We start from the raw sequence: 57494 nt of genomic DNA on the forward strand, positions 1-57494 counted from the left end.
CAAAACGCTCCGTTCGAGCCGATCTATATCAGGGCTACGGTAGATATCAGCGAATTGGATGAGGACGAGGATGTCTGAGGCGGAACGTCAAAATCTGGCTGAAATTGATAGCGATGATTATCTGATGGAGGAGGAAGCTTCCGTCTCGACGCAGGGGCTCGCTGAGCTCGCACGTATTGTGGAAGCCATTGTTTTCGCATCTTCCGAACCTGTATCCGAGCGCGCATTGGCGGAACGCCTGCCTGCCAATGTGGAGGTTGCGCCTGTTTTGAAGCATTTGCAGAAAATATACGAAACGCGTGGCGTGCACCTTGTTCAGGTCGGCAATGCATGGGCGTTTCGCACTGCGCCCGATCTCGCCTTTCTCATGAGTCGCGAAGCTGTCCAGCAGCGCAAACTGTCTCGCGCTGCGATGGAAGTGCTGGCCGTCATCGCCTATCACCAGCCGGTAACGCGCGCCGAGCTGGAAGATATTCGCGGTGTCGAAACTTCAAAGGGCACACTTGACGTCCTTATGGAGACCGGCTGGATTAAGCTGCGCGGTCGCCGGCGTACTCCCGGTCGTCCGGTCACCTATGGGACGACGGAGTCGTTTCTTGACCATTTCGGCCTTCCCGAAATCCGGGATTTGCCCGGACTGGAGGAGTTGCGCGGGGCAGGGCTTCTATCCGCACGCATGCCATCGAGTTTTGCAGTTCCGGTGCCGAATTTAGACCCGGATGAACTGACGGAAGACGAAGAGCCGCTCGAAGATATCGATCTGGAAAGCCTTGGCCTGCTCGCCCCACGTGGTGAATAGTCTCACCCCGGTCTTTGGAGCCAATTTTATTTGTCGCAAAGCCGTTCACCGTCATACTTCTGTTTGAAAGATTTGTTGAAAGCGCTTAAATCGTAATTGGCATTGCAGGAACATGCCGCGCATTCGCGGCAATGAGAGGAATGAAATGGGTAGCTTTTCCATCTGGCACTGGCTGATCGTTCTGGCGGTTGTCCTTCTTTTGTTTGGCCGCGGCAAGATTCCCGAGCTGATGGGTGATGTTGCCAAGGGCATCAAGAACTTCAAGCAGGGCATGACCGACGAAGACGCTAAGGATGAAGCCAGGGATTCGGGTCGTACGATCGACGCCAAGGCTGACGAAACCGTCAACGACGTCAAGAAAACCACCAAGTCCTGATCTAACGGATAAAGCATGCTGCGTGCGCGGAAACGCGCGCAGCATATTTTGTCATTTACAAGTGCGGTTTTCCGCCGAAAGACGGGACGCGCGCGCGAATTGCGCGGGGTATCAAGAATATGTTCGACATCGGTTGGTCTGAACTTCTGATTATTGCGATCGTGATGGTCGTGGTGGTCGGTCCCAAGGATTTGCCGAAAATGCTGAGGGCATTCGGCAAGGCAACCGCGCGCATGCGCGCTACCGCCAACGAGTTCAAGCAGCAGTTCGATGAGGCCTTGAAAGAGGCAGAGCTTGAGGACGTCAAGAACATCATTGATGAAACCCGCAAGCTCGACCCGCGTTCAAAGATCACGCAGGTATTCGATCCGATTCGAAGCGCAGGCGAGGATTTGCGTTCTGGCCTTCAGTCCACGTCTTCCATGTCTCCGGCGAAACCTGACAAAACCGCTGAAGTGACGACACCCGTCGATGCTGGTGGCACACTGGTGCCGCCTGCCGTGGAGCCGCTGGCGGAAAAAGCCCAAGCTCCCCAGAAGGCGGCGCGCAAGACGGCACCCAAGGCACAGAGTAAGGCGACCGAAGCCACAGCAGCTAAAACGAAAGCCGCATCAAAGGCAGCTTCTGTCGCAAAGCCTGCTCTCAAGAAGCCCGTTGCAGCGAAATCGGAAACGGCAAAGGCCGAAACGGTCGGGACCGCTGCCGCACCTGCCAAAAAGACCACGAAAAAGACAGGAACCAAAGCGTGACACGCGACGAGGACGAAATCGAACAGAGCGCAGCGCCTCTGCTTGAGCACCTGATCGAACTGCGCAGACGCCTGATCTGGGCAATTCTGGCATTTTTCGTGGCATTTGTATTCTGTTTCGCTTTCGCCAAACAGCTCTTCAATCTGCTTGTCGTGCCTTACCAATGGGCGCTCGACTGGGCGGGCATGGATCGCTCGAAAGCAGAACTGATTTATACGGCGCCGCAGGAATTCTTCTTCACACAGGTGAAGGTTGCAATGTTCGGCGGTATCGTGCTGGCATTTCCGATTATTGCCGCGCAGATCTACAAGTTTGTGGCACCCGGCCTTTACAAGCACGAACGCATGGCCTTCCTGCCGTTCCTGATCGCATCGCCGATCCTGTTTTTGACCGGGGGCGCACTCGTCTATTTCTTCTTCACGCCGATGGTGATGTGGTTCTTCCTCGCAATGCAGCAATCTGGCGGCGGCGGCGAAGTGCAGATATCGCTTCTGCCGAAGGTGTCGGAATATCTGAGCCTCATCATGACGCTCATCTTTGCTTTCGGTCTGGTCTTCCAGCTGCCGGTGGTCACGAGCCTCATGGCCCGCGTTGGTCTGGTGACTTCGGCTGGCTTGAAGGACAAGCGCAAATACGCAATCGTCATTGCTTTCATTGTTGCGGCTGTGCTGACACCGCCTGATCCGGCGAGCCAGATCGGTCTTGCCTTGCCGACGATCCTTCTCTACGAGATTTCAATCATCGTGGCTCGCATGATCGAGAAGAAACGGGATGAGGCGCAGGAAACCGCCGACGCTGAGAACGACGCTTCATCGTCCTGATTTGTCACTTTGATTCTATGAGGTCGCAACCTGTGCGGCCTCGCTTCTGTTCAATTTCAAGAAACGGCTTTTCCCATGCTCGACATCAAATGGATTCGCGAAAACCCTGGAACCCTCGACAAAGCGCTCGCCAAGCGCGGGGCTCAGTCGCTGTCGTCCGAATTGATGGCGCTGGATGAAAAACGCCGCGAATATGTCGGCAAGGTTCAGGCCGCCCAGGAGCGCCGCAACGCCGCTTCGAAGGAAATCGGCAAAGCCATGGCTGCAAAGGACGCAGCGACGGCTGACAAGCTGAAGGCTGAAGTTGCCGAGTTGAAGGATTTTCTTGCACAGGCTGAGGACGAAGAACGTCGCCTGACCAAGGAACTGAACGACGCGCTGTCGACCATCCCCAATATTCCACTGGAAGACGTGCCGCTCGGCAAGGATGAAAGCGACAATGTCGAAGTTCGTCGCATCGGCAACCAACGCAACTTTTCCTTCCAGCCGAAAGAACATTTCGAGCTGGGCGAAGCGCTCGGCTATATGGATTTCGAGCGCGCCGCCAAGCTCGCGGGTTCGCGCTTTACAGTTCTGAAGGGACCGCTTGCACGTCTCGAACGAGCGCTTGGCCAGTTCATGCTCGACCTCCACACCATGGAACACGGCTTTACCGAAACGATGCCCCCGCTGATGGTGCGCGACGAAGCTGTCTATGGAACGGGTCAGCTACCGAAATTCTCCGACGATCTTTTCCGCACGACGGATGGCCGCTGGCTCATCCCGACCGCCGAAGTTCCGCTGACCAATCTGGTTGCCGACGAGATCGTCGATACCAAATCGCTTCCACAGCGCTATACAGCGCTGACCCCGTGCTTCCGTTCGGAAGCGGGTTCTGCCGGTCGTGATACGCGCGGGATGCTGCGCCAGCACCAGTTCCTGAAAGTGGAAATGGTGTCGATCACGGATTCCGACAGCTCGATCGAAGAGCATGAGCGTATGACTGCCTGTGCCGAAGAGGTTCTGAAGCGCCTTGGTCTGCCGTTCCGTACCGTCGTGCTCTGCACCGGCGACATGGGTTTCGGCGCACAGAAGACTTACGATATCGAGGTGTGGCTGCCCGGCCAGAACACCTATCGCGAAATTTCCAGCTGCTCTGTCTGCGGTGATTTCCAGGGCCGCCGCATGAATGCCCGCTATCGTCCGGAAGGCGAGAAATCGACCCGTTTCGTGCATACGCTGAACGGTTCGGGCGTCGCCGTCGGTCGTGCCCTGATCGCGGTCATGGAAAATTATCAGGAAGAAGATGGCAGCATTCATATTCCTGAAGCATTGCAGCCATACATGGGCGGCCTCACGCGGATAGAGAAAGCTGCGTGAACCGAAATTGTTGATAGCCATAATGAAGGAGTGACGACGTGCGAATTCTGCTGACGAACGATGATGGTATCCATGCTGAAGGCCTCGCAGTTCTGGAGCGGATCGCACGCAAGCTTTCCGACGATGTCTGGGTCGTTGCTCCTGAAACCGATCAGAGCGGCCTCGCGCATTCGCTGACGCTGTCGGAACCGCTCCGTCTTCGCCAGATAGATGATCGCCATTTCGCATTGCGCGGTACGCCGACCGATTGCGTCATCATGGGCGTTCGCCACGTTTTGCCGGGCGCGCCTGATCTTATTCTGTCCGGCGTAAACTCCGGCGCGAATATTGCCGATGACGTCACCTATTCGGGAACGGTTGCGGGCGCCATGGAAGGCACACTGCTCGGTGTGCGATCCATCGCATTGTCGCAGGAATATGAATATGAAGGCGACCGCCGCATCGTGCCGTGGGAAACAGCGGAAACGCATGCACCTGACCTTATCCGCAAGCTGATGGAAGCAGGATGGCCGGAAGGCGTTCTCCTGAACCTCAATTTCCCGAATTGCGGCGCAGATGAAGTCAAGGGAACACGGATTACCGCTCAGGGTAAACTCAGCCATGACGCCCGCCTCGACGAGCGTCGCGACGGACGCGGATTCCCGTATTTCTGGCTGCATTTCGGACGTGGCAAGGCTCCGGTGGCGGACGACAGCGATATCGCAGCCATTCGTTCCGATTGCATTTCAGTGACCCCATTGCACCTCGATCTGACCGCGCATAAGGTTCGGGCAGAACTGGGTGCAGCACTTGGGGTTGAAGCATGAGGCAGGCAACGTCTGAGCGCCCACGGCTTTCGGACAGAGAAGGATTTGCATCCTTCGTTATGCGGATGCGCGGATACGGGATCGACGATCCGCGTCTTTTTGCAGCCGTTGAAGCGACGCCACGCCAGAGCTTCCTCGCATCGTCATGGTCGCATCTTGCCTATAGTCCGCGTACTGCGCCGCTTGACTGCGGCGAGTATATGGAAGGTATCGACGACCAGATTCGGACCATCGCCGCACTCAAGCTGGAGCCCGGTCATCGTGTGCTCGAGATTGGAACCGGCTCCGGATTTACAGCAGCGGTAATGTCTTCGCTCGTCGGACGTGTCACGACCGTCGAGCGCTATCGCAAGCTTTGCGATCACGCGCTGCAGCAATTCGTTTCACTGAAGCGCGAAAACATCATGGTCAAGCATGCTGATGGTCGCCATGGAATGCCTGGCGGCCCCTTCGACCGCATCCTGATCTGGCTCGCATTCGAGGAAGTGCCACGGCATTTCGTTGATCTTCTGGCGACGCATGGTGTGCTGATTGCGCCGATCGGTCCGGGAGATGGTCCGCAGGTGATGACCCGCATAGCCAAGGTCGGCAGCCGATTCGAGCAGGAAGACCTGATGTCGGTCCGCTATCAGCCATTCATCGAAGGTGTCTCGTCCGTTCTGTGACCGACATGCGTATCGATTCGTCAAAATGATGCTTATCGGGCTCGCTCCGGCATCGTCGGAGGGGCGGACTGGCCGCTTTGTGCACTTATGGTATTTAATTGGTGAATCTTTTTTCGAAGATTTGCCGTTCTTAACCAGAGAGTAACATTAACGCGTTTTAATCACCTTACTGAGTTTCGAGTATGGGCGAGTTGAACATGCGTTTACAAATTTTGCAGCACACGTCTGAACGTCTCCTGCGGAATGTCGCGATCGTTCTGATTGCCGGTTTTGGTGCCGGGTGCAGTGCCGATACGATGCGCTTCACTGATGGTATCAGTACGGGGTCGACGTCCAGTCAGCGTGTCGCACAGCAGCCGACTGGCGATCTTTATGCATCCGCGGCTCCCGTAGCCCCCGCTTCGAGCGGTTCCGTTCAGCGCAATTCATTGCCGCCGGTGTCTTCGGCGCCGATGGCAGCGCCGGTGGCAGCAGCACGACAGTCGGTACAGGCTCCGGTCGCAGCGGCATCCAACAACATTCAGAATCAGGTCGGACAGGCACAGGACATGGCAACAAACCGTGTGAACAACACGGTCAATGCAGCAGAAACCAAAGTCGCCAGTGCGGCAACGTCTACGCGTAACACCGTGAACGGTGCGCAGGAAAAGGTTCTCGGGCAGCTACCGGCGAACCCAACCATGCCGCGACCAACGGACAACAATATAGCAGTCGTACCGCAGGCACCTGCCGTCAACGGCAAGAAGCCTTCGGCAAACGATATGGCTTCGGCGGGCGCAAACGCAACGACGCCGCCAGCGCCGAACGGTACATACACGGTGAAGAGCGGCGATTCGCTGTTCTCCATCGCGCAGAAGCACAACGTTCCTGTCGAGCAATTGAAGAAGGCAAACGGACTGTCGAATGGCGCTATCCGCGTCGGACAGGCGCTCGTCATTCCTTCTGCTGCTGCGGGTAATGCAACGCAGGTCGCCGCAGTTTCGCAGCCACCGGAAAATCCGGCCAAGGCAGCGGCTGCACCGACCGCCAATGCCGATGTGAAGCCTTATACGCCGCCGCAAGCGAGCAACAAGGTGATCGAAGATGCCGAAAAGGATCAGGCGGCAGCACCTTCTTCAACCGGCATTTCGCAGATGCGTTGGCCGGTGCGTGGCCGTATTCTCGCAAGCTTCGGCCAGCGTGAAGGTACATCGGTGAGTGACGGTATCGACATTATGGTTCCGGAAGGAACGTCGGTTAAGGCTGCAGAAAACGGCGTCGTCATCTATGCCGGCGACGGTCTGAAGGAATTCGGCCAGACGGTTTTGATCCGCCACGACAATGGCCTCGTCACCGTTTACGGCCATAATAGCCAGATATTGGTTCAGCGTGGCCAGAAGGTTCGTCGCGGCGAAGACGTTGCAAAATCGGGCATGAGCGGCAACGCGAAATCTCCGAAGTTGCATTTCGAAGTGCGCAAGAATTCGTCGCCGGTCAATCCTTCCAAGTATCTGGAATCCTGATTGAAAACGATTCGAAATAAAAAGAAGGCGGGCTAAAAGCCCGCCTTCTTTTTTATGCATCATTCGTCTTTTTACATTGCAATGCCGAGGCGACCTGCGAGATCCTGGATATATTGCCATGCAACGCGCCCTGAACGGTTTCCGCGTGTTGTGGACCACTCCAATGCTTCTGCATGCATCTTGGCTGGATCGTAAGTCAGCTTAAAATGAGCCGCATAGCCGTCAACCATGGCGATATAGTCGTCCTGGCTGCACTTGTGGAAGCCCAGCCAGAGGCCGAAGCGGTCCGAAAGCGATACCTTTTCCTCAATGGCTTCGGAAGGGTTGATCGCGGTCGAGCGTTCGTTGTCGATCATGTCGCGCGGCATCAGATGACGGCGGTTCGAGGTCGCGTAGAAGATCACATTGCCCGGTCGGCCTTCAACGCCGCCTTCAAGTGCGGCTTTGAGCGATTTATAGGACGTATCGTCATGATCGAAGGAAAGATCGTCGCAGAACAGGATGAAGCGATAGTCTGTGCTCTTGATGAGGTTCATCAATGTCGGAAGGCTATCAATATCCTCGCGATGAATTTCGATCAGCTTGAGCGGATTGCGATCCGGCATTTCTGCGTTCACGCTTGCCTGTGCAGCCTTGACGAGCGAGGATTTTCCCATGCCCCGCGCTCCCCAGAGCAGCACATTGTTCGCCGGAAATCCGTTTGCGAAACGCCGGGTATTGTCCACGAGCTGGTCACGTACCAAATCTACGCCACGGATCAGTGCGATATCCACGCGGTTCACATGGCTGACCGGATCTAGAGTCAAGCGTTCGGGAGCCCAGACAAAGCAGTCTGCGGCGTCAAGATCGGGTGTTTTAGCTTCCGGCGGCGCGATGCGTTCCAGAGCGGCGATCAAGCGGTCCAGTTTCTGGCTGAGTATGTCTTCGGTCGTCATTTCATGCCCCTGATGATAGGGGTAACGGCTTAACATGTCACAGCGGAGGCGAAAAGTGTGCGACCTTGGCGCAGGCGGGATCATCGCCGGTTGCATTTGGCGCGCTAACCATTGTAATGCCGTTAATAATCTGTCTTCGAGACTTCAGAGGAGTTCCTAATGTTCGTAACACCGGCTTTCGCTCAAGCACCTGGCGGCGGCGCTTTTGGCCCAGACATGCTGATGAGCATTCTGCCGTTCATCCTGATTTTCGTGATCATGTACTTCCTTATCATCCGCCCGCAGCGGACCCAGATGAAGAAGCGTCAGGAAATGCTGACCCAGGTTCGTCGCGGGGACACCGTCGTCACGGGCGGCGGCATTGTTGGCAAGGTTCAGAAGGTTGTTGATGACAACGAACTTGAAGTCGAAATCGCTGAAGGCGTTCGCATCCGTGTTATGCGCAGCACGCTGATGGATGTTCGCGTCAAGGGCGAGCCAGTCGCCGACAACAAGAACAAATAATTCTTTTCACGACACTTCAGGCCCCGGTAAGATTTCAATAACCGGGGCCTGCGCATTATTCGGTAAGCGCTAACATAAGTTGTGCGTGCCACGACGCCGGAGAGCGGTTCGCAACAAGTGAACTCCGGCATGCTCTATCCAAGCTGATACGGAATTGCTGCTCTATGCTCTATTTTTCACGCTGGAAATCTGCCCTGATCTGGCTCGCGGTTCTCGTGAGTTTCGTCATCGCATCCCCTAACTTTTTCTCGCGTGAAACGCTGGCAAAACTGCCAAATTTCCTGCCGAAGCAGCAGATCGCCCTTGGGCTTGATCTCTCCGGCGGCTCGCGACTGGTCCTGCAAGTGCAGAATGCCGGACGCGGGGACCTCGAACGCACTGCCAATATTATGCGGCAGCGTCTGGAAGAGCTTGGCTATGGCAAGCCTGTTGTGGAAGAAGAGAACCGCAATCAGATTCGGGTCGAAGTTCCCGGTGTTTATGACGCGCAGCTTCTGAAAGACATTCTGAGCGTCCGCGGCGATTTCTCATTCCGGGCTGTCGATAGCACCATGTCGCCGGATGATGCCATTCGTGGCACGCCACCGGCAGACAGTGAAATCATCTACTCCTATGACGATCCGCCCGTCGGCTATCTCGTCAAAAAGCAGCCGATCCTGACGGGCGCCAATGTGACGGATGCCAAGGCGACACTTGCCGACGATGATACCGAGCCTGTCATTACGCTGACTTTGGACGATGCAGGTCGCAGGAACCTTGCCGAGGCAACATCCCATCTGGTCGGTGGAAGCTTTGCTATCGTCGTCGATAACCAGATCGTTTCTGCACCCGCCGTCGAAGAGAAGCTCGATACGAACGAGTTGCAGATTTCAGGCGCCTTCGATCTTCAGGCAGCCAATAACATGGCGGTTGTGCTGCGTTCAGGCGCGCTGCCGCAGAATGTTTCGGTCCTGGAAGAACGCACGATCGCATCTGCATTGGGCGAAGACTACGCCAGTGCCGCTGCATTGGCAGCCTTGCTTGCTGCACTGCTCGTCGGCCTGTTCATGGTCCTGTCCTACGGCATCCTTGGCGTGATCGCCATGGTCGCACTGGCCGTCAACATCATCATCCTGACAGCGATACTCTCGCTGATCGGTGCTTCGATCAGTCTCGCCAGCATTGCCGGTCTGGTGCTGACCATCGGTCTGGCGGTTGACGCTCACATCCTTATTTACGAACGTGTGCGGGAAGATCGTCGCAAAGGCTATTCCGTGGTTCAGGCTATGGAATCCGGTTTCTATCGCGCCCTCTCGACCATTATCGACGCGAACCTCACCACACTTATTGCGGCACTCGTGCTGTTCCTGCTTGGCTCGGGAACGGTTCACGGCTTCGCATTGACGGTGGCGGTGGGTATCGGCACGACGCTCTTCACCACGCTCACCTTCACCCGCCTGCTGATCGCGCAATGGGTGCGCACAGCCAAGCCGAAGGAAGTGCCGAAGCGCCGTTTGAAGCTGGTCCCGACTGTGACCCACATCCCGTTCATGCGTCTGCAGTTCGTGACGCTTGGCATATCGATAATGGCCTGCGCCATTGTAGTCGCTCTGTTCGTCAATATAGGATTCAATTACGGCATTGATTTCCGCGGCGGCTCGATGGTCGAATTGCAGGCCCGCAGTGGCGACGCCAATCTTGAAGACATCACCGAGCGGCTTACCGAACTTAATATCGATAGCGCCCGTGTTCTGCCGGCAAAGTCACCACGCTCCGCACTTGTCATTATCGGCAGTCAGGAAGTCGGCGACGATGCCGAACAAACCGTCGCCGTGAAGCTGCGCGGGGAATTCGAACAGGATTATTCATTCCAGCGGGTAGAGGTCGTCGGGCCGACGGTTTCCGAACAGCTTTCGCGCGCTGGCGTTCTGGCGGTCATTCTGTCGCTGATCGGTATCTTCATCTACGTATGGGTCCGGTTCCGCTGGCAGCTCGCGCTTGGCGCGGTGCTGTCGACATTGCACGACGTCATCATCCTGGCGGGTATGTTCATCGTGTTCCGCATGGAATTCAATCTGTGGAGCGTTGCGGCGATCCTGACGATCATCGGCTATTCGCTGAACGATACGGTGGTGATCTACGACCGTGTTCGTGAAAATCTGCGAGTCTACAAGAGCGCACCACTACCTGCCATCATCGATGCGTCTATTAACCAGACACTGTCGCGTACCTTGCTGACGTCCTTTGTGACCTTTCTCGCGCATATCCCGCTTTATGCTTTCGGGGGCGCAGATATCCGCAGTTTCGCGCTGGCGCTGAGCGTCGGTATTATCGTTGCGAGTTATTCGTCGATCTTCATCGCCGCTCCATTGCTGGTTCAGTTCGGGCTCAAGCCGCGCGGATCAGATCAGGCAGGCGATTCCATGGATGATGAACTGGCGCAATCGCTGAATTTGGAAAGCTGAGAATGGCTAAGGGGATAGAGATACGCGAAGCCCATTTTCCGGGCCGTGCTCCTATCGATGCCTATGGCGATGGAGGCTTCCGCTTTGCCGAGATGTCGCATCGCGGGTCCATACTTTGCCTGCCTTCGGGAATTCACGGCTGGAAACCCGCAACACCGCCGGTACTGGCCAAAGCTGATCTGGAAATGATCCTGGAGCAAGCATCCGATATTGAGATTCTGCTGGTGGGGACAGGCATGGATTTGCGCCGTATCCCAGAAGATGTGCGCGCCATCCTGCGCGAACACCGCATTTCTTCCGATCCTATGAGCACAGGTGCAGCCGTCCGCACCTACAATGTGCTGCTGGCGGAAGATCGCGCGGTCGCGGCGGCGCTGATTGCTGTAGACTAATGCTATGAACGAGAATGAGGCACATTGCCTGGCATTGCTTCGCGAAGCTGACCGAGATCGCTATCTTTCAGTGCTTTATGCACCGGAAGACCGTCGCGGCGGTCTGGCTGCATTATACGCATTCAATGCAGAGATTGCGCGTATCCGTGATTTGGTTCACGAACCGCTGCCTGGAGAAGTCCGGCTGCAATGGTGGCGCGATCTCATCAACGGTGAGGCGAGGGGCATTGCGGAAGGGCACCCTGTAGCTGCCGCATTGATCAGCACAATTGAAAAATATGAGCTGCCACGAGCCGCCTTCGATAATTACTGCGAAGCGCGCATTTTCGATCTCTATGACGATCCTATGCCCAGCCGCAACGATCTGGAGGGTTATTGCGGTGAAACCGCATCGGCAATCATCCAGCTAGCCGGTTTTATACTCGATAGAGATGCCGCTCAGACACAGACAGAAATCACCGGTCATGCCGGTGTGGCGCAGGCGGTGACCGGCTTGCTTCGCCTTATGCCTATTCATCTGCGGCGCGGGCAACTCTATGTTCCAGCCGATATGTTGCAGGCTGTCGGTGTAACCCGCGAGACCTTGATTGCTGGCGAAGACAAGGCGGCTGTCGAGCGCGTCGTCAGCATTATGCTGGCTTTTGCACGAGAACATCTGGCGATTTTCGAGAGGAACAAGTCGCAGTTGCCGAAGAGCCTTGCTCCGGCGTTTCTGCCATTGGCGCTTGTCCCAGCCTATCTGCGAGCAATTGAGCGCCTGGGTGCGCGGGCTGCCGAAAAGGTGGCGGATATTTCGGCTATCCGAAAGCAATGGCTTCTGCTCAGAGCGAACTTCTGAGCAAGTGGAATCGATAGGCTTCGGTCCATCTCGACCGAAGCCTATCGCAATCTTATTCAGCCAGTCCTAGCCATTGACGGCAATCAGCCAGTGCGCGCGCGGAGAGTGCGTGTTTCTTGGCAATAGTCTTTTCCTTGCCGCGCAGACGCTTGCCTTCCGGCTTTGGAACATCGATGGGCGGAAACAGGCCGAAATTCACATTCATAGGCTGGAACGAGCGCTTGCCCGGTTCGTCGTCGGCAACGATATGCCCGCCGGTAATATGACCGAGCAGGGCACCGAATGCGGTCGTCCCCGGAGGTGAGGCCAGCGTCTGCCCAAGTTTTTCTGCAGCCGTGAAACGACCCGCCAGCAATCCGATGGCGGACGATTCGACATAACCTTCACAGCCCGTCACCTGGCCGGCAAAACGCAATGTCTCGCGTGATTTCAGGCGAAGCGTACCATCGAGCAGCACTGGCGAATTCAGATAGGTGTTGCGGTGAAGGCCGCCGAGACGGGCGAACTCCGCATTTTCCAGACCCGGTATCATCTTGAAGATGCCGGTTTGAGAACCGTATTTCAGTTTCGTCTGGAAGCCGACCATATTGTAGAGCGTGCCAAGCGCATTATCCTGGCGAAGCTGCACGACGGCATAAGCCTTCACAGTCGGATTGTGGGCATTGGTGAGCCCCATCGGCTTCATCGGGCCATGACGCAAGGTTTCCGGTCCGCGTTCGGCCATGACCTCGATCGGCAGGCAGCCATCGAAATAGGGCGTGCCTTCCCATTCCTTGAAGTCGGTCTTGTCACCTTCGACCAATGCGGCCACAAAGGCTTCATACTGCTCCTTGTCCATAGGGCAGTTGATATAGTCTTTTCCAGTGCCGCCCGGACCAACCTTGTCATAGCGCGACTGGAACCAGCATACGTCCATATTGATCGAATCAAAATGAATGATCGGTGCGATGGCATCGAAGAAGGCCAAAGCATCCGCGCCGGTTTGTGCCTGAATAGCCTCGGCGAGCGAGGGCGCTGTCAGGGGGCCGGTGGCAACGATGCTCGTTCCCCACTCCTCTGGCGGCAAGCCGGTGACTTCTTCCCGAACGATGGTAATCAGCGGATGAGCTTCGAGCTTTGCAGTAACAGCCTGGGAAAAGCCTTCGCGATCAACTGCCAAAGCGCCGCCAGCGGGGACCTGATGTGCGTCGGCACAAGCCATGATGAGTGAACCGGCGAGGCGCATCTCGGCATGGAGAACGCCAACAGCATTTGTCTCGGCGTCGTCCGAGCGGAAAGAGTTGGAGCAGACAAGCTCGGCCAGCTGTTCGGTCTTATGGGCATCGGTGCCGCGTACAGGGCGCATTTCGTGCAATATGACGGGCACGCCCGCCTGCGCGAGCTGCCACGCAGCTTCAGAACCGGCAAGGCCACCGCCGACGACATGAACGGGTGAAAGATCGGGTGTGTTTGACATGGCGTTTTCCTTATCGCCTTTGCGGAATGCCTTCAATGGAGAAGGCTAGCCAGGGGGAAATAGAGCCAAAAAAAATGGCATCCGTCGCGGGAGGAGGAGCGACGGATGCCATTATGGTAAGACCGGCATTGGGAGGAGGAGACCGGTCTTGTTATCGCAAAACCTGGGAGGAGGATGGTTCTGCGATGAACCAAGTCTGGTGGGAGGAGGATCCAGACTTGGAGAAACCCGTATCGGGAGAAACTATGAGGCTCGTTAAATTAGCGAGCCTTGGTCTGGCGAGCCACGAACGGAATGTCCGCGCGGGAAATGCCAAGATCGTTCAGCTCACGAGTGGAGAGCTGGCTGAGTTCATTGACGGTGTCGCGATAACGGCGCCAGTTGTTGTAAGAGCGGAGGATGTTCATCGTGCTATTCCTTCATCGTTGAGGAACTGGAGTTCTGTTCAATTCATCTCGTTTGTTGCCCATCATATAAGCTATTGTTTTCGCAGGTTGCAGACCCGAGTTTGCATAGCTGCTTTGCGGGTTCTGCAAGTCACGCTAAATCGATTAGACTGGTAGGGCACAAAATTGCCGCAAAGCGATTTGATCTCGCTCTTTGCCGACAGCGGAGTTTCCTATATGTTCTCAAACGCTTACCGTTGCGTCGGCAACAACTGACAGAATGACCAGGAGCTAATTTGTCATTTTCCATTTCTGTTGAACGCCTGATCGAGAGATGGCAGCGAGACGGTCTGATCAATGCGGAAACAGCATCGAAACTGAAGGCCGACCTTGAAAAGCGTGCTTCGGTCTTCAGCCTCGGTTCCGTTCTGGCCACCCTTGGCGGGCTGCTTCTCGGCGCAGCCGTTATCATGCTGGTTGCTGCGAACTGGCAGGAGATGCCGCGCCTGATGCGTATCGGCCTCATCTTTGTTCTTATATGGGGTAGCTATCTTGGCGGTGCCTGGCGGCAATCTCGCGGTGACAAGCTGTTCCCGGCCACACTCTATATTGTGGGGGCTGCATCATTCGGGGCAGGGCTGGCGCTCATGGGGCAAATGTATCATTTGTCCGGCGATATCCATTCCGCCGCAATCTACTGGTCTGTCGGCGTCCTGATTTCAGCCTTTCTTCTGCGATCGCCGGTATTGGCGGCTTTCGGTGCCGGGGTCGCCTGTTTCTATCTTTCGACCTACGTATTCGAGGGCTCGTCCTACGATGATATGACCTATCGCTGGGTCGGTCCGCTACTTCTGCTCTTTGGCGCTGGGGCAGCCCTTTTCACGCGCTCGCGGCATGCGGCGCATCTATGGTCCATGTTCTCCATAGGTTGGGCTTTGCTCGTTTACGCCGAGCACGAGAGCAATACGGTGCTGGTGCTCATGCTGATCATGGGAATCGGCCTGATACTGGCTGACGGTTTTGCCCATGCGACGCTGCAAAGACTGACGCGCTTTGCGCATCCGCTCGCAGCATACGGCCTGCTTCTGGCGCTGTTGTCGCTCGTCACACTTCAACTCAACCAGATGTTCTCCTATTCCGGCGTTACCGCAAGTCTGGATCGGGACATAATATATAGCATCTTCATATTGGCGCTTTCGATCGCAGCCATTGCAATTGGTGGCCGGAACAACGGCGGCTTGCGTTCGATAGCCTATGCCGCTTTCTCGATCGAAGTCCTTTATCTGGCCTTTCAGACGGTCGGTACGATGATCGGAACATCAGGCTTCTTCCTGACAGCGGGCATTCTCGTGCTGCTGCTGGCTGCATTTGTGCGACGTATGGAGAACCGTTTCGGAAGGAAAAGCAGTGCGGAGGCTCGCCCATGACCATTCGGTTTAAATGGCTCTATGTCGGGGCAACCATCACCGCATTGCTACAAACAGGCATTCTTTATGCAGGTATCGAAAAACGTGCTTCTGTCTTGCGTTCAGGCGCGGAAGTGACACTTCAGACGGAACCGTTCGATCCGCGCGACCTGATGCGCGGCGACTATGTTGTTCTGGGTTACGAGATTTCCAGCCTGTCGCGAAAGGACATTCTGGGCGAACGTCCGGCTGGCTCGCGTACTGTCTATGTGGCGGTGAAACCTGATGCGAACGGAATAGCACGCTTCTCGCGCGCCTCATTCCATCCGTTTTCAGAGCTTGCGTCGGATGAGGTGCAGATTCGCGGCGAAGCCGTCTATTCCATCTCGGATGATCCGCAATCGAATATCCGTCTCAACTTCGGTATTGAACGATATTATGTGCCCGAGGGGCAAGGACGTGCAATAGAAGACAGTCAGCGGGAGCGGCGGATCACCGCTGTGGTCGCTGTTGATCCGAAGGGAGCGCCCGTCATTAAAGCGCTGCAGGAAGACGGGCTACAGCTCTATCAGGAGCCGCTTTATTGATCCTGCAATCACTCCCTGTTTCAAAGGGGTTGGCTGATGCGGCAGGATCGCTATATAGAGACGGGAAGGGTAGTCTGATCGAGCGTGGTAATTCTCTGCTGGGAAGGCGGCTTTTTTCCTTTGAACCGGGAAAATTGGATGATATAGAGACGCGCGCTTTCGAGGGCAGTTCAAGATCTGAGACGAATTTGGTGCGTTCTAAAGAATGCGCTTCGGTTCAGAAGCGGATATGGCGAAATTGGTAGACGCACCAGATTTAGGTTCTGGCGGGAGACCGTGGGGGTTCGAGTCCCTCTATCCGCACCAACTGCCTTAAGGCAAAAGAATTTCTCTCCCGCGACGAGGCATAAGCGCCGGTAACGGCGGGACAATGACAAGAAGTGAAGGTTTGAACATGCAGGTTACCGAAACGCTCAATGAAGGGCTGAAGCGCGAGATTAAAGTCGTGGTTCCGGCCGGAGATCTCGAAGCCAAGCTCGCTGAGCGGCTCGATACCGCGCGCGGCCGCGCCAAGATCAACGGCTTCCGTCCAGGCAAAGTGCCAGCAGCACATCTGCGCAAGACCTACGGCAAGTCCTTCATGGCTGAGATCGTGAACGAAATCCTGAGCGATTCGTCGCGCTCGATTCTCGCTGAGCGCAACGAAAAGTCTGCTACGCAGCCTGAAGTCATCTTGTCGGAAGACGAAAAAGAGGCCGAACTGGTTCTCGACGGCAAGGCCGATTTCGTTTTCTCGCTGAACTACGAAGTTCTGCCGGCAATTGAAGTCAAGGATTTCTCCAAGATCGCGGTGACCCGTGAAGTCGTTGATATTTCCGATGAGGAAGTTGACGATCAGGTCAAGCGTATCGCTTCGTCGACCCGCGCCTTCGAAACCAAGAAGGGCAAGGCCGAAAACGAAGATCGCGTCACGATCGACTATCTCGGCAAGCTCGACGGCGAGCCTTTCGAAGGCGGTGCGGACAATGACGCACAGCTCGTTCTCGGTTCGGGTCAGTTCATTCCGGGCTTCGAAGAGCAGCTCGTTGGCGTCAAGGCCGGCGACGAGAAGGTTATCAACGTAACTTTCCCTGCTGAATACGGTGCAGCTCATCTGGCCGGCAAGGAAGCTACCTTCGACATCAAGGTCAAGGAAGTTGCCAAGCCGAACGAACTCGTTCTCGACGACGAAACTGCAAAGAAGCTCGGTATCGAATCGCTTGAGCGTCTGCGTCAGGTTGTTCGTGAACAGATCGAAGGCCAGTACGGTCAGATCACCCGTCAGAAGGTAAAGCGTCAGATTCTTGACGCTCTGGACGGCGATTATCAGTTCGACACGCCGCAGAAGCTGGTTGACGCCGAGTTCAACAACATCTGGCAGCAGATCAACTTCGACCTCCAGCAGGCTGGCCGCACGTTCGAAGACGAAGAAACCACCGAAGAAGCTGCTCGTGAAGAATATCGCAAGCTTGCTGAGCGTCGCGTGCGTCTCGGTCTGGTTCTCTCCGAAATCGGTGAAAAGGCTGGCGTTGAAGTTTCTGAAGAAGAGCTGCAGCGCGCTGTTTACGACCAGGTTCGCCGTTATCCGGGCCAGGAAAAGGAAATCTACGACTTCCTGCGTAAGACGCCGGATGCCGTTGCCAACCTTCGCGCCCCGATCTTTGAAGAAAAGGTCGTTGATCATCTGCTCGCCAACATCAACGTGACCGACAAGAAGGTCTCGAAGGAAGAGCTGACGGCTGAAGACGAAGATGCTGCTTCGGAAGCAAAGCCTGCCAAGAAGGCTGCTGCGAAGAAGAAGGCCGCTCCTAAGAAGAAGGCCGACGAAGACAAGTCCGAAGAGGCTTAATCTTCTCCGTCTGACGAATTTGGAACTGGCCGCGCATTGCGCGGCCTTTTCCGTTTCAACCCACGGATAAACGGCTGAAAAGCTTGCATCCGGTGGGGCTTTGCTCTAGCCAGTAAGCAATCAGTTTCAGCCCAATCACAGTATTGTCGAGCCAGTAATGTCACTTATCGATACGCGCACGCCTGAACCGAAACGCTTTATCTCCGGCGCCACCGGCGACTGGGAAGTCGTCATCGGCATGGAAGTCCATGCGCAGGTCACGTCAGAATCGAAGCTGTTTTCCGGTGCCTCCACTTCGTTCGGCGCGGAGCCTAATTCCAATGTCTCTCTGGTAGATGCGGCGATGCCGGGTATGCTGCCGGTGATCAATCTGGAATGCGTCAAACAGGCGGTTCGCACGGGCATCGGACTCAATGCTCAGGTCAATCTGAAATCGGTTTTCGACCGCAAGAACTATTTCTATCCCGATCTGCCGCAGGGCTATCAGATTTCGCAGTTCAAGCAGCCGATTGTTGGCGAAGGCAAGATCATGATTTCGGTCGGCCCGGACAATAAGGGCCAGTTCGAAGACGTGGAGATCGGCATCGAGCGCCTGCATCTGGAACAGGACGCAGGCAAGTCTCTGCACGACCAGCATCCGACCATGTCCTATGTCGATCTGAACCGTTCTGGCGTGGCGTTGATGGAAATCGTTTCCAAGCCAGACCTGCGTTCGTCGGATGAAGCCCGCGCTTATCTGACGAAGCTGCGTACGATTGTTCGTTATCTGGGCACTTGCGACGGCAATATGGACGAAGGCTCCATGCGCGCCGACGTGAACGTCTCCGTGCGCCGTCCGGGCGGCGAGTTCGGCACGCGTTGCGAAATCAAGAACGTCAACTCGATCCGCTTTGTCGGTCAGGCGATTGAATATGAAGCCCGTCGCCAGATTGCCATTCTTGAGGACGGTGGTTCCATCGATCAGGAAACGCGTCTGTTCGATCCGGTAAAGGGTGAAACCCGGTCCATGCGCTCCAAGGAAGAAGCGCATGATTATCGTTATTTCCCGGATCCAGACCTTCTGCCGCTCGAATTCGACCAGGCATTCGTGGATGCATTGGCAGCAGAGCTGCCGGAACTACCGGACGTCAAGAAGCAGCGCCTCGTCGAGAAGCAGGGCATCTCGATTTATGATGCATCGATCCTCGTGACCGAGAAGGCGATTGCCGATTACTACGAAACCGTTGCTGCCGGTCGTGACGGAAAGGCCGCTGCGAACTGGGTCATCAACGATCTTCTTGGTGCTCTGAACAAGGCAGGCAAGGACATCGAGGAATCACCTGTCAGCCCGGAACAGCTCGGTGCGGTTATCGATCTGATCAAGGACGGCACGATTTCCGGCAAGATCGCCAAGGACCTCTTCGAAATCGTCTGGAACGAAGGCGGTGACCCGAAGAAGCTCGTTGAAGAACGTGGCATGAAGCAGGTCACGGATACCGGCGCCATCGAAAAGGCTGTCGATGACATCATCGCTGCCAACCCGGAAAAGGTCGAGCAGGCAAAGGCCAAGCCGACGCTGGCTGGCTGGTTCGTCGGTCAGGTCATGAAGGCAACTGGCGGCAAGGCCAACCCGCAATCTGTCAATGACCTGGTCAAGGCCAAGCTCGGGATCGAAGAGTAATGTGGGTAAGAAGCGCGACAGAGGCTGATCTCAAGGCAGTGCACGAACTGCTTGTATCGACTTGGCACGCGACCTTCGATGACATTCTCGGGCGGGAAATGGTCAATGCCATTACCGCCCAATGGCACAGCATTGCTGTGCTGAAGACCAATCTGAAAAAGCCTTACTCGGAGTTCATCGTCGCCGACAATGGCGAAGGCGGCATCGACGGAATGGCGTTTGCCAGCCAGGCCGAAGAAGGTAAGGCTTCGCTGCATCAGCTTTATGTTCGTCCTGATACGCAGGTTCAGGGTATAGGGACGATGCTTCTCGCAGAAATCGAGATGGCTTTTCCTGATGTTCGAACCATGAAGCTTGAAGTGATCGAGAAAAACGCCAAAGCGGTGAATTTCTACGAACGCAAAGGCTATACCAAAGTGGGTCGTAACGAAGATTGGGGTGATCCCAATTGCAAGGAACCTGTGCTGGTAATGGAAAAGTCGCTCGAAAGCTGGAATATGTAATGCATGTCTCCCAAAGCGGGGATCGGCTTGAGACCAAGACATGCGAGAGTATAAAAGCCTGAAACGCGCAGCGCTTTAGCCTCTTCATACTCTTGTGACAGCGGCAACTTGACCCTTGCCATGGCCGAGCGATAGGGCCATAAGCAAGAAAACCCGGTGGTTTCGATCACCTGTGGCAATGATGGATCTGGAATAGGTCATGAAGAAATTTATTACGCAAGTTTTCACCTGGTGGAACGGCCAGACGCTCGGCACACGGTTTCATACGTGGCGCAAGGGCGAGCGCGTCGGTGAGGACGAGTTCGGCAATATCTATTATCAGGGCGGCAAAGACTCCGAAGGTCGGACGCGTCGCTGGGTAGTCTTCAATGGCTATGCGGAAGCAAGCGCTATTCCTCCCGGCTGGCATGGCTGGATGCACCATCGTGTCGATACGCCGCCTACCAAGGAAGATTACAAGCCGCGCGACTGGCAGAAGCCGCATTTGCAAAACCTGACTGGTTCTCCGCTGGCTTATCGCCCGAAGGGCGCTATCGCCCGTCCGGGCACGGAACCTGCGGAACGCCCGCGCGTGACCGGCGAGTACGATGCCTGGACGCCGGGCAACTGACAATCGGTTATTCTTTTTATCCGGCGCGTTTATTCGCGCCGGATTTCTTATATGCCCACCTTTGTTACGCAATAGCGGAAAAGGTTTGAGGATAGACGGCTCACTTCGCAACAACGACTGCATTGCGGCTTGCGACAGGGCAACGAATCGTCACATTTCATGCTTAGGAATTGTTCCGGCTTAATTTAAACCCTTTGGATGCGGATCTCCGTTTTGACGAAGCAATCTCACGGCGCGGCTGGCAACGGAAAAAACTCGATCAAAAGAGCAGTTCAAATTGCCCTGATTTCGTTCATGGCGACCACCAGCACCTTTCAGGCAGCCATGGCCGAACGCATCACCAATCCGGTTGCTGAGTTCTCAGGTCTCGATAAAATCACCGGACGCATCACGACATTCGACGTCTATATCAATGAGACGGTCCAGTTTGGCGCCCTTCAGGTAACGCCGAAAGTTTGCTACTCGCGCACCGAGAACGAAGCGCCACGCACGGATGGTTTTGTGGAAGTCGATGAAATCACGCTGGATCGCAAGATACGCCGTATTTTCACCGGCTGGATGTTTGCCGATAGTCCCGGACTCAATGCTGTCGAACACCCAATCTATGACGTTTGGCTGAAGGACTGCAAACAGAAGTCGGAAGTGCCACCGCCAGATCAGCGCAACTGACCGAAAATCAATTGGAGCGCGTTTCGATCTGATTGAATTAAGCCGACGCTCTAAGTATTTGTTCTCACGCGCATCATTTCCGAAAACCGGTTCCCGTTTTCGGGAGACATGCTCTAGAAACGTGCGATCCCGTCGAGCGCGTTTTCCAGCAGTTTCTCGTATTTCTTTCGTGGAACTTCCACTGCGCCAAATCTTATAAGATGTGGCGTGGTAAACTGCGTGTCGAGAAGCACGAAGCCTTGCCTGATCAGATGCTGGACCAGATAAGCAAGGCACACCTTTGATGCATCGCGCTTACGCGTGAACATGCTCTCGCCGAAAAATGCGCGTCCCAGTGTGACACCGTAAAGCCCGCCGACAAGCTGACCGCCATGCCACGCTTCGACCGTGTGGCAATGCCCAATCTCAAATAATTTCTTATAGGCTTCGCGGATCGGCCCATTGATCCATGTACGCGCGCGTTCGCCGATTCCGCTGGCGCAACCTTCGATCACGCCGTCAAAATCGCTATCGAGCCTTATGTCAAAAACACCCTGGCGGATGATCTTCTGAAGACTTTTCGGCAGGTGGAAGCCATCAAGCGGGATAACGCCACGCTTCTCAGGACGAACCCAGAAGACCTCGGGGTCATCGGCTTCTTCGGCCATGGGAAATATTCCCGTGGCATAGGCCCGCAGGAGCAGCTCCGGTTCGATTGAATAGTCGTCCGGGGAAACTCCTGCGGTCACTTTTGTCAGGCGCTTTCGCTCTTGGTTTTCTTGGCCAGATATTTTTCCAGCCAATGAATGTCATATTCGCCGTTCGCAATGTCCTGATTGGCGATCAGGTCCTGGAAAAGCGGCAAGGTGGTTTTCACACCATCGACCACGAACTCGTCCAGCGCACGGCGCAGGCGCATCATGCATTCCACGCGATTGCGACCGTGTACGATAAGCTTACCGATAAGGCTGTCGTAGTAAGGCGGAATGCGATAGCCGGAATAGACGCCCGAATCCACGCGGATACCAAGGCCACCCGGCGTATGATAATGCGTAATCAGGCCTGGCGAAGGCGCAAATGTCAGCGGATCTTCGGCGTTGATACGGCATTCGATGGCATGGCCGGAGAACCGGATGTCCTTCTGCTTTACCGACAGGCCAAGGCCAGCCGCAACGCGAATCTGTTCGTGAACAAGATCGATGCCCGTGATGGCTTCCGTGATCGGATGTTCCACCTGAAGACGTGTGTTCATTTCGATGAAATAGAATTCGCCGTCCTCATAAAGGAACTCGATCGTTCCCGCACCGCGATAGCCCAGTTCCGCACAGGCATTGGCGCAGACCATGCCGATCTTCTCGCGTGCCTCAGCATTGAGCGCCGGTGAGTTGGCTTCTTCCCATACTTTCTGGTGACGGCGCTGCAAAGAGCAGTCGCGTTCACCCAGATGAATGGCATTGCCAGCACCGTCGCCCATGACCTGAACTTCGATATGGCGCGGCTTTTCGAGATATTTCTCGATATAGACTGCGTCATCACCGAACGCTGCTGCTGCTTCGGACCGAGCCGTTGCAAGAGCGATGGAGAGATCTTCCTCGCTGCGGGCGACCTTCATACCGCGTCCGCCACCGCCGGACGAAGCCTTGATGATGACCGGGTAGCCGATTTCCTTTGCGATGCGAGCCGCTTCCACGTCATCCGTCACGCCGCCATCAGAACCAGGGACGACCGGAATGCCAAGGCGCTTTGCAGTGCGCTTGGCTTCGATCTTGTCGCCCATGATGCGGATATGCGAAGCGGTGGGGCCGATGAAGGTGATGCCGTGCGCTTCAAGAATTTCCGCGAACTTGGCATTCTCCGACAGGAAGCCGTAACCCGGATGGATTGCATCGGCACCGGTGATCTCGCAAGCCGCGACGATCTGATGAATATTCAGATAGCTGTCGCGCGATGGCGGTGGGCCGATGCAGACGCTTTCGTCTGCCAGCCGCACATGCATCGCGTCGGCGTCTGCCGTGGAGTGAACGGCGACGGTCTTGATGCCCAGTTCCTTGCAAGCCCTGAGCACGCGAAGAGCGATTTCGCCACGATTGGCTATGAGTATCTTTTGAAACATTGCGCTTTGCTGCCCGTTCATTGAATAAGCCGTAATCTTCTGTCTTATTCGATTATGACGAGCGGCTCACCGAATTCAACCGGCTGAGCGTCTTCGATGAGAATGGCCTTGACCGTACCGGCGCGTGGAGCCGGGATCTGGTTCATGGTCTTCATGGCTTCAATGATAAGAAGGGTCTGACCTTCCTTCACCTGTGCGCCGACCTCGATGAAGTTGCGAGCACCCGGAGCCGGGGCAAGATAGGCGGTGCCAACCATCGGTGACGGAACGGCGTTCTTGGACAGCTCGGCCTTTGTCGGCTCAGCGGCAGCAACAGGTGCGGCGGCTGCAGCAACGAGGGCTGGAGCCGGCATAACGGTCGCTGCGGCCTGAACCGTAACCTTGCGCGAAACGCGAATACGCAGATCGCCATGTTCGACTTCGATGTCGGTGAGGTCGGTTTCATTGAGAATGTCCGCCAGGTCGCGGATCGTTTCCTTGTCGATGACGGAATTTTTGCTGGACATATCAGGCCCCTTTTACGCTTTGCCCGTTGTTTTCTTCTTCTTTGGCAATTGCCGCAAGCGCGCGCAGACCGAGCAGATATCCTTCCGCGCCAAAGCCGCAAATAACGCCTTTGGCGACTGCGGATACATAGGAGTGATGCCGGAAAGCCTCACGCGCATGAATGTTCGAAAGATGCACTTCCACGACCGTTACCTTGGCCGAGCGGATCGCATCGTGAATAGCAACCGAAGTGTGGCTGTAGGCGGCAGGATTGATGAGGACATAGGCGTTTTTGTCGCCAGCCTCCTGAATCCAGGTTACCAGATCGCCTTCGTGGTTGGATTGACGGAAATCGACATCAAGCCCGAGTTGTTCAGCCTCACGCTTGCAGTCCGCCTCGATATTCTCGAGCGTTGCAACACCGTATATCCCCGGTTCTCGTTTGCCGAGAAGGTTGAGATTGGGGCCGTTCAAAACAAATATCGTTTTTGCCATATCCGTCCGCGACTGATAACGCGTTTACCACGAAATTTCGGTACACTTCGCATTTCATATAGAGGGCTTGGACGCAAGTCGAAACCCTCTAAATCATTGCAGATGTTTTGCCGAACCGGTTTTTCCCGCTATTCTTTGCAAAATAGGCAGACAATACGGCAATTTCTCTTCTTGCAACGCAAACATTGGATGCCACGGCTTAAACTGTTTCACAAAAGCGATCAGTCAAGCCATGGCGGGACAGCTTATTTTTTTGCTGCAGCGCGTGCAGCCGCGATTCTCTCGATCAACCCGTCAGCACCGATCGCTCCTGGCACCAGTTCATCACCGATGATGTAGGATGGCGTGCCGGTAATGTTGAGCTGCTGCGCCAGCTGATAGGTCTGCTGGAATGCGCCCGTAATTGCCGGGTCCTTCATCTTTTCACGTAGCTGCGCTTCATCGGCGCCCAGTTTTACGGCATCGGCGATGGCGGATTCTTCCGTTGCACGTTCCTGCGCACCCAGCAGCACTTCATGGAATTCAGCATATTTTTCTGGCATCAGCGCTTTGAAAGCCTGCGCCACAATATGCGCCTTGGCTGAATCCGGTCCGAGAATCGGAAATTCCTTCAAGACAAACCGCACGTTCTTGTCGGTTTTCAGGATCGCTTCCATGTCGGGCAGGGCACGCTTGCAATAGCCGCAATTGTAATCGAAGAACTCGTAGACGGTCACGTCGCCGTCGGGATTGCCAAAGACGGCATCATGCTTGGGATCGTAAAGGGTGCTGCTATTGGCAGCCAATACCTGCTTGGTCTGTTCCTGCGCCGCATGCGCCTGCTTGGTCTCCAGCGCGCTTTGTACCTCCAGCATCAATTCCGGATTCTGGATGAGGTAGTTGCGAACGACATTTTCAATAGCTTGCTGGTTCATTGCTGCGGGAGCAGCGGGGCTTTCTACAGCAGTCGAAACCTGCCGGGCGGTACCTGCATAGTAACCCACTGCAAGTGCAGCGATGCCCACGATGCCGCTGGCAACCGTTATGGAAACTATGTTCTTCATTCCAAAATTCCTATCTGTCTTGAATGCCGGTCTCAGGTGCGAATAGCTGTCTTATTTGCTTTTCTTGGCATTGATTATGTCTTGCGCACGAAGCCATTCAGGTGAACGGGGTTTCATCTGCTTTTGTGCACGGATGGCGAAGATCTGGGCTTGCTGAAGCTTGCCCGAATAATAGTTCATATCGGCAGTGGCGAGGTCTGCGAGGGCCATGTCGCCTTGTTGTCCATAAGCCTGCGCCAGATAGCCGTAGCCTCCTGGAAACTCCGGATCGGAGGCAATGCCTGCCTTGATTTCCTTGATTGCGGTGGGCATGTTTGCCTTGGCACCGGTGAGCATAAGGGCGCGCCCGTAGCTCATACGCAGCAATGGCGACTTGCGCGGATCGAGTGAAACGGCCTTCTGGAAGGCTTTTGCCGCCCCTGCCGCATCGTTGGCTTTCAGCAGGACTTCCCCGCGCATTTCCTGAAAATACGGGTTCTTCGGCTGTTCCTTGATCAATGCATCGAACTTCGGCAATGCAGCGCGGGCCGAGCCGTTCAGATAGGTCGTAATGGCATTGCCATAGCGCGCAGGGAGGCCACCGGGATTGCTGCGGAACATACGCTGCAACGCACCCATATTGCCGGAATAGGCCGCAATCTTCGCTCGAGCCATGTCGTGGCGCTGTTGCAGGGCTGGAGAATCGGTCTTGTTGAAATAAGGGCTCTTTCGCGCGAGCTCCTCAAGGTTCGAAATCCGTTCCCGCGGGAGTGGGTGGCTGATGCGATATTGGTCGATCTGCGTGCCGGTAAGCGACAGAGCTGATGCGAAGCGCTCGAAAGTATCGAGCATGCCCTTGGTCGATTGTCCTGTGGCATTAAGATAGTTCACGGCAAGGCGATCGGCGGTCATTTCTTCGGTGCGCTGATAATTGAGTACGCTGCGCATGGCTATTTCGCTTGAGCCCATGGCAATGCCCGCTCCGGCGCCAGCTGCATTGCCGCTGCCGCTTGCAGCCCCTGCAACGCCAGCTCCAACACCAAGCAGCATGCCGATGATCGCCATATTGCGGGCACGGCTCAATTGTTGACGCAAGCGCTCCTGATGCCCGCCAGCAAGATGCCCCGATTCGTGCGCAATCACGCCAATGATTTCATTGGGCGTCTCTGCCTGCATGATTGCGCCTGTATTGATAAAAATACGGCGTCCATCGACGAAGGCATTGAAGCTTTGTGAATTGACCAGAATGACCCGAACGCCACGGCCGCCCAGACCGGCTGCCTTGAGGATCGGCGCAGCATAATCGGCAACAAGTGCCTCAATCTCCGCGTCCCGAACGATCGGCACGCCACCGCCGCGCGATTGAGCGAATGCGGGCAGGGCACTGGTAACAGCTATAGACAGTGCGGCCACCGTAGCGACCGAGCGGCGAACAAAACTTTGGAAAGAAAATCTTCTGGCTGGGAAAGGTGTAGTCATCGTCCCCATCGTGCTGTTCTTCCTTCTTGAAACCGGCGCGAATCTTATAACCTTTGCATTCAATCACCGATAGGCGGAGCGTTGGGATAATCTCCAACCCGGGATTTGGTCGTATTTTCTTAAAAGGTGCTGTTGCTTTAGCAATCCGGCGATTATACGGCGGGTGTAGAAAGCGACACTCGCAATTTTCTGGAGGTAAAGTTGGTCACTCTTTCCAGCCGCAGCGCGGTCGAGCCCTTCCATGCCATGGACGTTCTGGCGGAAGCTAACCGTCGTCGCGCCGCCGGGCATCCGATCATTTCCATGGCGGTAGGGCAGCCTGCCGACCCGGCGCCCGAGATCGTTCGACAAGCCGCAGAGCGCGCGTTGAAAGACGGTCGCATCGGCTACACAGACGCTCTGGGACTGATTGAGCTGAGAGAGGCGATTGCTTCCCATTATGCCGACCACTACGGTGTTTCGGTCTCGCCGGAGCGAATTGCTGTTACCACTGGTTCATCCGCTGCCTTCAATCTGGCCTTCCTGGTCTATTTCGATCCGGGCGACAGGGTTGCTATTACACGTCCAGGCTACCCTGCCTATCGCAATATATTGACCGCGCTTGGCCTTGAGGTCGTGGAAATACCGACCGGCAATGGAACATCGGCATCGCTGACTGCTGACGCGCTTGCGGCGGCACATGCTGAAAAGCCTTTGAAGGGCGTATTGTTTGCAAGTCCCGCGAATCCGACTGGCGCGGTCATCGACAAGCCGGAACTGAAAGCGATTATCGAAACGGCCCGCGGTCTGGGCATCCGGGTTATTTCGGACGAAATCTATCACAGGCTTTCCTATGAAACGGATGATGTCACGGCATTGGAGATTTCCAACGATGTGACGGTCATCAACTCATTCTCCAAATATTACTGCATGACTGGCTGGCGTATCGGCTGGATGGTTCTGCCCGAGAGCGATATTCGCGCTATCGAGCGACTGAGCCAAAGCCTCTACATTTCCGCGCCGGAGCTTTCACAGCGTGCTGCCATCGAAGCTTTTCATGCAACATCGGAACTGGAGCAGGTAAAGGATCGCTATCGCCAGAACCGGCTTATCCTGCTTGATCACCTTCCGCGTGTAGGTCTCAGCCTGGCCGCACCGATGGACGGTGCATTCTATGCCTATTGTGACGTCTCGCGTTTCACCAATGACAGCATGGAATTTGCTCGTCGAATGATTGCTGAAATCAACATAGCAGCCACACCTGGGCGCGATTTCGACCCGCTTGATGGACACCGCACAATGCGCTTCTCCTATGCTGGCAAGATCGAGGAAATGGAAGAGGCTGTCCGCAGGCTTGAAAACTGGCTGCCACAACAGAAGGCATGAATCTGTTCGGCTTCTGAAAGCATCAACCTCCGTTAAAAGCTAAAAAAAACCGGCGTTTCCGCCGGTTTTTTCATTTCAAGCATGATGCGGTGCTTAGAAGAAGCCCTTCTTCTGCCACCAGCCTGCGCGCTTGGGCTTTTGCTCTTCGCCCTCGCTCGAGGTTACAACAGGCTCAGCGCTTTTCTGCGGTTCGGCAATTGTTGCCACCTCTGCTTCGGCCACCACTGCTTCTTCGACTTCGACAATCGGTTTGGCGGCAGCTCGGCGGGTACGCCGCTTCGGCTTCTCGGCTTCTGCTTCCGGCTCATCAGCGACCGCTACTGGCTCGACGGGAGCTTCTTCAGCCGCCTTCTTGCGAGTACGAGTCTTGCGGGCTGGCTTGGCAGGCTGTTCCTCTACCTCGACGGCAACCACTTCCTCAGCCACTTCTTCAGTCTTTGCAGACTTGCGAGCACGAGGCTTGCGAGCGGGCTTGGCGGGCTTTTCCTCAACTGCCGTTTCGGCAACGGGAACAGCCGCTTCTGTGGCCTCGGCCGCAACTTCTTCAGCAACCGCTTCTTCGACCTTTACCGGCAGAACCGGCGTATAGCCGACGAACTCAGGATCAGGAACCTTGCGCGCACGGGGTTCGTCGTCGCGACGATTCTTTCTCCCGCCACGGCGACCACGGCGACGCTTCTTGCGGCGATCTTCTTCGCTCAATGAAGCATTCGAAGATGTTTCCTGGGATTCATCGGCGTCATCGTCTTCGTCAGAAGCTTCGTCCGAACCGGAATCGGCTGTTGCAGGCTGTTCCTGGTTCTCGCGATCACGTCCACCGCGACGACGACGGCGGCGGCGACGCTTGCGGTCAGCTTCATCACCACGATCTTCACGAACCTGAACGTCAGCCGTCGTTTCTTCTTCGGCTTCGTCCTCATCAACCGGGACTTCCGGATCTTCAATGTCGTCCTCGATATAGGCCATCGGTTGCACCGGAGGCTGGGTTATCGGCCGTGTTGACGGCGCACCCTTGTCGATGACGAAATGCTGGTGGCCGACACTTTCATCGGCGTCAATGCTGATCGCGGCACCGAAGCGTCCTTCCAGATCGGCAAGGAGCTGGCGCTTGTGATTGAGAACATAAAGCGCCGATGCAGCCGGTGTGCGGACGTGAATGTCGAAACCGGAATGACGCAGCAGATAATCCTCAATGCCGCGAATAATATGCAGCGCCATGGAGGAATCCGAGCGGATATGGCCAGTGCCACCGCAATGCTGGCAAACCTGCATCGTGCTTTCAAGCACGGATGCACGGATACGCTGGCGCGACATTTCCAGGAGGCCGAAATGCGAGATGCGGCCCACCTGAATGCGAGCACGGTCATCTTTCAGGCAGTCCTTCATCTTCTTTTCGACAGCGCGATTGTTGCGCTTTTCTTCCATGTCGATGAAGTCGACGACGATCAGGCCGGCAAGGTCGCGCAGGCGTAGCTGGCGTGCAACTTCTTCGGCAGCTTCCAGGTTGGTCTGGAGTGCTGTGTCCTCAATCGAATGTTCGCGCGTCGAACGCCCCGAGTTGACGTCGATGGCAACGAGCGCTTCGGTCTGGTTGATGATCAGATAACCGCCCGATTTGAGCGTCACCTGCGGCAGCAGCATGCGGTCGAGCTGTGCTTCAACCCCGTTGCGCGTGAAAATAGGAACCTGTTCGCGGTACGGCTGAACAACCTTTGCATGGCTCGGCATGAGCATGCGCATGAAGTCTTTGGCCTCGCGGTAGCCGTTCTCGCCGGAAACGAGGATTTCCGCGATGTCCTTGTTATAGAGGTCACGGATCGAGCGCTTGATCAGGCTGCCTTCCTCGTAGACGAGGGCAGGTGCTGTCGATTGCAGCGTCAGTGTGCGCACATTTTCCCAAAGGCGCATCAGGTATTCGTAGTCGCGCTTGACTTCGGCCTTGGTGCGGTTCGCACCGGCCGTGCGCAGGATCACACCCATGCCCTGCGGCACTTCGAGTTCCTTGACAATTTCCTTGAGGCGCTTGCGATCCTGCGGATTGGTGATCTTGCGCGAAATGCCGCCGCCGCGTGCGGTGTTTGGCATCAACACCGAATAGCGTCCGGCAAGCGAGAGGTAGGTCGTGAGAGCTGCGCCCTTGTTGCCGCGCTCTTCCTTGACCACCTGCACCAGAATAATCTGGCGACGCTTGATAACCTCCTGAATGTTGTACTGACGACGATTGGTGCGGGTATGCGTCGGAAGCTCTTCAAGAGCATCTTCCGAGCCGACCGACTCAACCATATCCTCTTCATTTTCGACGTCGTCTTCGTCACCGTTTTCGACAGCCTCGGAGATCACGTCGCCTTTCTGGGAAAGGGCAATGGCCGGAGTGCCCGGTACGTAATTTTCAAAGTCCGGACCAACAGGTTCAGCCGCTGGCAATTCCTTGTCGGAAGCATTGGCTTGCGCGTCACCAGCCTGACCATCACGACGACCGCGACGACGGTTGCGACGCGAACGGTCGTTTCGTTCGGTACGCTCGCTCTTGGCGCGAGGTTCGTCTTCATCGTCTTCGGCACGCGCGGCCTTTGCTTCTGCTTCAAGCAAAGCGAGACGATCTGCTACCGGGATTTGGTAGTAGTCAGGATGGATTTCCGAGAATGCGAGGAAGCCATGGCGATTGCCGCCATATTCCACGAACGCAGCCTGAAGCGATGGTTCGACGCGGGTGACGCGTGCGAGGTAGATATTGCCTTTTAGCTGCTTCTTGTGTTCCGACTCAAAGTCGAATTCTTCAATCTTGTTGCCCCGAGTAACGATAACCCGGGTCTCCTCCGGGTGGGAGGCATCTATGAGCATTTTGTTGGACATTATTGTCTTTCCTGCCGGCGCCAAGACGCAAAACGCGTGCGCCGGACGAAACCCTGAAGGCTGCCGTGTTCACTGCGTTGCATCTGCCGGATGATTCTGGGTTCGTCGGAATAAAAGCTGCTGCCTCCGCGCGCGACGGCCTCGTGGCGATCACGGTCTTCAGGCTCGCACTGGTCAGTCTTGCTTGACCCATAGCTGTTCCGAACGAAACGACCTCATATATGACCCGGAAAAGCCGGGCCGACCTATTTGCTCTTTTCGAGCGTTGGCGACAGCGCGTAAAGGTACGCAGTCGGCCGATAGAAACGGAGGGCGGGGGAGCCACATCTCCGCTGAATTCTGTGCTGGTTATCGGCGGCGGCGAATGAATATGCCGCTGTTTTCGCTATCATTCCTTGCGGTTCGTTTTGAGAACCGGCAAACGATTCTGATAGTTCACCCAAAACCTTCCATAGCTTTTATGGCGTCGTTTGAACGATGACAAGTACGAATATCATTTGACATTCGCATCGCAATTTCGCCGAAAGCTGAGTATAGGACCTATTCAAGGTCGAAATACGGCTGGAAATCCTTCATTAACTGTAGTTCTGTACGAGTGTTTTAATGGGTATTCGGGCGAGATGGTGCAGGGGCAAGCGTGCCGGTATCGCGATTATTGATACCAGTCATTCAATGATGTTGTTCTTGATTGTGGCGGCTGATGCATTTTCGAAGCGCTGAAAACGCTGTGACACGATTGCCGAGTGCAGGATGCCTCCTGGCATTGGTAGCTCTTCTGTCGGCTTTCCTGTTCCAGGCCGCATCTGCCTTCGCTGCCGATCGCGTCACTTCTCCGATATCTGCGCTGACTTTCCGTATGGCCGGGGACGATCTGCGAACGCGCATCGTCGTCATGTTCGATCGGGAACCAAAGCTCTCGACCTTGCTTCTCAATAATCCGCATCGTCTCGTCGTCGATTTGCCTGAAACACGCTTTGGTTTCGATGACAAAAGCCTGGAAGCCCGAGGGCTCGTATCTCGCGTTCGCTATGGACTCGTCGGCAAGGGCCGTTCACGCTTGATCTTGACACTACGCGGTCCTTTCAAGGTTGAGGACCTTCGCGTTCTGAAAAATGAAAGTGAATCAGGCTATCGCTTGGTCGCCGATATCGTTGCGACTTCGGACCGGGAGTTTACTGAACAACTGAAAGGCCTCGAGGAAATAACAAGCTCGACGGACCGTGGTGAAAAGCCCATTCAGGCCGCATCACAAAATGCGTCTGCCGCGCGTCCGTTTACCGTTATGATCGATCCCGGTCACGGCGGTATCGATAGTGGAGCGGAAAGCCTCAGTGGCATCAAGGAAAAAGATCTGACGCTCGCTTTCGGGCAGGAACTGAAAGATCGCCTGGCGCAGGAAAACAACATCAAAGTTCTGATGACCCGCGCTGATGATACTTTTCTGCGGCTTTCCGAACGGGTGCGGATCGCCCGCCAGCATGAAGCGGATCTGTTTATTTCCATCCATGCCGATACAATCAACCAGCACGATATCCGCGGTGCAACAGTTTATACGATCTCCGATAAGGCATCGGACTCCGTTGCGCGCGCCATGGCCGAGCGTGAAAACAAGTCAGACAGCCTTGCAGGTGCTGCTCCCGAAGAGCAGCCCGAGGTCACTGACATTCTACTCGATCTGACAAGACGTGAAACGCATACATTCTCGCTGAGTTTTGCTGAAAAGGTGATTCATTCCCTGCAAGGACAGGTGAATCTCATCAACAATCCGCATCGTTTTGCCGGTTTTCAGGTGCTGCGCGCGCCGGATGTGCCATCCGTTCTGATCGAAATCGGGTATCTGTCCAACGCCGAGGATGAAAAGCTAATCAGTAACCCGGAATGGCGCAAGAGGCTCGCGGATCGGTTGGCGATTGCTATCAAGGCTTTCGAAACGTTGAAGCATCCGGCAAATATGAGCAAAGGGTAGGGATCTAGAAAGTGGGTATACCCCGCTTGGAGTTAGATGCACTTCAGCTTATAAGATGCATGGTTGCAACAGTTTTGTGGATTTTCGTCGTGCGGACGAAAGTGACCGCGTTAAATTGGTAAAAACACGTAAACCATCTTGCCTTTGACTCATTTGCTGGTCACTAAGCCAGTGGTTGCTATATGGCAAAATTGGGTTAAAGGGTTGGCTGTTCGTGCTTTGACCCTTATCATGTGAATAATCTGAAGGCAGGATTCCGCATTTATGGTAAGGCTTATCGGATATTTCTTCGGGATCGGAACGGTGCTGATGCTCCTCGTGGCAGGCGGCGTCGCCCTTTACGTCGGAAGTCTCACGAAGGATTTGCCAGATTACGAGGTGCTCGCAAAATACGAGCCGCCCGTAATGACGCGCGTTCACGCCTCGGATGGTAGCCTCATGGCAGAGTTTGCCCGTGAGCGCCGTCTTTATATTCCCATTCAGGCTGTGCCCAACCGCGTCAAAGCGGCTTTCGTTTCGGCTGAAGACAAGACCTTCTATGAACATCATGGCCTCGACTTCGCGGGTCTTGCCCGCGCCATGATCACGAACGTCAAGAATATGGGCTCTGGCCGCCGTCCGGTCGGCGCATCCACGATCACCCAGCAGGTCGCAAAAAACTTCCTTCTGACGTCGATGCAGACCTATGATCGCAAGATCAAGGAAGCCATTCTGGCGATGCGCATTGAGCAGGCTTACTCCAAGGACCGTATTCTCGAACTTTACCTCAATGAAATCTTCTTCGGTCTTGGTTCCTACGGTATTGCCAGCGCGGCATTGACCTATTTCGACAAATCGGTCGGCGAGCTTTCTATCGCGGAAAGCGCATATCTTGCAGCTTTGCCGAAAGGCCCGAACAATTATCATCCGTTCCGCCAGCCGGAGCGCGCCATCGAGCGCCGCAACTGGGTGATCGACCGGATGAGCGAAAACGGCTACATCACCGCCGAAGAAGCCGCAGAAGCCAAGAAGCAGCCGCTCGGCGTGAAGGAGCGTTCGGACGCCCATTATGTGTTTGCGTCGGAATATTTCACCGAGGAAGTACGTCGCCAGATCATCCAGAAATACGGCGTCGATGCGCTTTACGAAGGCGGCCTTTCTGTTCGTACAACGCTGAACCCGACCCTTCAGATTGAGGCGCGCAAGTCCTTGCAGGCGGCGCTGCTCCGTTACGACGAGGCGCGCGGTTGGCGTGGGCCGATGAAGAATGTCGAGCTTGGCAATGACTGGGGTACGGCATTCGGCGATATGCAGTCCTACGCGGATGTGCCGGAATGGCAGCTCGCGATCGTGCTCAATGTTTCTGCTGCAGGCGCGGATATTGGTCTGCAGCCGCCGCTTGAGGCATCAGGCTCCCGCAGCAAGGAACGCAAGCGCGCGTTCATCGCTGCCGACGATATGAAGTGGGCGATGCGCGTCGTGAATATCGGCGGCAAGCGCACCAGCGCAAAGTCGCCGGAAGGTGTTTTGAAGGCGGGTGACATCGTCTATGTCTCCAAGGAAGGCGATTCCCGCTATCGCCTCCAACAGCCGCCGAAACTTGAGGGTGCGCTCGTTGCCATGGACCCGCATACGGGCCGTGTTCTGGCCATGGTCGGCGGCTTCTCTTACGCTGAATCGGAATTTAATCGCGCAACGCAGGCCTATCGCCAGCCAGGTTCCTCGTTCAAGCCGTTCGTTTATGCTGCGGCACTCGATAACGGCTATACGCCTGCTTCCGTGGTTCTGGATGGCCCGCTGGAAGTCAATCAGGGTGGCTCGCTTGGCGTCTGGGCCCCGAAGAATTATTCCGGCAAGTTCTCCGGCCCTTCCACGCTGCGCTACGGTATCGAACAGTCGCGCAACGTGATGACCGTGCGTCTGGCGCAGGACATGGGCATGAAGCTCGTGGCCGAATATGCTGAACGCTTCGGGATCTACGACAAGATGCTGCCGGTTCTTTCGATGGCGCTCGGCGCAGGCGAAACGACGGTTCTGCGCATGGTGACGGCCTATTCCATCATGGCGAATGGCGGCCAGAGCATAACGCCGTCCATGATCGACCGCATTCAGGATCGCTACGGCAAGACTGTATTCAAGCACGATGCTCGCCAGTGCGAGGGCTGCAACGCGCAAGACTGGGCCAATCAGGACGAGCCAACATTGATCGATAATCGCGATCAGGTGCTCGACCCCATGACCGCCTATCAGATCACCTCGATGATGGAAGGTGTCGTTCAGCGCGGTACGGCGCAGATCTTGAAGAGCCTCGATCGTCCAATGGCCGGCAAGACCGGTACGACGAACGACGAGAAGGACGCTTGGTTTGTAGGCTTCACGCCTGATCTCGTGGTTGGTGTCTTCATGGGCTATGACACGCCGACGCCGCTCGGACGCGGCAACACGGGTGGCGGTCTGGCGGCGCCAGTGTTCAAGTCCTTCATGGAGCAGGCTCTGGCCGGAACGCCGAAAGTGGATTTCCGCGTACCTGAAGGCATGACGGTTATCGCTATCAACCGGAAGACCGGCATGCGGGCCAATCAGGGTGATCCGAATGTGATCATGGAGGCTTTCAAGCCGGGCACAGGTCCGTCTGACAGCTATTCGGTCATTGGTATGGATTCGTTCCGTGAAGGCTCACCAGTTGCGCCACAGTCGCCGCAGGCAACACGTGCGATCAACTCCGGTTCCGGCGGGCTTTACTGATCGGGAAAAGCAGGGCTTTACCCTTTACACTGCGCCGCGCGCTCACTATGGTCCGCGGCGCCTGGACTGACCGTCCATACCCGAAAGTCTGAGCCTCATAATTGACCGGCTCAGCTTCTCAGATGAAATAGACTGATATTGAAGGAACGATTTGCCCATGCGCGCGGAAATCGAGACGCTGGTTGACGAAATCAAGCAGGCCATAAGCCTGCTGAGGAGGCATCTTTGACTGGGATCAGGCGATAAAACGTCTCGGCTATCTCAATCAGAGAGCTGAAGATCCCACGCTTTGGAATGATGCACAGGAAGCCCAGAAGCTGATGCGCGAGCGCCAGCAGCTGGAAGACAGCATCAATGGCATCAATCAGCTTACCCAGACGCTGAACGACAGCATCGAACTCATCGCCATGGGCGAGGAAGAAGACGACAAGTCGATCATTCAGGATGCGGAAAACACCATCCGTGAACTGAAGGTCGAGATTGATCGTCGCCAGATCGACATGCTGCTATCGGGCGAAGCCGACGCGAACGATACCTATATCGAAGTGCATGCCGGTGCTGGTGGTACGGAAAGCCAGGATTGGGCGTCGATGCTGCTGCGCATGTATACGCGCTGGGCGGAACGGAGCGGCCGCAAGGTCGAAGTGATGGAAGTGCATGATGGCGAAGAAGCAGGCATCAAGTCCGCGACCATCCTCGTCAAAGGGCACAATTCATACGGCATGATGAAGACAGAATCGGGCGTCCATCGTCTGGTCCGTATCTCGCCTTATGACTCCAACGCTCGCCGTCACACGTCCTTCGCCAGCATCTGGGTCTATCCTGTGATCGACGACAATATCGACGTTCAGGTGACCGAAGCGGATGTTCGCATCGATACCTATCGCGCTTCGGGCGCTGGCGGCCAGCACGTCAATACCACCGATTCAGCGGTGCGTATCACGCATATCGCGACCGGAATTGTGGTGCAGTGTCAGGCAGAACGCTCACAGCACAAAAACCGCGAAAAGGCATGGTCGATGCTGCGTGCGCGCCTCTACGAAGAGGAGCTGAAAAAGCGCGAAGCGGCGACGGATGCAGCGAATGCCACGAAGACCGAAATCGGTTGGGGGCATCAGATTCGCTCCTACGTCCTGCAGCCTTACCAGCTCGTCAAAGACTTGCGCACGGGTGTTGAAAGCACGAACCCACAGGAAGTGCTGGATGGTTCCGTTACGCCATTTATGGAAGCCGCGCTTGCCCATCGTATTCAGGGCGGCGGCGAAATGGTCGACGACATCGACTGATTAGAGCGCATCCCGAAAAGTGTGAAACGGTTTTCGGAACAAGATGCGCGTTAAAACAAGCAATCAGATCGGCGCTCTAATTGCACATATGCGTGCATAGAAACAAAACCCGGCTTCTGGCCGGGTTTTTTCGTTTCAGGAACTCAAAGCAATGGTTCTATCTGTTTGCCCGCTTTGAGAAAATTGACAGGATTGACCGCGCGCCCGTTTTCACGGACTTCATAATGCAAGTGACTGCCAGTCGAGCGTCCCGAGCTTCCTGCTTCGCCAACAATGGTCCCCGCGGCAACCTGTTGTCCGTCGCGCACGAGAACGCGGCTTAGATGTGCGAAACGGGTCGAGAACCCATTGCCGTGGTCGATCTCGACCATATTACCGTATCCGCCGAAACGACCAGCCTTCGTGACCTTGCCTGCTGCGGTGGATTTCACCGTCTGGCCGTAAGCGGCGCGAAAGTCGATACCGGAGTGGAACGCAGCCGTTCCGAGAAACGGATCGCGGCGTACGCCGAACAGGCTCGTTACTGGCTTGTCGGGTGCCGGATTGGCGAGGGGCAGGGCACTTACACGCTCACGCACCTGATCAAGCCGGTCAAGCGCGCTGTCGAGGTTACGCAACTGCATATCAAAATCATTGACGACGGTTCCGGGTGACGAAACCGGAATAAGTGGGCCACCCATCGCAATTGCAGCATTGTGTGATGTTTCGATCCGCAAGCCAGCCGCATTCAAAGTATCGATAATACTGTCCGCCTTTTCATAAGCGGCATCGGCCAGCACACGCACCTTGCCATTCTGTTCGCTTTCGATGCGATGAAGGTTCCGGGTGATGGTGGCCAGTATCTTGTCGGAGGTCTCAAGTGTCGATTCACCCGAAAGTCCGCCTGAAAGACGCAACCCTATCGAACCAGCGTCTGCGCGCCGGTCTGGCTTTCCAACTGGAGATTTTCCGGGCACTGGCCCAGTGATGATCGGGTCGATGCCCGGATTGCGTCCTGCCAGAGCCTCGTCAGGGATAAGCTGGCTATGCTGCTCCAGATCCGGCGCCCTCTCCGTTGGCATTTCCGGCATCGGCTGCAATTGCGAAGCTCGTTCCAGGAGAGGTGCGAGTTTGCCATCGCGCGCGCTCAACGTCTGTTGGCGCTGCATCAATTCGGCTACCTTGTTCTCCATCACCTGCTGATCGAGCATTTGTCGACTGGTAATGCGATCAACCTCAGTGCGAAGGGCGGAAATTCGATCTTCATAGAGCTGCTGGTTGCGGGCATGACGCGCGATACCGGCGCTCATGAGGTCGTCGCGCAGCACGAGATAGGCAGTCGCTCCAAGATATCCCGCCGAAAGCGCCAGAAAAGCTGCACCACCAAGGGCGGCCATCCAGGGACGAAACGTGAAATGGCTGATCTTTTCGCCGCGCGCAATAATCAGGACAGGCGGTTCTTTGCGCTCTCCGAACACCTTTTTTGTCGATGTTTTTGCCTGCTTCCCAGTCATGCCAGCCGCATGCCCCTTCTCGATTCCCTGGTTTGATTACAACTTATTAGGGTTAACAGACCTTTACATTTGAGGCTTGCGCGGGCCATGCGATCAGGTTTGTTTTCACTAGGGTGCATTTGAGGAAGCGGCTAGATCGATACAGGTGACAGAGAGCGGTAAAAGGACGGCGTCAATCCTGCTTCGGCGCGTGCCAGTTCATTGAACGGCGGTTTCAGGTCACCTCGGAAATTGGCGCGAACCAGTTCCTGAAATCTTGCCGCGGGATCAATTCTGTTCTTGGCACAGAAGAAACGGAACCATTTGGCGCCCACGGCGACATGCGTTTTCTCATCATTGTAAATGATGTCGAGAATAGCAGCGGTCTCATGGTCACCGGTCTCAATCATTTTCTCGAGCAGGGATGGCGTCACATCCAGTCCGCGCGCCTCAAGAATAAGCGGCACGACGGCGAGACGAGCTTCAAGGTCGTTGCGTGTCTGGTGTGCAGACTGCCAAAGCCCGTCATGAGCGGGCATGTCTCCATAGTCCGCGCCGAGCGACTTGAGACGATCACGCAACAGCGTGAAATGGCGAGCTTCATCATCGGCGACTTTCATCCATCCATCGAAGAAACTGCGCGGTATGGGTTTGGCGGCAAACCGGGCAATGATGTCGAGTGCAAGATCAATGGCATTCAGCTCGATATGGGCGAGTGCATGCATGAGCGCAATACGCCCATGTTCCGTGTGAAGCGAGCGCTTCTTCATCATGCGCGGCGGCACAAGTTCAGGCTTTTCAGGGCGTCCGGGACGCTCAGGCAATGGTGGATCGAGCGGGCTGCGAACCGAGAGCCTGCGCCCGAACCAGCGATGAGCGGTTTCCCGCGTCAGCCTTACCTTTTCATCAAGATTGCTGGCAGATATTGCGCGGATGGCGTTACCGCGCAGCGTCTGCTCGTGCGATGGCTTGTTCGTCATCGTTCAAAGTACGCGAGCGGCTTCCAGCACGGCCTCGGCATGGCCGTCGACTTTGACCTTGTTCCAGATTCGGGCAATGCGCCCATTCGCATCGATCAGGAAGGACGTGCGTTCCACACCCATATATTTGCGGCCATACATGCTCTTTTCGACCCACACGCCATAGGCTTCAAGGGCGACACGATCTTCATCGGCGGCAAGATCGACAGTCAGGTCATGTTTCTTGCGAAATTTCGCATGTTTCGTCGCGCTATCAAGAGAAAGGCCGATGACGCGGACTCCTATCTTGTCGAACTCCGGTTTCAACCGAGAGAAAGCAATCGATTCCTTGGTGCAGCCGGACGTGTCGTCTTTCGGGTAGAAGTAGATGACGACTGGTTTGCCTTTGAGGGAAGACAGGGAGATTTCGCCATTATCCGAAGGCAGAGTGAAATCGGGTGCCGGATCGCCAACTTGGGGATGAGCCATATCTGCGCCTTTCTTTTATGGATTAGGATGGAAACCACCTGTTACAAGTCAGAGCTATCGCATTCAGGCAAAGCTTGTGCAACCATTGATGCCGACGTCGTTGTGATGTGGGATGATTGGCGCAGGGCTGCCAGCGCAAACGCGTGAACCGGGCTGGAAGTCGTTATAAAACAGATGATTACGATCATTTAATGAAGTAAACTCTAAGAGATCGTAGGGCATGGCACTCTTTTTCTGGCTGGGTTGTTGACAGAGAAACCGCAGAAGATCCGCTTCAGCAAGCGGGAGATGGAAAGAATCGAGCGTCTCGCCGCCGATGGCGAGTATGGCTATTTGCCCGGCCCGGCGCGTTCGAGCCGTTCCTTTCTGTCGCGCTGTTCCCATGCAATTTTGTCGATCTGTATTCTGCTGGTTCTCGTCGTCGGTGCCGGTTTCGTCATCCTTCGCAGTGGCGTTGACAGCAATCTTCTGCGTGACGAAGCACAGAAAAGCCTGACCCATATTCTTGGCGAAGGTGCCTCCGCGTCCATCGGAAGCGCGGCGCTATCTCTGGATCAGGATAGCCATGTCGCGCTGGAAGCCCGCAACGTGTCGATTGCCGATCCAAAACAGGGTCTCGAAATCAGCGGGATCAAGTCCGTGCGCCTGGGGCTGGCGCCGCTTCCGCTTTTGACCGGCAAGGTGCGCGTGGCTCAGCTCGAAGTGGATGGTGTTTCTTTTGAAATGCCGGAAACGAAGGGGCCAGGCTTCTGGAAATCTTTGCCTTACGACGAACATGGCATTCTCGATTTTGATGCGATTTCGGGTGAGCTTTTCGCTGCCATGCGCCGTAGCCTTGAGCTTTTGCGCGCGCAGGACACGCATGTCATAGGCATTTTCAACAGTACGATTGCTTTCAAGGTCGGCGACGAGCAGCAGGTTCTGGACATAGAACAGGCGCGTCTCATCGAAAATGGCGGGAAGATCGGCATTACCGGCAGTGTGGTCTGGAAAGGCAAGAAAATTGCACTGGACGGCACGATTGACCGTCATGCGGCTGACAACAGCCTTGCTGGCTTTGAGCTAAACATCCGTGACATCCCGGTTGCATTGGGGTCTCCGCCTGAAGTTTCTCCGGTTATAAATGGCAATCGCGTCAATCCGGCCCATTTTGAACTGGAAGCTGTGGCGCGGTTGTCATTGACGGGATCCGCAGCCGACGGCGACAAACCCGAACGTCTCGCGGCTGAACTCGCTGTCGACGGCATAGATATGCAGATTGGCAGGGTCGAAGATGTGCGTGGCGGCATTCGTCTTAATCTCGAACACGCGGTGGGCAGCCGTAAGATCGAGATCAAGCCTTCCCGGCTACAGCTCGGTGGGATGCAGGCGCAGTTTAACGGCGCCTTCGGCCCCGAACCGGAAGCTGAAAACAACACTGGCGGGCCGACTTATCGCTTTGAGGTCCTGACCACGTCAGCGACAAGCATGCCATCGGAATCGACCGACCCGCCGCTATCATTCGCCACGCGCATCGCCGGACGTTACATGGCCGACCAGCAGCGCATCCAGTTTGCCAATCTCGACGTGCAGACGGAAACAGGACAGCTTTTTGGTCAGGGCAGCATGGGTTTCGGCGATGGCTCGCCGGAAATGATCTTCATGCTGCGCATTCCCGAAATGCCGGTAGCCGACGCCAAGCATCTCTGGCCAATCGATGTCGCGGACGGCGCTCGCGAATGGGTGCTGAAGAATCTCTTCGGCGGGACTGTCAAGGATAGCCGCATCGATATTTCGCTTGCAGGCGGTCGCTTCAATGGGCCGGGCTTGCCTCCACCGCTGACGGGCGATGAAATCAAGGCTGATTTCAAGGTTTTCGATACGCGCTTCGATGTCGTTGGAGAGCTTCCGCCCGTGCGGGATGCCGATGGCGAAATATCGGTCCGTGGCGCCTATACGACCATCAAGCTTTTGAAAGGCGTGGCCTACACGTCGAACAACCGCAAGGTCGAGGTTTCCGACGGTACGCTTATCATTCCCTGGGGACCGCAGCGCCCTGTTATTGCTGAACTGGATCTCGGTGTTTCTGGTGAAGCATCGGCAATCGCTGAGATTGCCGGAAACAAGCCGATCGACGTTTTGAAAAGTGTGCCGTTTCTACCCGGCGATGTGACTGGTGATGTGAAGTCACGGGTCAAGGTGAATTTTGCTGTTTCCAAAGATCCGCCGCCCGGTACGCTTAAATGGAACGCTGATATTGGCTTCACTGGTCTTGATATCTCGAAGCCGATCGCGGGATCGTCAGTCAGTGATGCGACCGGCAACATCAAGGTTGATCAGTCGGCAGCTATTATTACTGCTGATGCGAAGCTCGACGGCATTCCCGCAAAAGTCAGTATGACTGAACCGGTGGATCGATCGGGACCGGCAAAACGCGAACAAAAAATCAAACTTGATATCGACGACAAGAGCCGTGACGCGGTATTTCCGGGCCTGAACTCCATCTTTTCCGGCCCGATGTCGGTCGATCTTGGAATGGAAGATGGCGGCAAGCGTCGTGTTTCAGCCGATCTTGGCAAGACACAGATTGATCTACCATGGCTCGGATGGCGCAAAGGCGCAGGCATACCGGCAAAGGCGACTTTCGATCTGGTCCAGAGTGCTGACGACAAAAGCAGGATGGACATCAACAATCTTGTCTTTTCCGGCGACGCTTTTGGCGCAAAGGGAGACCTTTCCATTGCGAAAGGCGATTTCCAATCGGCGAATTTCAGCGAGATCCGTCTGAACAGAAATGACAACCTAGCAGTCAAGGCTACCAAAAGTGGCGGCGGTTATCGGGTCAACGTGCGCGGGTCGCAATTCGACGCGCGTGCTTTGATCAAGCAGGTTTCCGATCTTGGCGAGAAGGGTAGCAGCGGTGGAAAATCCAACAATCCACGCGTGGTCGTAAGTGCCCAGATTGACGAAGTCAGCGGCTTTAACAGCGAAACTTTGCGCAATGTTGCTGTTTCCTATGAAAGTGCTGGCAGCAAAGTTTCAGGCGTATCGGTCAATGCCGTCACATCGTCCGGCGAATCCTTCGTGGCCACGAACAATGATCAGGGCGATGCGCGGTCCATCTCGCTCCAGTCGAACGATGCCGGAGCGGTGCTTCGGTTTTTCGATTTCTATGACAAGATGCGCGGCGGCAAAATCACGGTTGGACTGGCCGCGCAGGGCAACGGTCCGTTGCGCGGACAGATCGATGCGCGCAACTTTGCTATCATCAATGAACCGCGTCTTGCGAAAATCGTTTCCAGCTCGCCATCCAGTGGCGGCACAAGTCTCAATCAGGCCGTAAAGCGCGATATTGACGTTTCACGGGTTGATATCGAGCGCGGTTTTTCACTGATTGAGAAAGGCAACGGTTATCTGAACCTGTCTAAGGGGGTCGTGCGTGGGCCGACTGTCGGCACCACTTTCCAGGGAACGCTCTATGACAAGCAGGGTAACATGTCGATCACCGGCACATTCATGCCAGCCTATGGCGTCAACCGGCTATTCGGCGAGGTTCCCATCTTCGGTGCATTGCTTGGAAACGGTCGTGATCGGGGCCTGATCGGAATTACCTACAAGCTTGTTGGCAGCGCCAAACAGCCACAGGTAATGGTCAATCCGATCTCCGTCATTGCACCTGGCATATTCCGCTCGATCTTCGAGTTCTAAAGCGCATCCCGAAAAGTGTGAAACGGTTTTCGGATGAGATGCGCGCCAAAAAAGCTGGAACGCATCCCGAAAAGTGTGAAACGGCTTTTGGATAAGATGCGCGTCAAAAAAGCTAGAACGTATTCCGAAAAGTGAAATGGTTCGAGTATGCTAACAACAAAGCCGGGCGCGAAGCCCGGCTTTGTTGGTTTAATTATCGTTCGTTTGGCTTATGCTGGACGGATCAGCACGTGGCGCTTCTTGCCGAGCGACAGCTTGATGACGCCCTGATCGTTCAACGCACTTGCATCAACGGTCATACGCGGATCGCTCACAGGCTCGTCATTGATACGTACAGCACCGCCTTCGACATGACGGCGGGCTTCGCCATTGGTCGTGCAAAGCTCGGCCAGAACCATCAGCGCCAGCACACCGATGCCGCTATTCAGCGTCGCCTTGTGAACGCCGACCGTCGGAAGGTTTTCCGAAAGTTCGCCATCCTCAAAGGTCTTGCGGGCAGTCTCGGCAGCTTCCTCGGCCGCGTCGCGGCCATGAAGCATGGCGGTAACTTCCGTTGCGAGGATTTTCTTCGCTTCGTTGATTTCGACGCCTTCAAGTGCCGCCAGCTTGGCAATTTCGTCCAGCGGAAGCGTGGTATAGAGCTTGAGGAACCGTTCGACATCGGCGTCTTCCGTGTTGCGCCAGTATTGCCAGAAATCGTAAGCGCTCAGCATTTCGGCGTTCAGCCAGATGGCGCCGCCAAGCGACTTGCCCATTTTCTGGCCCGATGCGGTCGTCAGCAGCGGCGAGGTGAGGGCATAAAGCTGCGAGGTCCCCATACGGTGACCGAGATCGATACCGTTGATGATATTGCCCCACTGATCCGAGCCGCCCATCTGCAGGCGCAGATCGTAACGCTTGCTCAGTTCCACGAAATCGTAGGCCTGAAGGATCATGTAGTTGAATTCGAGGAATGACAACGACTGCTCGCGGTCGAGGCGTGTCTTCACCGAATCGAAGGAAAGCATGCGGTTGACCGAGAAATGACGGCCAACATCGCGCAGGAATTCCAGATAGTTGATGTTGCGCAGCCAGTCGGCATTGTTGACCATCAGGGCGTCGGTCGCGCCATCACCGAAGGTGAGGTAGTTGGCGAAGACGCGCTTGATGCCGGCAATATTCTCGGCAATTGTATCCTCGGTCATCAGCTTGCGGGCTTCGTCCTTGAAGGACGGATCGCCGACCATGCCAGTGCCGCCGCCCATCAGCGCAACAGGCTTGTGCCCGGTCTGCTGGAGCCAGTGCAGCATCATGATCTGGATCAGGCCGCCAGCGTGAAGGCTCGGAGCCGTGGGATCGAAGCCGATATAGGCTGTCACGGTTTCCTTGGCCAACAATTCGTCGAGGCCACTTTCATCGGAAATCTGATGAATGAAGCCACGCTCGGAAAGCGTGCGAAGAAAATCGGATTTGAAACCGGACATTCCTTTTCCCTGACTGATAAGGCGAAGTTGAAACTGGTCGCAAGCGGCTGCTTACACCCATGTGATAAGTCCGCCTTTAGCACCAATCAACCGCCAAAAACAAGGAAACTCCCGAATTGGCGGGTTTCGAACCAGTAATTTGGCTCCAGTGGTCGCAAGCAGCTGGCGTTAGTCTCAGTGTTGCGCCGTGTTCGAAAACAGATTGAGCACAATGACACCGGCAATGATCAATCCCATGCCGAGTACTGCGGCCATATCGAGCTTCTGACCGAACAGCAGCCAGCCGATCAGAGCGACGAGTGTGACACCGATCCCGGACCAAACCGCGTAAGCGACACCGACGGGAATGCTCTTCAGCGTCATGGAAAGAAAGTAGAAGGCCAGACCGTAAGCGACCACGACGATCAGGGACGGTCCCAGCCGTGTGAATCCTTCCGATGCCTTGAGGCTTAGCGTCCCGATGACTTCGGACACGATGGCGATAGCAAGGAAAGCATAAACCGGCATGTCACGCCCATAAGATGGTTTTGAGAAAACGAATCATTTGATGGTGATAGTAGCATCGCATAAAAAATCCGGCGGGAAGCCCGCCGGATGAGACGCTGCAAATCTGGAAAGCGACCTGCTGTATGGTTAAGCAGTTTAACGCAAACGCTTCGGGCGCGCTTCAACCAGTTCGCCAGCCAGACGACGATCCAGATATTCGGCGCAATCCTCTATGAGTTCATCGCCTTGTCCCGCAAAGAAATGGTTTGCGCCCGGAATCGTGGTCTGGGTAATCGTGATACCCTTCTGGGTCTTCAGCTTGTCGACCAGCGCCTGCACATCCTTCGGCGGGGCAACCTTGTCCTGATCCCCATGGATGATGAGACCGGATGAAGGGCAGGGTGCGAGGAAAGCAAAATCATAGGTATTGGGCTGTGGCGCAACGGAAATGAAGCCTTCGATTTCCGGGCGGCGCATCAAAAGCTGCATGCCGATCCATGAACCGAACGAGTAACCGGCGACCCAGCAGGTCTTGGAATCAGGATGAAGCGCCTGCACCCAGTCGAGTGCGCTTGCCGCATCCGACAGTTCGCCTGCACCATGGTCGAATTCGCCCTGGCTGCGGCCAATCCCGCGGAAGTTGAAGCGCAACGTGGTGAAGCCGCGCTGCTGGAACATATAGAAAAGATCGTAGACGATCTTGTTGTTCATCGTTCCGCCGAACTGCGGATGCGGGTGAAGGATGAGCGCGATCGGAGCATTCTTTTCTTTGGAAGGCTGATAGCGACCTTCGAGGCGTCCGGCAGGGCCGTTGAAAATGACTTCTGGCATGTGTACTCCGCTCGTAACGGGAAGACCGGACTTAGGCGGCGAAACTTGACGTTATTGGACGCCGCTTCTAGAACCGGTTTGAAATTTCGACAGACTGAAAGCAGGTTTCAGTTCCTATGGGGGCTTAATAGGCTTTTCTTGATTGAAAATTCAAGAAAATTGCGCTTCCAGAATTTTGTTTAGGAGATAGGTACGGTGAACGGGAGCAGCAAGAGGCTCTATCTGGATTATAATGCCAGTGCTCCGTTGCTCGATGAGGCGCGGGATGCGGTTATCAACGCTCTCGGCATTACGGGCAATCCATCTTCCGTGCATCGTGAAGGCCGCGCCGCGCGAACCCTCGTTGAAGCCGCGCGCCGCAGCGTTGCCTCGCTCGCCAATGCCAGACCGGATCATGTCTTTTTTACATCGGGAGCAACGGAAGCCGCATCGATGCTGCTGACGCCCCACTACATGATGGGACGTTCGCCTGTCCGCTTGTCGCATCTCTATGTGAGCGGAACCGAACATCCGTGCATGTTGTCCGGTGGTCAGTTCGCCCAGCAGGACGTCACTGTTCTGCCAGTCGACGGAAACGGCATCGTAGAACTCGATTCCCTGAAAACAGTTCTTGCAAGTCACGACAAGAGCCAGGGACTGCCGCTAGTGGCTATACAGGCCGCCAATAACGAAACAGGCATCATCCAGCCGATCGCGGAAATTGCCGCCATCGTCAAGGCTGCTGGCGGGATCTACATTGTTGATGCTGTCCAAGCAGCAGGGCGAATTAAATTAGATATTACAGATAATTGCGGAGATTATCTCATAATCTCCTCACACAAGATCGGTGGGCCGAAAGGTGTCGGTGCAGTTATCGCGATTTCCGATCTCATGATGCCCCGCGCGCTTGTTCGCGGTGGTGGTCAGGAGAAGGGGCATAGGGCTGGAACCGAGGCCCTGCCGCTTATTGCAGGATTCGGTGCTGCGGCCGATATTGCCAAGGCGCGACTGGACAGCGAAGGCTGGTCCCCGGCGATGCGGGACAGGCTGGAAGCCGGGTTGAAGGCAATCGCTCCGGATGCCGTGATCTACGGCACATCGGTCGACAGGTTGCCGAACACGACGTTCTTTTCTCTTGATGGGCAAAAGGCGGAAACCGTGCAGATTGCCTTTGATCTTGGCGGCGTCGCGCTTTCGGCAGGGTCGGCCTGCTCGTCTGGAAAAGTCGGCCCCAGCCATGTGCTGTCGGCCATGGGACACGGAGACAGTCTCGGAGCGATCCGCGTGTCGCTTGAACCAACAGCGACGCCGGATGACGTCGATGCGTTTCTCGACGTGTTTCGCAGAATCGCGGCACGCCGCGCCGGGAAAGCTTGATCCCAGTTCAGAAATCGAGACCGAGCTTCTGTTTTGCAGCCGCAATATAACCTTCGTAGCGCGTTTTGAACTCTTCCCGCTTGGCTATATCAGCGGCGATATCGTTTGAAGCGCTGGCGTTTGAAATATTGAACTTGTCATGGGCGTCCTGAAAAAACTTCAATTGCTCGATGGTGCGGCCCTCGTCATTCACCTGTTGTTCGAGAAATTTTACGTAGTCCTGCAGGTTCTGGGTGCTCATCATGGTCTCCCTTTCCCTTGGCTATGTATGTTCCTGCATGCGTTGGGCAAGGGCGAGCATGATTCTGATCAGCAGATCGGCCACGCCATTTTTTTAAAGGAAATCAAGGCGTCAAAGCAGGAAGGCATCCCCTGCAATCCACGTATCATCAGCTTGTTTCATTAAGTTGATCGTTTTAATCGGCATTTTTAGGGGCAAATTTGAACCCGGTGCTTGAAATTCAGTTTAGAGAGGTTTTAAAGAAGGGCCTAGCACACTATATTGAGGCGGTATTGTTCAAGACATATCACCTTGACGTTTGCAACTGTCGGGCCTTGACCCCGACGAGGATGGAGAACGCCAATGCCTGCAGTGCAGGAGACCATTGATCAGGTCCGCGGCCTTGACGTGGACCAGTACAAGTACGGCTTCGAAACGACGATCGAAGCAGAAAAGGCTCCAAAGGGCCTGAACGAAGATATCATTCGCTTCATTTCCGCCAAGAAGAACGAGCCGGAATGGATGCTGGAATGGCGTCTGAAAGCCTATGAACGCTGGCTCACCATGGAAGAGCCAAGCTGGGCGCGCGTCGATTATCCGAAGATCGATTTCCAGGATGCCTATTACTATGCGGCTCCGAAGAACCAGAGCGGCCCGAAGTCGCTGGATGAAGTCGATCCGGAATTGCTTCGCACTTACGAAAAGCTTGGCATTCCGCTGCGTGAGCAGGAGATTCTTGCCGGTGTCCGCAAGCAGGGCGATCCGAGCGAAATCGACGACAATCCCTCCGACAATGTCTATGCATCCGGCCGCGTGGCCGTCGATGCGGTGTTCGACAGCGTGTCGGTCGTAACCACCTTCAAGGCAGAGCTCGCCAAGGCGGGCGTGATCTTCTGCTCGATTTCCGAAGCAATCCGCGAACATCCTGAACTGGTGCAGAAATATCTGGCGTCGGTCGTTCCGGTGTCGGACAACTACTACGCCACACTGAACTCGGCTGTCTTCACGGATGGTTCGTTCGTTTACGTTCCGAAGGGCGTTCGCTGCCCGATGGAGCTTTCGACCTATTTCCGTATCAACGAGAAGAACACCGGCCAGTTCGAACGCACGCTGATCATCGCGGAAGAAGGCGCTTACGTCTCCTATCTGGAAGGTTGCACCGCACCGCAGCGCGACGAAAACCAGCTGCACGCCGCTGTGGTTGAGCTGGTCGCGATGGAAAACGCCGAAATCAAATATTCGACGGTCCAGAACTGGTATCCGGGCGATAGCAGCGGCAAGGGCGGCATCTACAACTTCGTTACCAAGCGTGGCGATTGCCGTGGCGACAATTCCAAGATCTCCTGGACGCAGGTTGAAACCGGCTCCGCCATCACCTGGAAATACCCGTCCTGCATTCTGCGCGGCGACAATTCACGCGGCGAGTTCTACTCGATTGCCGTGTCGAACGGTCATCAGCAGATCGACTCGGGCACCAAGATGATCCATCTCGGCAAAAACACGTCGAGCCGCATCATCTCCAAGGGTATTTCGGCTGGCAAGTCGAACAACACCTATCGCGGACAGGTTTCGGCCCATCGCAAGGCTGAGAATGCCCGCAACTTCACCCAGTGCGACTCGCTTCTGATCGGCAACGATTGTGGCGCGCATACGGTGCCGTACATCGAAGCGAAGAACGCTACGGCGCAGTTCGAGCACGAGGCAACCACCTCCAAGATTTCGGAAGACCAGCTGTTCTACGTGATGCAGCGCGGCATTCCGGAAGAGGAGGCAATCGCTCTCATCGTCAATGGCTTCGTCAAGGAAGTCATTCAGGAACTGCCGATGGAGTTCGCCGTCGAAGCTCAGAAGCTTATCGGCATATCGCTTGAGGGCAGCGTCGGTTAAGCGACGCATTCCTCCCTTCTCGCATCAGATTTTCTGGCCAGCCTTTTCCTGGCATTAGAACAAGGTTTACATTCATGCTTGAGATCAAGAACCTCCATGCAAAAATCGCCGACACGGATACCGAGATCATCCGTGGCCTGAACCTCACCGTGAACAAGGGTGAAGTGGCTGCGATCATGGGTCCGAACGGTTCGGGCAAGTCCACGCTGTCCTACATCCTGGCTGGTCGCGACGACTATGAAGTGACCGAAGGCGACATTCTCTATAACGGCGAGTCGATCCTCGAACTCGACCCGGCAGAACGCGCCGCCAAGGGCATTTTCCTCGCTTTCCAATATCCGATGGAAATACCGGGGGTTGCCACGATGGAATTCCTGAAAGTTGCGATGAACAGCCAGCGCAAGGCGCGCGGCGAGCCGGAACTGAAGATTCCGGAATTCATCAAGCGCGTGAAGGACGTCGCCGGCGGCCTCAACATCGACATGAACATGCTCAAGCGCCCGCTCAATGTCGGCTTCTCCGGCGGCGAAAAGAAGCGCGCTGAAATTCTTCAGATGCAGCTTCTGGAACCAAGCCTCTGCGTACTCGACGAAACCGACTCCGGCCTCGACATCGATGCGCTGAAGATCGTTTCGGAAGGCGTCAACGCGCTGCGTTCGCCAGACCGTGCCGTGATCGTCATCACCCACTATCAGCGTCTGCTCGAATACATCGTTCCTGATAGTGTGCATGTGCTTTACAAGGGCCAGGTCATCAAGTCCGGTGACAAGACCCTCGCTTTGCACCTTGAAGAAAACGGTTATGCCGAAGTAATCGGCGAAGCAGCCTGAGGAGGATTGGATTATGAATATCCAGACCGCTCAGACCGCAAAGCCGAGGACGCCCGCTGAAAGCGCGCTGATCGATAGTTTTGGCGATCTTATCGGCAATTTGTCCGGTAACGGCGATGTCGTTGTCGCACGCGATACGGCGCTTGAACTGCTCAAGACCCACGGGCTTCCGTCCCGCCGCGTTGAAAGCTGGCATTACACGGATTTCCGCACGCTTTTGAAGGGCGTTGCCGCGTTCGACAGTTCTGCTGGTACCCAGCCGCTTTCCGCATTGCTCGCCGGTTCCACCATTCTGGCCGCCAGCAATGGCGTTGCGCTTGACGCAAAGGCGCCCGAAGGCGTGTCGCTGACGCCGGTGCGTGAAGCGCTGGCCGACGGCTCGCTGGCTCTCCAGCTCAAGACACGTGGCACAGACGATACAATCGGCCAGATCAACGCTGCTTACGTCAGCGATGGCTGGATGATTTCGATTGCCGACGGCACCGAGCTGGAAGCGCCTCTCGAAATCCAGAACATCCAGAAGACCGGACAGGGCCACACGCGCTTTCCGGTTCGCATCGGTTCGGACGTCAAGGCAACGATCATCGAGCGCCAGAACGGCGGCGAGGGCGATGCTTTCTCGACGTCGGTAAGCCATGTTTCAGTTGGCGACGGCGCAGAAGTCCTCTGGGTCATCCTGCGCGACTTCGGTCAGGCAACACAGCTTTCGCAGTTCAATGCGACGATTGGCAAGGGCTCCAAGCTCACGCTCTACATCGTCAATGCGGGCGGCAAGCTGGTTCGTCAGGAAGTGCACGTCAATGTGACGGGCGAAGATTCCGACTTCGAGCTTCGTGGCCTCAATCTTCTGGCCGACGACACCCACACCGACATCACCATGACTGTCGGCCATCTGGTGGAAAACACCCGTTCGACCCAGATCATCCGCAATGTGGTGAAGGACCGCGCGCGCGGCGTTTTCCAGGGCATGATCCGCGTTGCGCAGATCGCCCAGAAGACCGATGCCCGCATGGCCTGCAACACGCTTCTGCTTTCGGACGAAGGCGAGTTCGACGCCAAGCCGGAACTCGAAATCTTTGCCGATGACGTGGCCTGCGGTCACGGCGCAACGGTTGCCGAGCTTTCCAAGGACTATCTGTTCTATCTGATGGCCCGTGGCATTTCGGAAAACGACGCACGGGGCCTGCTGATCAAGGCATTTATCGCCGAGATCATCGAAGAGCTGGAAGACGAAACGCTGGTGGAAGCGCTGGAAGAAGTGCTGTCCAACTGGCTCGCCATTCATGCCTGAGTAAATCGGGCCTGATTGAGTGCGACAGCGCGCGGATGCGCGCGCTGTCCTTCCTGCCGAACGGCAAAGGGAACGATCATGGACCAGAAGAATCCGCTTGTTGCGGCCTATGACGTGGAAGCCATCCGCCGGGATTTCCCGATCCTGTCGCGCGAAGTCCACGGCAAGCCGCTTGTCTATCTCGACAATGGCGCTTCGGCGCAAAAGCCGCAAAGCGTCATCGATGCGGTGACGCATGCTTATTCCAATGAATATGCGAATGTGCATCGCGGCCTGCATTTCCTGTCGAATGCCGCAACCGATGCCTATGAAAAGTCGCGCGAGACCGTCCGTCGTTTTCTGAATGCCGGCTCGGTCGATGAGATCGTCTTCACCAAAAATGCTACTGAAGCCATCAATACGGTCGCCTATGGTTATGGCATGCCGAATATTGGCGAAGGTGATGAAATCCTGCTGTCGATCATGGAGCATCACTCCAATATCGTGCCATGGCATTTCATTCGCGAGCGTCAGGGCGCGAAGCTGATCTTTACACCGGTTGATGACGAAGGTGTGTTCCATATCGAGGAATTCGAAAAGCGTCTGACCGAGCGTACGAAGCTTGTCGCAATCACCCACATGTCCAACGCGCTTGGCACAGTCACCCCGATCAAGAAGATCGTTGAACTGGCCCATGCGCGCGGCATTCCGGTGCTGGTCGACGGCAGCCAGGGTGCGGTGCATCTGCCGGTCGATGTGCAGGATCTGGGCTGCGACTGGTATGTTTTCACTGGACACAAGGTCTATGGTCCGTCCGGTATCGGTGTCCTCTATGGACGCGCGGAGATGCTGGAAAAGATGTGTCCCTTCCAGGGCGGTGGCGAAATGATCGAGGAAGTGACGGAAGAAAACGTTACTTACAATCATCCGCCGCACCGTTTTGAAGCGGGCACACCGCCCATCGTTCAGGCGATCGGCCTTGGTGCAGCACTCGAATATATGGAAAAGATCGGCCGTCACGCCATTCTCGCCCATGAGGAAGATCTGCGTGACTACGCGCATGAGCAGCTCGGGCGGATCAATTCGTTGCGCATTTACGGCAACGCGCCAGATAAGGGCGCAATCATCTCGTTTGCGCTGGAAGGAATTCATGCGCATGACGTGTCGATGGTGATCGACAGGGCCGGGGTGGCCGTGCGTGCCGGAACGCATTGCGCACAGCCGCTCTTGAAACGTTTCGGCGTTACCTCTACATGCCGTGCATCCTTCGCCCTGTATAATACCCGTGCTGAAGTGGATGCATTGGCGGAAGCCTTGGAAAAGGCAAGGAAGTTTTTCGGATGACCGATATGGAACAGAAAGTTCACGACCAAACGGTCGATACCACGTCCGTCGAGGGCGGAGAAAAGGCTGAAGGCAGTTCGGTGTTTTCTGCTTCTGCCATTCCGCAGGAAGACCTCCTGCGTATGACGGACGACATCATCGCGGCCTTGAAGACGGTTTATGATCCCGAGATCCCAGCCGACATCTACGAGCTTGGTCTCATCTACAAGATCGACATCGAAGACGACCGCACCGTGAAGATCGAGATGACCCTGACAGCCCCTGGGTGCCCCGTTGCTGGTGAGATGCCTGGCTGGGTTGAGAATGCCGTCGGTGCCGTCGAAGGTGTCTCTCTCGTAGAAGTTACGATGACATTTGACCCGCCGTGGACCGCGGACCGTATGTCCGAAGAGGCTCAAGTGGCTGTCGGCTGGTATTGAAATTTGATCGAGATAAACAAAATGCGGCTCTTGGGCCGCATTTTTGATTCCCGACTACAGGTCGCACAAAATGAAGCCTGACCGCTTCTTTTGCATTGTTGCTGAAGTTTTCCGAAACAACGTTTTGCGGGGCTTTGGCGATGTCGCAGGACATGCAAAGACAAACAGCAAAGAAAAGTGGTGCCCCCAGAGAGACTCGAACTCCCGACCCCCTGATTACAAATCAGGTGCTCTACCAACTGAGCTATAAGGGCACTTGCGCCCGATTAGCACAAATGCAGCGGCTGTAAAACGAAAATTCATCGCAAGCAGGTCATGGCAACCGGGTTTTTCATGTGATAGCCAATAGCGGGTTGTGGAAACAGCGGCAAACTTGTCAGAGTTAGGCCGGATTCGGGACGGTAAATATGGAAGATAAATCGCTCGCGCTTCATTTTCTGTCATCGGGAACCGAAGAATCACTTGTCGCCCAAAAGGAGCTGGTGGCTCGCTACGGCCATGTGGCTGCCGAAGACGCCGATATTATCGTCGCGCTCGGCGGCGATGGAACCATGCTTCAGGCACTTCGCGACTTCATGAACAGTGGTACACCGATTTACGGCATGAATCGCGGGTCGGTCGGTTTTCTGATGAACGAGTTCAGTGTGGACGATCTGCCGGAGCGTATTCTGGCCGCCCAGATGGAAACCATTCGCCCGCTTGTTATGGCCGCAGAAACCGATTCCGGGCAATCGTTCGAGGCTTTGGCGATCAATGAAGTTTCATTGTTCCGCCAATCCTATCAGGCCGCAAAAATCCGCATAACGATTGACGGCAAGGTACGCCTGGACGAGCTCGTTTGCGATGGCGTTATGGTCGCGACGCCCGCTGGCTCCACCGCCTACAATCTTTCGGCACAAGGGCCTATTCTGCCGCTCGAAGCGCCGCTTCTGGCACTGACACCGGTGAGCCCGTTTCGTCCGCGCCGGTGGGGCGGTGCCCTGCTGCCAAAGCATGTGACGGTCCGTATGGATTTGCTGGAAACCGAAAAACGTCCCGTCAATGCAGTTGCCGATAATAACGAGGTCAAATCGGTCAAGTCTGTAACGGTACGGGAAGCGCCGAACAGCCAGGTCGCCATCCTGTTCGATCGAAATCATTCCTGGGATGAGCGCATCCTGACGGAACAGTTCAGGCACTAGTTCTGGCAGATAAATGCCGCGCGACTTCAGCTATGCCGAATGCTCTTTAGCTGTTGATAATTTGAGTAAATTTGTTCATGTGTCTCCTTGATTTCGTTTATTACAGCACAATCGAAGCAATTTGATATCCTTGGATGGTATTTTAGTTGACTTTTGCACGCTGTGGACGTACGCGATGCTGCAAGAAGACGCATATTGCGTTGCAGACGCCTTATTCTGCCTTGGTTCCTGCGCCCGATGACGCGGCCGCAATGACAGGATGGGTGGAAATCATTTCCAAACCAGAGAGCTGCGCCTCCATTGACGACATTTGCCGAACTCGGTCTTTCCCCGAAAGTGCTCGCTGCTGTAGAAGCGGCGGGATATACTGCGCCCACACCCATTCAGGCAGGAGCCATTCCTCCGGCACTTGAACGCAAGGACGTTCTCGGTATCGCGCAGACGGGCACCGGCAAGACGGCGTCTTTCGTGCTTCCGATGCTGACGCTTCTGGAAAAGGGCAGGGCGCGGGCTCGCATGCCGCGCACGCTCATCCTGGAGCCGACCCGTGAACTCGCGGCTCAGGTCGAGGAAAATTTCACCAAATACGGTGTCAATCAGCGGCTGAATGTTGCCCTTTTGATTGGTGGCGTTTCGTTCGATGAACAGGAGCGCAAGCTGGAACGCGGTGCAGATGTTCTGATCGCGACACCCGGTCGTCTTCTCGATCATTTCGAGCGCGGCAAGCTGCTGTTGACCGGCGTTGAGATTCTCGTCATCGACGAGGCAGACCGCATGCTCGACATGGGCTTCATTCCCGACATTGAGCGTATCTGCAAGCTCATCCCATTTACGCGTCAGACCTTGTTTTTCTCGGCCACCATGCCGCCGGAAATTACCAAGCTGACCGAACAGTTCCTGCACTCTCCTTCACGCATCGAGGTTGCCAAGGCTTCCTCCACGGCGAAGACCGTGACCCAGCGTCTGGTAAAGTCCAGCAAAAAGGATTGGGACAAGCGTGCGGTCCTGCGTGATCTCATCCGTGCCGAAGGCGATACGCTCAAGAACGCGATCATCTTCTGCAACCGTAAGAAGGATGTGTCCGAGCTTTTCCGTTCGCTGACACGGCACGAGTTCAATGCCGGTGCCCTGCATGGGGACATGGATCAGCGCGCTCGCATGGCCATGCTGGCTAACTTCAAGGACGGCAAACTGCAGCTTCTGGTCGCGTCCGATGTCGCTGCGCGCGGCCTTGACATTCCTGATGTGAGCCACGTTTTCAACTTTGATGTTCCCATCCATTCGGAAGATTATGTTCACCGCATTGGTCGCACCGGTCGCGCCGGACGTTCTGGCAAGGCATTCACTATCGTAACGCCTTCGGATACGAAATATCTGGCTGCTATCGAAAACATGATTGGTGAAAAGATCGAATGGCGGGACGGGGATTTGTCAACGTTGCCAGTTTCTGACGAGGCGGATGAGCCGCGCAAGGGCAGAAATGCTCGCAGCAAAGGCAAGGATGCCCAAGGCAAGGACGCCAAGGGCAAGGAAAAATCGAAAGACAAGGCAAAAGCCAAGCCTGTCGAGACGATGGATCCTGCCGAACAGCCGCAGCCGGTGATTGAAGCCAGTGATCGCCGTGACGCGATCCGCGCTTCGAACGACGAGCGTCGTGGCAGGCCTCAGCATGAACCGAAGCGCCGTCGTGATCGTGACGACGACGGTCCGACACCTGTTGGATTCGGTGATGATATTCCGGCTTTTATGCTGATTCCGACTGGCGTTTAACAGAAGAAACACCGAAATGAACTGATCGGCTGCAGGCTAGCGCTTTGCAGCCGGTTTCTTTTTGGGCTTGGTTTTCTCGCTTCGCAAAGCGGCGTCATAGGCAAGACGTGCCCAGCGTGTCATCACTTCCGGGTCATCGAAAGCCTCGCTCGGCACGCTCCAATAAGGCATGGCAATTGGATCCCCACCTTTGCGGCCTTCATAGGTCCATTGGTTGGCACCGGCGTCGAGAAATTCAGGAATGGTTATTTCGTCGGCCTTGAAGAGCAACTCGTCGCGGACGACGAGCGCAAAAATCAGGCCTTGATGATAAATGCCCTTGCCGCCGAACATGCGTCGGATGCTGATGGGGCCAAAGTCCTGCAACAGATCGCGAAGAGCTTCGTCATCCATTGGCGAACGAACCTTTTCTGGAGCACGTCCCAAAAAGCGTGAAACGGCTTGCGGAACTAGAGGCGCATAAAAACAGGAAGTGCTCTAGGCTGCGCCTTGCATATCGCGAAGGCTTTCAGGAGAGGCAGCCTGGATTTCGACGGATTCGCCACAGCCGCAAGCCGATGTTTGGTTCGGATTGTTGAAGACAAAACCCGTTCGCAGCGTCGTCACTTCGAAATCCATCTGGGTGCCAAGCAGGAAAAGAACCGCTTCCGGTGCGATGAAAACATGGGCACCGTCCTTCTTGATCACATCGTCGCCAGCTTTGGCCTCCGTGACGAGATCGATGGTGTATTCCATTCCGGCGCATCCGCCTTTTTTCACACCCACCC

53 protein-coding genes and 2 tRNA genes (2 of these 55 running past the window's edge) are annotated in these 57494 nt (G+C 55.6%); 35 read left to right on the plus strand and 20 right to left on the minus strand.

Annotated elements, in window-relative coordinates; genetic code table 11:
• The 9 genes from CQZ93_RS05545 to dipM all read left to right on the plus strand — a co-directional run.
• A protein-coding gene (locus CQZ93_RS05545) for a segregation and condensation protein A (protein WP_105541698.1) crosses the window boundary here: on the plus strand, positions 1 to 78 show its final stretch. 774 nt of this gene lie to the left of the window's left edge; 78 of the gene's 852 nt are visible here — the last part of the coding sequence; the start codon falls outside the window, past its left edge; its stop codon occupies positions 76 to 78.
• Complete coding sequence (scpB, locus tag CQZ93_RS05550; RefSeq protein ID WP_105541699.1) at positions 71 to 799, plus strand: SMC-Scp complex subunit ScpB; 729 nt, start codon at positions 71 to 73, stop codon at positions 797 to 799. The genes CQZ93_RS05545 and scpB overlap by 8 nt, the downstream gene beginning before the upstream one ends.
• A 145-nt stretch (positions 800 to 944) precedes the next feature.
• The gene (locus CQZ93_RS05555; RefSeq protein WP_105543189.1) at positions 945 to 1175 is read left to right on the plus strand and encodes a twin-arginine translocase TatA/TatE family subunit; all 231 of its coding nucleotides are present in this window, start codon (positions 945 to 947) and stop codon (positions 1173 to 1175) included.
• A gap of 119 nt (positions 1176 to 1294) precedes the next feature.
• Positions 1295 to 1924, plus strand: a complete 630-nt coding sequence (gene tatB / locus CQZ93_RS05560; protein ID WP_105541700.1) for a Sec-independent protein translocase protein TatB — start codon at positions 1295 to 1297, stop codon at positions 1922 to 1924.
• On the plus strand, positions 1921 to 2745 hold the full coding sequence (gene tatC, locus CQZ93_RS05565) for a twin-arginine translocase subunit TatC (RefSeq protein WP_105541701.1): 825 nt from the start codon (positions 1921 to 1923) through the stop codon (positions 2743 to 2745). The genes tatB and tatC overlap by 4 nt, the downstream gene beginning before the upstream one ends.
• Before the next feature lie 75 nt (positions 2746 to 2820).
• A complete protein-coding gene (gene serS, locus CQZ93_RS05570; protein WP_105541702.1) occupies positions 2821 to 4104 on the plus strand; it encodes a serine--tRNA ligase in 1284 nt (427 codons plus the stop codon).
• Between the two features lie 38 nt (positions 4105 to 4142).
• Positions 4143 to 4910, plus strand: a complete 768-nt coding sequence (gene surE / locus CQZ93_RS05575) for a 5'/3'-nucleotidase SurE (RefSeq protein ID WP_105541703.1) — start codon at positions 4143 to 4145, stop codon at positions 4908 to 4910.
• Positions 4907 to 5575, plus strand: coding sequence for a protein-L-isoaspartate(D-aspartate) O-methyltransferase (locus CQZ93_RS05580; RefSeq protein ID WP_105541704.1), 669 nt, complete (start codon positions 4907 to 4909; stop codon positions 5573 to 5575). Before surE ends, CQZ93_RS05580 begins: the two co-directional genes overlap by 4 nt.
• A 182-nt stretch (positions 5576 to 5757) precedes the next feature.
• Positions 5758 to 7077 carry a cell division endopeptidase DipM gene (gene dipM, locus CQZ93_RS05585; protein ID WP_105541705.1) on the plus strand — a complete coding sequence of 440 codons (1320 nt, stop codon included), beginning with the start codon at positions 5758 to 5760 and terminating at the stop codon, positions 7075 to 7077.
• A 71-nt stretch (positions 7078 to 7148) separates the two neighbouring features.
• Here dipM and CQZ93_RS05590 read toward each other — a convergent pair whose 3' ends face one another.
• The gene (locus tag CQZ93_RS05590) at positions 7149 to 8012 is read right to left on the minus strand and encodes an ATP-binding protein (RefSeq protein WP_105541706.1); all 864 of its coding nucleotides are present in this window, start codon (positions 8010 to 8012) and stop codon (positions 7149 to 7151) included.
• Positions 8013 to 8171: 159 nt separating this feature from the next.
• On the opposite strand from CQZ93_RS05590, the gene yajC reads away from it, so the two are divergent.
• From yajC to CQZ93_RS05610, 4 genes are all read left to right on the plus strand, one after another.
• Positions 8172 to 8516 (plus strand): preprotein translocase subunit YajC, encoded by a 345-nt coding sequence (yajC, locus tag CQZ93_RS05595; RefSeq protein ID WP_105541707.1) that lies wholly within the window; start codon positions 8172 to 8174, stop codon positions 8514 to 8516.
• A 164-nt stretch (positions 8517 to 8680) separates the two neighbouring features.
• Positions 8681 to 10960: a protein translocase subunit SecDF gene (secDF, locus tag CQZ93_RS05600; protein ID WP_105541708.1), complete on the plus strand. Its 2280-nt coding sequence runs from the start codon at positions 8681 to 8683 to the stop codon at positions 10958 to 10960.
• A 2-nt stretch (positions 10961 to 10962) separates the two neighbouring features.
• Positions 10963 to 11352, plus strand: coding sequence for an Mth938-like domain-containing protein (locus CQZ93_RS05605; protein WP_105541709.1), 390 nt, complete (start codon positions 10963 to 10965; stop codon positions 11350 to 11352).
• A 4-nt stretch (positions 11353 to 11356) separates the two neighbouring features.
• Complete coding sequence (locus CQZ93_RS05610) at positions 11357 to 12190, plus strand: phytoene/squalene synthase family protein (protein ID WP_105541710.1); 834 nt, start codon at positions 11357 to 11359, stop codon at positions 12188 to 12190.
• Between the two features lie 52 nt (positions 12191 to 12242).
• Here the strand turns inward: CQZ93_RS05610 and trmFO are convergent, their stop codons facing one another.
• Both trmFO and CQZ93_RS05620 read right to left on the minus strand, forming a co-directional pair.
• On the minus strand, positions 12243 to 13646 hold the full coding sequence (gene trmFO / locus CQZ93_RS05615; RefSeq protein WP_105541711.1) for a methylenetetrahydrofolate--tRNA-(uracil(54)-C(5))-methyltransferase (FADH(2)-oxidizing) TrmFO: 1404 nt from the start codon (positions 13644 to 13646) through the stop codon (positions 12243 to 12245).
• 260 nt (positions 13647 to 13906) lie between these two features.
• Positions 13907 to 14053 (minus strand): DUF1127 domain-containing protein, encoded by a 147-nt coding sequence (locus tag CQZ93_RS05620; protein ID WP_105541712.1) that lies wholly within the window; start codon positions 14051 to 14053, stop codon positions 13907 to 13909.
• 275 nt (positions 14054 to 14328) lie between these two features.
• Between CQZ93_RS05620 and CQZ93_RS05625 the strand changes: the two genes are divergently transcribed.
• From CQZ93_RS05625 to CQZ93_RS05665, 8 genes are all read left to right on the plus strand, one after another.
• Entirely contained in the window at positions 14329 to 15459 is a 1131-nt protein-coding gene (locus CQZ93_RS05625) for a DUF2157 domain-containing protein (protein WP_105541713.1), read from the plus strand.
• On the plus strand, positions 15456 to 16025 hold the full coding sequence (locus tag CQZ93_RS05630; RefSeq protein ID WP_105541714.1) for a GDYXXLXY domain-containing protein: 570 nt from the start codon (positions 15456 to 15458) through the stop codon (positions 16023 to 16025). Before CQZ93_RS05625 ends, CQZ93_RS05630 begins: the two co-directional genes overlap by 4 nt.
• Before the next feature lie 223 nt (positions 16026 to 16248).
• Positions 16249 to 16331: transfer RNA gene (locus CQZ93_RS05640), tRNA-Leu, on the plus strand.
• Positions 16332 to 16419: 88 nt separating this feature from the next.
• Complete coding sequence (gene tig, locus CQZ93_RS05645; RefSeq protein WP_286153441.1) at positions 16420 to 17853, plus strand: trigger factor; 1434 nt, start codon at positions 16420 to 16422, stop codon at positions 17851 to 17853.
• 157 nt (positions 17854 to 18010) lie between these two features.
• A complete protein-coding gene (gene gatB, locus CQZ93_RS05650; RefSeq protein WP_105541717.1) occupies positions 18011 to 19513 on the plus strand; it encodes an Asp-tRNA(Asn)/Glu-tRNA(Gln) amidotransferase subunit GatB in 1503 nt (500 codons plus the stop codon).
• A complete protein-coding gene (locus CQZ93_RS05655; RefSeq protein WP_105541718.1) occupies positions 19513 to 20016 on the plus strand; it encodes a GNAT family N-acetyltransferase in 504 nt (167 codons plus the stop codon). Before gatB ends, CQZ93_RS05655 begins: the two co-directional genes overlap by 1 nt.
• Before the next feature lie 199 nt (positions 20017 to 20215).
• Entirely contained in the window at positions 20216 to 20626 is a 411-nt protein-coding gene (locus tag CQZ93_RS05660; protein ID WP_105541719.1) for an NADH:ubiquinone oxidoreductase subunit NDUFA12, read from the plus strand.
• Between the two features lie 198 nt (positions 20627 to 20824).
• Positions 20825 to 21295 carry a DUF2155 domain-containing protein gene (locus CQZ93_RS05665; protein ID WP_105541720.1) on the plus strand — a complete coding sequence of 157 codons (471 nt, stop codon included), beginning with the start codon at positions 20825 to 20827 and terminating at the stop codon, positions 21293 to 21295.
• Between the two features lie 113 nt (positions 21296 to 21408).
• On the opposite strand, the gene aat is transcribed toward CQZ93_RS05665, so the two are convergent.
• From aat to CQZ93_RS05700, 6 genes are all read right to left on the minus strand, one after another.
• On the minus strand, positions 21409 to 21978 hold the full coding sequence (gene aat / locus CQZ93_RS05670; RefSeq protein ID WP_105543190.1) for a leucyl/phenylalanyl-tRNA--protein transferase: 570 nt from the start codon (positions 21976 to 21978) through the stop codon (positions 21409 to 21411).
• A 50-nt stretch (positions 21979 to 22028) separates the two neighbouring features.
• Positions 22029 to 23387 (minus strand): acetyl-CoA carboxylase biotin carboxylase subunit, encoded by a 1359-nt coding sequence (gene accC, locus CQZ93_RS05675; protein ID WP_105541721.1) that lies wholly within the window; start codon positions 23385 to 23387, stop codon positions 22029 to 22031.
• A 44-nt stretch (positions 23388 to 23431) separates the two neighbouring features.
• Positions 23432 to 23893 carry an acetyl-CoA carboxylase biotin carboxyl carrier protein gene (gene accB / locus CQZ93_RS05680; RefSeq protein WP_105541722.1) on the minus strand — a complete coding sequence of 154 codons (462 nt, stop codon included), beginning with the start codon at positions 23891 to 23893 and terminating at the stop codon, positions 23432 to 23434.
• Between the two features lies 1 nt (position 23894).
• Positions 23895 to 24368 carry a type II 3-dehydroquinate dehydratase gene (aroQ, locus tag CQZ93_RS05685; protein WP_105541723.1) on the minus strand — a complete coding sequence of 158 codons (474 nt, stop codon included), beginning with the start codon at positions 24366 to 24368 and terminating at the stop codon, positions 23895 to 23897.
• 245 nt (positions 24369 to 24613) lie between these two features.
• Positions 24614 to 25411 carry a DsbA family protein gene (locus tag CQZ93_RS05695; protein ID WP_105541725.1) on the minus strand — a complete coding sequence of 266 codons (798 nt, stop codon included), beginning with the start codon at positions 25409 to 25411 and terminating at the stop codon, positions 24614 to 24616.
• A 51-nt stretch (positions 25412 to 25462) separates the two neighbouring features.
• Positions 25463 to 26878, minus strand: a complete 1416-nt coding sequence (locus tag CQZ93_RS05700) for a M48 family metalloprotease (RefSeq protein ID WP_105541726.1) — start codon at positions 26876 to 26878, stop codon at positions 25463 to 25465.
• 192 nt (positions 26879 to 27070) lie between these two features.
• Here CQZ93_RS05700 and CQZ93_RS05705 point away from each other — a divergent pair, with 192 nt between their 5' ends.
• On the plus strand, positions 27071 to 28234 hold the full coding sequence (locus tag CQZ93_RS05705) for a pyridoxal phosphate-dependent aminotransferase (RefSeq protein ID WP_105541727.1): 1164 nt from the start codon (positions 27071 to 27073) through the stop codon (positions 28232 to 28234).
• Positions 28235 to 28327: 93 nt separating this feature from the next.
• Here CQZ93_RS05705 and CQZ93_RS05710 read toward each other — a convergent pair whose 3' ends face one another.
• Positions 28328 to 31087, minus strand: a complete 2760-nt coding sequence (locus CQZ93_RS05710) for an Rne/Rng family ribonuclease (RefSeq protein WP_105541728.1) — start codon at positions 31085 to 31087, stop codon at positions 28328 to 28330.
• 2 nt (positions 31088 to 31089) lie between these two features.
• Between CQZ93_RS05710 and CQZ93_RS05715 the strand changes: the two genes are divergently transcribed.
• The 4 genes from CQZ93_RS05715 to prfB all read left to right on the plus strand — a co-directional run bounded on the left by CQZ93_RS05715 (position 31090) and on the right by prfB (position 37063).
• Positions 31090 to 31275, plus strand: a complete 186-nt coding sequence (locus CQZ93_RS05715) for a hypothetical protein (RefSeq protein ID WP_105541729.1) — start codon at positions 31090 to 31092, stop codon at positions 31273 to 31275.
• A gap of 512 nt (positions 31276 to 31787) precedes the next feature.
• Positions 31788 to 33053, plus strand: a complete 1266-nt coding sequence (locus CQZ93_RS05720) for an N-acetylmuramoyl-L-alanine amidase (protein WP_105541730.1) — start codon at positions 31788 to 31790, stop codon at positions 33051 to 33053.
• Positions 33054 to 33317: 264 nt separating this feature from the next.
• Positions 33318 to 35777, plus strand: a complete 2460-nt coding sequence (locus CQZ93_RS05725) for a penicillin-binding protein 1A (protein ID WP_105541731.1) — start codon at positions 33318 to 33320, stop codon at positions 35775 to 35777.
• Positions 35778 to 35934: 157 nt separating this feature from the next.
• Positions 35935 to 37063 (plus strand): peptide chain release factor 2 gene (gene prfB, locus CQZ93_RS05730; protein WP_105541732.1). Its coding sequence is split into 2 segments (ribosomal slippage): positions 35935 to 36003 and positions 36005 to 37063, totalling 1128 coding nucleotides; the frame shifts between segments, so codons are not numbered across the junction.
• A 143-nt stretch (positions 37064 to 37206) separates the two neighbouring features.
• On the opposite strand, the gene CQZ93_RS05735 is transcribed toward prfB, so the two are convergent.
• The 3 genes from CQZ93_RS05735 to CQZ93_RS05745 all read right to left on the minus strand — a co-directional run bounded on the left by CQZ93_RS05735 (position 37207) and on the right by CQZ93_RS05745 (position 39983).
• Positions 37207 to 38556: a M23 family metallopeptidase gene (locus CQZ93_RS05735; protein ID WP_105541733.1), complete on the minus strand. Its 1350-nt coding sequence runs from the start codon at positions 38554 to 38556 to the stop codon at positions 37207 to 37209.
• A 131-nt stretch (positions 38557 to 38687) separates the two neighbouring features.
• Positions 38688 to 39515 (minus strand): ferritin-like domain-containing protein, encoded by an 828-nt coding sequence (locus CQZ93_RS05740; protein WP_105541734.1) that lies wholly within the window; start codon positions 39513 to 39515, stop codon positions 38688 to 38690.
• Between the two features lie 3 nt (positions 39516 to 39518).
• On the minus strand, positions 39519 to 39983 hold the full coding sequence (locus tag CQZ93_RS05745; protein ID WP_105541735.1) for a peroxiredoxin: 465 nt from the start codon (positions 39981 to 39983) through the stop codon (positions 39519 to 39521).
• A 288-nt stretch (positions 39984 to 40271) separates the two neighbouring features.
• Here CQZ93_RS05745 and CQZ93_RS05750 point away from each other — a divergent pair, with 288 nt between their 5' ends.
• Positions 40272 to 43670 carry a DUF3971 domain-containing protein gene (locus CQZ93_RS05750; protein WP_105543191.1) on the plus strand — a complete coding sequence of 1133 codons (3399 nt, stop codon included), beginning with the start codon at positions 40272 to 40274 and terminating at the stop codon, positions 43668 to 43670.
• 209 nt (positions 43671 to 43879) lie between these two features.
• Here the strand turns inward: CQZ93_RS05750 and tyrS are convergent, their stop codons facing one another.
• The 3 genes from tyrS to CQZ93_RS05765 all read right to left on the minus strand — a co-directional run bounded on the left by tyrS (position 43880) and on the right by CQZ93_RS05765 (position 46450).
• A complete protein-coding gene (tyrS, locus tag CQZ93_RS05755; protein ID WP_105541736.1) occupies positions 43880 to 45133 on the minus strand; it encodes a tyrosine--tRNA ligase in 1254 nt (417 codons plus the stop codon).
• Positions 45134 to 45307: 174 nt separating this feature from the next.
• A complete protein-coding gene (locus CQZ93_RS05760; RefSeq protein WP_105541737.1) occupies positions 45308 to 45640 on the minus strand; it encodes a DMT family transporter in 333 nt (110 codons plus the stop codon).
• A gap of 135 nt (positions 45641 to 45775) precedes the next feature.
• Entirely contained in the window at positions 45776 to 46450 is a 675-nt protein-coding gene (locus tag CQZ93_RS05765) for an alpha/beta hydrolase (RefSeq protein ID WP_105541738.1), read from the minus strand.
• A 195-nt stretch (positions 46451 to 46645) separates the two neighbouring features.
• On the opposite strand from CQZ93_RS05765, the gene CQZ93_RS05770 reads away from it, so the two are divergent.
• Positions 46646 to 47806, plus strand: a complete 1161-nt coding sequence (locus CQZ93_RS05770; protein WP_105541739.1) for a cysteine desulfurase family protein — start codon at positions 46646 to 46648, stop codon at positions 47804 to 47806.
• A gap of 7 nt (positions 47807 to 47813) precedes the next feature.
• On the opposite strand, the gene CQZ93_RS05775 is transcribed toward CQZ93_RS05770, so the two are convergent.
• Positions 47814 to 48050 carry a hypothetical protein gene (locus CQZ93_RS05775; protein WP_286152231.1) on the minus strand — a complete coding sequence of 79 codons (237 nt, stop codon included), beginning with the start codon at positions 48048 to 48050 and terminating at the stop codon, positions 47814 to 47816.
• Between the two features lie 339 nt (positions 48051 to 48389).
• Between CQZ93_RS05775 and sufB the strand changes: the two genes are divergently transcribed.
• From sufB to CQZ93_RS05800, 5 genes are all read left to right on the plus strand, one after another.
• The gene (gene sufB / locus CQZ93_RS05780; protein ID WP_105541740.1) at positions 48390 to 49913 is read left to right on the plus strand and encodes a Fe-S cluster assembly protein SufB; all 1524 of its coding nucleotides are present in this window, start codon (positions 48390 to 48392) and stop codon (positions 49911 to 49913) included.
• Positions 49914 to 49987: 74 nt separating this feature from the next.
• Positions 49988 to 50743, plus strand: a complete 756-nt coding sequence (sufC, locus tag CQZ93_RS05785; protein ID WP_105541741.1) for a Fe-S cluster assembly ATPase SufC — start codon at positions 49988 to 49990, stop codon at positions 50741 to 50743.
• A gap of 13 nt (positions 50744 to 50756) precedes the next feature.
• Positions 50757 to 52034 carry a Fe-S cluster assembly protein SufD gene (sufD, locus tag CQZ93_RS05790; protein WP_105541742.1) on the plus strand — a complete coding sequence of 426 codons (1278 nt, stop codon included), beginning with the start codon at positions 50757 to 50759 and terminating at the stop codon, positions 52032 to 52034.
• 78 nt (positions 52035 to 52112) lie between these two features.
• Positions 52113 to 53357: a cysteine desulfurase gene (locus CQZ93_RS05795; protein WP_105541743.1), complete on the plus strand. Its 1245-nt coding sequence runs from the start codon at positions 52113 to 52115 to the stop codon at positions 53355 to 53357.
• Positions 53354 to 53776, plus strand: a complete 423-nt coding sequence (locus tag CQZ93_RS05800; RefSeq protein WP_105541744.1) for an SUF system Fe-S cluster assembly protein — start codon at positions 53354 to 53356, stop codon at positions 53774 to 53776. The genes CQZ93_RS05795 and CQZ93_RS05800 overlap by 4 nt, the downstream gene beginning before the upstream one ends.
• A 178-nt stretch (positions 53777 to 53954) precedes the next feature.
• On the opposite strand, the gene CQZ93_RS05805 is transcribed toward CQZ93_RS05800, so the two are convergent.
• Positions 53955 to 54030: transfer RNA gene (locus CQZ93_RS05805), tRNA-Thr, on the minus strand.
• A gap of 153 nt (positions 54031 to 54183) precedes the next feature.
• Between CQZ93_RS05805 and CQZ93_RS05810 the strand changes: the two genes are divergently transcribed.
• Together CQZ93_RS05810 and CQZ93_RS05815 are read left to right on the plus strand one after the other, a co-directional pair.
• Positions 54184 to 54957 (plus strand): NAD kinase, encoded by a 774-nt coding sequence (locus CQZ93_RS05810; protein WP_105541745.1) that lies wholly within the window; start codon positions 54184 to 54186, stop codon positions 54955 to 54957.
• Between the two features lie 300 nt (positions 54958 to 55257).
• Entirely contained in the window at positions 55258 to 56727 is a 1470-nt protein-coding gene (locus CQZ93_RS05815; protein ID WP_105541746.1) for a DEAD/DEAH box helicase, read from the plus strand.
• A gap of 36 nt (positions 56728 to 56763) precedes the next feature.
• On the opposite strand, the gene CQZ93_RS05820 is transcribed toward CQZ93_RS05815, so the two are convergent.
• Both CQZ93_RS05820 and sufA read right to left on the minus strand, forming a co-directional pair.
• Complete coding sequence (locus CQZ93_RS05820; protein ID WP_105541747.1) at positions 56764 to 57120, minus strand: TfoX/Sxy family protein; 357 nt, start codon at positions 57118 to 57120, stop codon at positions 56764 to 56766.
• Between the two features lie 84 nt (positions 57121 to 57204).
• Positions 57205 to 57494: the 3' portion of a Fe-S cluster assembly scaffold SufA gene (gene sufA, locus CQZ93_RS05825; protein ID WP_105541748.1), read on the minus strand. The gene runs 91 nt beyond the window's last position; the window shows 290 of its 381 coding nt (coding positions 92–381); its start codon lies off the right edge, out of view — the gene reads right to left on this strand; the stop codon is at positions 57205 to 57207.

The organism is Ochrobactrum vermis (assembly GCF_002975205.1).
Taxonomy (GTDB): Bacteria; Pseudomonadota; Alphaproteobacteria; order Rhizobiales; family Rhizobiaceae; genus Brucella; species Brucella vermis.

Bases quoted from the DNA above. Each gene is read 5' to 3' on its own strand.
- scpB (WP_105541699.1), top strand. From the start codon at position 71: ATGTCTGAGGCGGAACGTCAAAATCTGGCTGAAATTGATAGCGATGAT.
- CQZ93_RS05555 (WP_105543189.1), top strand. From the start codon at position 945: ATGGGTAGCTTTTCCATCTGGCACTGGCTGATCGTTCTGGCGGTTGTC.
- tatB (WP_105541700.1), top strand. From the start codon at position 1,295: ATGTTCGACATCGGTTGGTCTGAACTTCTGATTATTGCGATCGTGATG.
- serS (WP_105541702.1), top strand. From the start codon at position 2,821: ATGCTCGACATCAAATGGATTCGCGAAAACCCTGGAACCCTCGACAAA.
- CQZ93_RS05580 (WP_105541704.1), top strand. From the start codon at position 4,907: ATGAGGCAGGCAACGTCTGAGCGCCCACGGCTTTCGGACAGAGAAGGA.
- dipM (WP_105541705.1), top strand. From the start codon at position 5,758: ATGGGCGAGTTGAACATGCGTTTACAAATTTTGCAGCACACGTCTGAA.
- CQZ93_RS05590 (WP_105541706.1), bottom strand. From the start codon at position 8,012: ATGACGACCGAAGACATACTCAGCCAGAAACTGGACCGCTTGATCGCC.
- yajC (WP_105541707.1), top strand. From the start codon at position 8,172: ATGTTCGTAACACCGGCTTTCGCTCAAGCACCTGGCGGCGGCGCTTTT.
- secDF (WP_105541708.1), top strand. From the start codon at position 8,681: ATGCTCTATTTTTCACGCTGGAAATCTGCCCTGATCTGGCTCGCGGTT.
- CQZ93_RS05605 (WP_105541709.1), top strand. From the start codon at position 10,963: ATGGCTAAGGGGATAGAGATACGCGAAGCCCATTTTCCGGGCCGTGCT.
- CQZ93_RS05610 (WP_105541710.1), top strand. From the start codon at position 11,357: ATGAACGAGAATGAGGCACATTGCCTGGCATTGCTTCGCGAAGCTGAC.
- trmFO (WP_105541711.1), bottom strand. From the start codon at position 13,646: ATGTCAAACACACCCGATCTTTCACCCGTTCATGTCGTCGGCGGTGGC.
- CQZ93_RS05620 (WP_105541712.1), bottom strand. From the start codon at position 14,053: ATGAACATCCTCCGCTCTTACAACAACTGGCGCCGTTATCGCGACACC.
- CQZ93_RS05630 (WP_105541714.1), top strand. From the start codon at position 15,456: ATGACCATTCGGTTTAAATGGCTCTATGTCGGGGCAACCATCACCGCA.
- tig (WP_286153441.1), top strand. From the start codon at position 16,420: ATGCAGGTTACCGAAACGCTCAATGAAGGGCTGAAGCGCGAGATTAAA.
- gatB (WP_105541717.1), top strand. From the start codon at position 18,011: ATGTCACTTATCGATACGCGCACGCCTGAACCGAAACGCTTTATCTCC.
- CQZ93_RS05655 (WP_105541718.1), top strand. From the start codon at position 19,513: ATGTGGGTAAGAAGCGCGACAGAGGCTGATCTCAAGGCAGTGCACGAA.
- CQZ93_RS05660 (WP_105541719.1), top strand. From the start codon at position 20,216: ATGAAGAAATTTATTACGCAAGTTTTCACCTGGTGGAACGGCCAGACG.
- CQZ93_RS05665 (WP_105541720.1), top strand. From the start codon at position 20,825: ATGCGGATCTCCGTTTTGACGAAGCAATCTCACGGCGCGGCTGGCAAC.
- accC (WP_105541721.1), bottom strand. From the start codon at position 23,387: ATGTTTCAAAAGATACTCATAGCCAATCGTGGCGAAATCGCTCTTCGC.
- accB (WP_105541722.1), bottom strand. From the start codon at position 23,893: ATGTCCAGCAAAAATTCCGTCATCGACAAGGAAACGATCCGCGACCTG.
- aroQ (WP_105541723.1), bottom strand. From the start codon at position 24,368: ATGGCAAAAACGATATTTGTTTTGAACGGCCCCAATCTCAACCTTCTC.
- CQZ93_RS05695 (WP_105541725.1), bottom strand. From the start codon at position 25,411: ATGAAGAACATAGTTTCCATAACGGTTGCCAGCGGCATCGTGGGCATC.
- CQZ93_RS05700 (WP_105541726.1), bottom strand. From the start codon at position 26,878: ATGGGGACGATGACTACACCTTTCCCAGCCAGAAGATTTTCTTTCCAA.
- CQZ93_RS05710 (WP_105541728.1), bottom strand. From the start codon at position 31,087: ATGTCCAACAAAATGCTCATAGATGCCTCCCACCCGGAGGAGACCCGG.
- CQZ93_RS05720 (WP_105541730.1), top strand. From the start codon at position 31,788: ATGCATTTTCGAAGCGCTGAAAACGCTGTGACACGATTGCCGAGTGCA.
- CQZ93_RS05725 (WP_105541731.1), top strand. From the start codon at position 33,318: ATGGTAAGGCTTATCGGATATTTCTTCGGGATCGGAACGGTGCTGATG.
- CQZ93_RS05735 (WP_105541733.1), bottom strand. From the start codon at position 38,556: ATGACTGGGAAGCAGGCAAAAACATCGACAAAAAAGGTGTTCGGAGAG.
- CQZ93_RS05740 (WP_105541734.1), bottom strand. From the start codon at position 39,515: ATGACGAACAAGCCATCGCACGAGCAGACGCTGCGCGGTAACGCCATC.
- CQZ93_RS05745 (WP_105541735.1), bottom strand. From the start codon at position 39,983: ATGGCTCATCCCCAAGTTGGCGATCCGGCACCCGATTTCACTCTGCCT.
- CQZ93_RS05750 (WP_105543191.1), top strand. From the start codon at position 40,272: ATGGAAAGAATCGAGCGTCTCGCCGCCGATGGCGAGTATGGCTATTTG.
- tyrS (WP_105541736.1), bottom strand. From the start codon at position 45,133: ATGTCCGGTTTCAAATCCGATTTTCTTCGCACGCTTTCCGAGCGTGGC.
- CQZ93_RS05760 (WP_105541737.1), bottom strand. From the start codon at position 45,640: ATGCCGGTTTATGCTTTCCTTGCTATCGCCATCGTGTCCGAAGTCATC.
- CQZ93_RS05765 (WP_105541738.1), bottom strand. From the start codon at position 46,450: ATGCCAGAAGTCATTTTCAACGGCCCTGCCGGACGCCTCGAAGGTCGC.
- CQZ93_RS05775 (WP_286152231.1), bottom strand. From the start codon at position 48,050: ATGATGAGCACCCAGAACCTGCAGGACTACGTAAAATTTCTCGAACAA.
- sufB (WP_105541740.1), top strand. From the start codon at position 48,390: ATGCCTGCAGTGCAGGAGACCATTGATCAGGTCCGCGGCCTTGACGTG.
- sufC (WP_105541741.1), top strand. From the start codon at position 49,988: ATGCTTGAGATCAAGAACCTCCATGCAAAAATCGCCGACACGGATACC.
- sufD (WP_105541742.1), top strand. From the start codon at position 50,757: ATGAATATCCAGACCGCTCAGACCGCAAAGCCGAGGACGCCCGCTGAA.
- CQZ93_RS05795 (WP_105541743.1), top strand. From the start codon at position 52,113: ATGGACCAGAAGAATCCGCTTGTTGCGGCCTATGACGTGGAAGCCATC.
- CQZ93_RS05800 (WP_105541744.1), top strand. From the start codon at position 53,354: ATGACCGATATGGAACAGAAAGTTCACGACCAAACGGTCGATACCACG.
- CQZ93_RS05810 (WP_105541745.1), top strand. From the start codon at position 54,184: ATGGAAGATAAATCGCTCGCGCTTCATTTTCTGTCATCGGGAACCGAA.
- CQZ93_RS05820 (WP_105541747.1), bottom strand. From the start codon at position 57,120: ATGGATGACGAAGCTCTTCGCGATCTGTTGCAGGACTTTGGCCCCATC.